Annotated in this window: 65 protein-coding genes (1 of these 65 running past the window's edge); 25 read left to right on the forward strand and 40 right to left on the reverse strand. The window is 33.1% G+C overall.

What is annotated here, in order from left to right:
- The 10 genes from Q5I06_RS07040 to pstS form a co-directional block, all read right to left on the reverse strand.
- The coding region (locus Q5I06_RS07040; RefSeq protein WP_305520929.1) for a restriction endonuclease subunit S at positions 1-494 on the reverse strand (494 nt) is incomplete at its 3' end.
- A gap of 30 nt (positions 495-524) precedes the next feature.
- Positions 525-1,631, reverse strand: a complete 1,107-nt coding sequence (locus tag Q5I06_RS07045) for a potassium channel family protein (RefSeq protein WP_370690948.1) — start codon at positions 1,629-1,631, stop codon at positions 525-527.
- A 61-nt stretch (positions 1,632-1,692) separates the two neighbouring features.
- Positions 1,693-1,881 carry a 50S ribosomal protein L28 gene (gene rpmB, locus Q5I06_RS07050; protein WP_305517441.1) on the reverse strand — a complete coding sequence of 63 codons (189 nt, stop codon included), beginning with the start codon at positions 1,879-1,881 and terminating at the stop codon, positions 1,693-1,695.
- A 57-nt stretch (positions 1,882-1,938) separates the two neighbouring features.
- Positions 1,939-3,156: a glycosyltransferase gene (locus Q5I06_RS07055; RefSeq protein ID WP_305517442.1), complete on the reverse strand. Its 1,218-nt coding sequence runs from the start codon at positions 3,154-3,156 to the stop codon at positions 1,939-1,941.
- Positions 3,153-4,106 carry a glycosyltransferase family 2 protein gene (locus Q5I06_RS07060; protein WP_305517443.1) on the reverse strand — a complete coding sequence of 318 codons (954 nt, stop codon included), beginning with the start codon at positions 4,104-4,106 and terminating at the stop codon, positions 3,153-3,155. The genes Q5I06_RS07055 and Q5I06_RS07060 overlap by 4 nt, the downstream gene beginning before the upstream one ends.
- Entirely contained in the window at positions 4,093-4,533 is a 441-nt protein-coding gene (locus Q5I06_RS07065) for a glycosyltransferase family protein (protein ID WP_305517444.1), read from the reverse strand. The genes Q5I06_RS07060 and Q5I06_RS07065 overlap by 14 nt, the downstream gene beginning before the upstream one ends.
- Positions 4,534-4,576: 43 nt before the next feature.
- Positions 4,577-5,419, reverse strand: coding sequence for a glycosyltransferase family 2 protein (locus tag Q5I06_RS07070; protein ID WP_305517445.1), 843 nt, complete (start codon positions 5,417-5,419; stop codon positions 4,577-4,579).
- Complete coding sequence (locus Q5I06_RS07075; protein ID WP_305517446.1) at positions 5,406-6,320, reverse strand: class I SAM-dependent methyltransferase; 915 nt, start codon at positions 6,318-6,320, stop codon at positions 5,406-5,408. Before Q5I06_RS07075 ends, Q5I06_RS07070 begins: the two co-directional genes overlap by 14 nt.
- A 293-nt stretch (positions 6,321-6,613) precedes the next feature.
- Entirely contained in the window at positions 6,614-7,405 is a 792-nt protein-coding gene (locus Q5I06_RS07080) for a class I SAM-dependent methyltransferase (protein WP_305517447.1), read from the reverse strand.
- A gap of 75 nt (positions 7,406-7,480) precedes the next feature.
- On the reverse strand, positions 7,481-8,470 hold the full coding sequence (pstS, locus tag Q5I06_RS07085) for a phosphate ABC transporter substrate-binding protein PstS (RefSeq protein ID WP_305517448.1): 990 nt from the start codon (positions 8,468-8,470) through the stop codon (positions 7,481-7,483).
- Positions 8,471-8,600: 130 nt separating this feature from the next.
- On the opposite strand from pstS, the gene Q5I06_RS07090 reads away from it, so the two are divergent.
- Together Q5I06_RS07090 and Q5I06_RS07095 are read left to right on the forward strand one after the other, a co-directional pair.
- Positions 8,601-9,275, forward strand: a complete 675-nt coding sequence (locus Q5I06_RS07090; protein WP_305517449.1) for a response regulator transcription factor — start codon at positions 8,601-8,603, stop codon at positions 9,273-9,275.
- Entirely contained in the window at positions 9,268-10,308 is a 1,041-nt protein-coding gene (locus Q5I06_RS07095; protein WP_305517450.1) for a sensor histidine kinase, read from the forward strand. The genes Q5I06_RS07090 and Q5I06_RS07095 overlap by 8 nt, the downstream gene beginning before the upstream one ends.
- Here the strand turns inward: Q5I06_RS07095 and pstB are convergent.
- The 3 genes from pstB to pstC are packed head-to-tail and all read right to left on the reverse strand — an operon-like array spanning position 10,289 to position 12,758.
- Complete coding sequence (gene pstB / locus Q5I06_RS07100; RefSeq protein ID WP_305517451.1) at positions 10,289-11,053, reverse strand: phosphate ABC transporter ATP-binding protein PstB; 765 nt, start codon at positions 11,051-11,053, stop codon at positions 10,289-10,291. The two genes, Q5I06_RS07095 and pstB, sit on opposite strands and share 20 nt — an antisense overlap.
- On the reverse strand, positions 11,050-11,889 hold the full coding sequence (gene pstA, locus Q5I06_RS07105) for a phosphate ABC transporter permease PstA (RefSeq protein WP_305517452.1): 840 nt from the start codon (positions 11,887-11,889) through the stop codon (positions 11,050-11,052). The genes pstB and pstA overlap by 4 nt, the downstream gene beginning before the upstream one ends.
- Positions 11,886-12,758: a phosphate ABC transporter permease subunit PstC gene (gene pstC, locus Q5I06_RS07110; protein ID WP_305517453.1), complete on the reverse strand. Its 873-nt coding sequence runs from the start codon at positions 12,756-12,758 to the stop codon at positions 11,886-11,888. The genes pstA and pstC overlap by 4 nt, the downstream gene beginning before the upstream one ends.
- A gap of 175 nt (positions 12,759-12,933) precedes the next feature.
- Here pstC and Q5I06_RS07115 point away from each other — a divergent pair, with 175 nt between their 5' ends.
- Genes Q5I06_RS07115 through Q5I06_RS07130 form a run of 4 tightly spaced genes read left to right on the forward strand, consistent with a single transcriptional unit; the run spans position 12,934 to position 16,123 of the window.
- Positions 12,934-14,460: a DUF5644 domain-containing protein gene (locus tag Q5I06_RS07115; protein WP_305517454.1), complete on the forward strand. Its 1,527-nt coding sequence runs from the start codon at positions 12,934-12,936 to the stop codon at positions 14,458-14,460.
- A 37-nt stretch (positions 14,461-14,497) separates the two neighbouring features.
- Positions 14,498-14,809 carry a hypothetical protein gene (locus Q5I06_RS07120; protein WP_305517455.1) on the forward strand — a complete coding sequence of 104 codons (312 nt, stop codon included), beginning with the start codon at positions 14,498-14,500 and terminating at the stop codon, positions 14,807-14,809.
- 9 nt (positions 14,810-14,818) lie between these two features.
- Positions 14,819-15,631 carry a TerB family tellurite resistance protein gene (locus Q5I06_RS07125; protein ID WP_305517456.1) on the forward strand — a complete coding sequence of 271 codons (813 nt, stop codon included), beginning with the start codon at positions 14,819-14,821 and terminating at the stop codon, positions 15,629-15,631.
- 45 nt (positions 15,632-15,676) lie between these two features.
- Positions 15,677-16,123 (forward strand): hypothetical protein, encoded by a 447-nt coding sequence (locus tag Q5I06_RS07130; RefSeq protein WP_305517457.1) that lies wholly within the window; start codon positions 15,677-15,679, stop codon positions 16,121-16,123.
- Positions 16,124-16,153: 30 nt separating this feature from the next.
- Here Q5I06_RS07130 and Q5I06_RS07135 read toward each other — a convergent pair whose 3' ends face one another.
- The 4 genes from Q5I06_RS07135 to Q5I06_RS07150 are packed head-to-tail and all read right to left on the reverse strand — an operon-like array spanning position 16,154 to position 20,181.
- Entirely contained in the window at positions 16,154-17,440 is a 1,287-nt protein-coding gene (locus Q5I06_RS07135; RefSeq protein ID WP_305517458.1) for an RNA polymerase factor sigma-54, read from the reverse strand.
- Between the two features lie 2 nt (positions 17,441-17,442).
- Positions 17,443-18,165: an LPS export ABC transporter ATP-binding protein gene (lptB, locus tag Q5I06_RS07140; protein ID WP_305517459.1), complete on the reverse strand. Its 723-nt coding sequence runs from the start codon at positions 18,163-18,165 to the stop codon at positions 17,443-17,445.
- Positions 18,158-18,571, reverse strand: a complete 414-nt coding sequence (gene tsaE / locus Q5I06_RS07145; RefSeq protein WP_305517460.1) for a tRNA (adenosine(37)-N6)-threonylcarbamoyltransferase complex ATPase subunit type 1 TsaE — start codon at positions 18,569-18,571, stop codon at positions 18,158-18,160. The genes lptB and tsaE overlap by 8 nt, the downstream gene beginning before the upstream one ends.
- Positions 18,568-20,181 (reverse strand): DNA polymerase III subunit gamma/tau, encoded by a 1,614-nt coding sequence (locus Q5I06_RS07150; protein ID WP_305517461.1) that lies wholly within the window; start codon positions 20,179-20,181, stop codon positions 18,568-18,570. Before Q5I06_RS07150 ends, tsaE begins: the two co-directional genes overlap by 4 nt.
- A gap of 241 nt (positions 20,182-20,422) precedes the next feature.
- Between Q5I06_RS07150 and ggt the strand changes: the two genes are divergently transcribed.
- On the forward strand, positions 20,423-22,096 hold the full coding sequence (gene ggt, locus Q5I06_RS07155) for a gamma-glutamyltransferase (RefSeq protein WP_305517462.1): 1,674 nt from the start codon (positions 20,423-20,425) through the stop codon (positions 22,094-22,096).
- A gap of 30 nt (positions 22,097-22,126) precedes the next feature.
- Here the strand turns inward: ggt and Q5I06_RS07160 are convergent, their stop codons facing one another.
- The 13 genes from Q5I06_RS07160 to truB form a co-directional block, all read right to left on the reverse strand.
- Positions 22,127-23,017 carry a 1-aminocyclopropane-1-carboxylate deaminase/D-cysteine desulfhydrase gene (locus Q5I06_RS07160; protein WP_305517463.1) on the reverse strand — a complete coding sequence of 297 codons (891 nt, stop codon included), beginning with the start codon at positions 23,015-23,017 and terminating at the stop codon, positions 22,127-22,129.
- The gene (gene mnmE / locus Q5I06_RS07165; RefSeq protein ID WP_305517464.1) at positions 23,014-24,384 is read right to left on the reverse strand and encodes a tRNA uridine-5-carboxymethylaminomethyl(34) synthesis GTPase MnmE; all 1,371 of its coding nucleotides are present in this window, start codon (positions 24,382-24,384) and stop codon (positions 23,014-23,016) included. The genes Q5I06_RS07160 and mnmE overlap by 4 nt, the downstream gene beginning before the upstream one ends.
- On the reverse strand, positions 24,377-25,237 hold the full coding sequence (locus tag Q5I06_RS07170) for a Jag N-terminal domain-containing protein (RefSeq protein ID WP_305517465.1): 861 nt from the start codon (positions 25,235-25,237) through the stop codon (positions 24,377-24,379). The genes mnmE and Q5I06_RS07170 overlap by 8 nt, the downstream gene beginning before the upstream one ends.
- Positions 25,234-26,946: a membrane protein insertase YidC gene (gene yidC / locus Q5I06_RS07175; RefSeq protein WP_305517466.1), complete on the reverse strand. Its 1,713-nt coding sequence runs from the start codon at positions 26,944-26,946 to the stop codon at positions 25,234-25,236. Before yidC ends, Q5I06_RS07170 begins: the two co-directional genes overlap by 4 nt.
- Positions 26,943-27,320, reverse strand: coding sequence for a membrane protein insertion efficiency factor YidD (gene yidD / locus Q5I06_RS07180; protein WP_370690949.1), 378 nt, complete (start codon positions 27,318-27,320; stop codon positions 26,943-26,945). The genes yidC and yidD overlap by 4 nt, the downstream gene beginning before the upstream one ends.
- 17 nt (positions 27,321-27,337) lie before the next feature.
- Entirely contained in the window at positions 27,338-27,718 is a 381-nt protein-coding gene (rnpA, locus tag Q5I06_RS07185) for a ribonuclease P protein component (RefSeq protein WP_305517467.1), read from the reverse strand.
- A 14-nt stretch (positions 27,719-27,732) separates the two neighbouring features.
- Complete coding sequence (gene rpmH, locus Q5I06_RS07190) at positions 27,733-27,867, reverse strand: 50S ribosomal protein L34 (RefSeq protein ID WP_095295864.1); 135 nt, start codon at positions 27,865-27,867, stop codon at positions 27,733-27,735.
- A gap of 81 nt (positions 27,868-27,948) precedes the next feature.
- On the reverse strand, positions 27,949-28,344 hold the full coding sequence (locus tag Q5I06_RS07195; RefSeq protein WP_305517468.1) for an ExbD/TolR family protein: 396 nt from the start codon (positions 28,342-28,344) through the stop codon (positions 27,949-27,951).
- Between the two features lie 10 nt (positions 28,345-28,354).
- Positions 28,355-28,816, reverse strand: a complete 462-nt coding sequence (gene exbB / locus Q5I06_RS07200; RefSeq protein WP_305517469.1) for a TonB-system energizer ExbB — start codon at positions 28,814-28,816, stop codon at positions 28,355-28,357.
- Between the two features lie 2 nt (positions 28,817-28,818).
- On the reverse strand, positions 28,819-29,274 hold the full coding sequence (gene smpB / locus Q5I06_RS07205) for an SsrA-binding protein SmpB (protein WP_305517470.1): 456 nt from the start codon (positions 29,272-29,274) through the stop codon (positions 28,819-28,821).
- Positions 29,271-30,050 (reverse strand): 4-(cytidine 5'-diphospho)-2-C-methyl-D-erythritol kinase, encoded by a 780-nt coding sequence (locus Q5I06_RS07210; RefSeq protein WP_305517471.1) that lies wholly within the window; start codon positions 30,048-30,050, stop codon positions 29,271-29,273. Before Q5I06_RS07210 ends, smpB begins: the two co-directional genes overlap by 4 nt.
- A 9-nt stretch (positions 30,051-30,059) precedes the next feature.
- Entirely contained in the window at positions 30,060-30,290 is a 231-nt protein-coding gene (locus tag Q5I06_RS07215; protein ID WP_305517472.1) for a carbon storage regulator, read from the reverse strand.
- On the reverse strand, positions 30,265-31,113 hold the full coding sequence (gene truB / locus Q5I06_RS07220) for a tRNA pseudouridine(55) synthase TruB (RefSeq protein WP_305517473.1): 849 nt from the start codon (positions 31,111-31,113) through the stop codon (positions 30,265-30,267). The genes Q5I06_RS07215 and truB overlap by 26 nt, the downstream gene beginning before the upstream one ends.
- Before the next feature lie 90 nt (positions 31,114-31,203).
- Here truB and Q5I06_RS07225 point away from each other — a divergent pair, with 90 nt between their 5' ends.
- Positions 31,204-31,704 carry a PAS domain-containing protein gene (locus tag Q5I06_RS07225; RefSeq protein ID WP_305517474.1) on the forward strand — a complete coding sequence of 167 codons (501 nt, stop codon included), beginning with the start codon at positions 31,204-31,206 and terminating at the stop codon, positions 31,702-31,704.
- Positions 31,701-33,098: a methyl-accepting chemotaxis protein gene (locus Q5I06_RS07230; protein WP_305517475.1), complete on the forward strand. Its 1,398-nt coding sequence runs from the start codon at positions 31,701-31,703 to the stop codon at positions 33,096-33,098. The genes Q5I06_RS07225 and Q5I06_RS07230 overlap by 4 nt, the downstream gene beginning before the upstream one ends.
- Here the strand turns inward: Q5I06_RS07230 and rdgB are convergent.
- Positions 33,085-33,729, reverse strand: a complete 645-nt coding sequence (rdgB, locus tag Q5I06_RS07235; RefSeq protein WP_305517476.1) for an RdgB/HAM1 family non-canonical purine NTP pyrophosphatase — start codon at positions 33,727-33,729, stop codon at positions 33,085-33,087. The genes Q5I06_RS07230 and rdgB overlap by 14 nt on opposite strands.
- 102 nt (positions 33,730-33,831) lie before the next feature.
- Between rdgB and Q5I06_RS07240 the strand changes: the two genes are divergently transcribed.
- Positions 33,832-35,175, forward strand: a complete 1,344-nt coding sequence (locus Q5I06_RS07240) for an MFS transporter (RefSeq protein WP_305517477.1) — start codon at positions 33,832-33,834, stop codon at positions 35,173-35,175.
- A gap of 12 nt (positions 35,176-35,187) precedes the next feature.
- Complete coding sequence (locus Q5I06_RS07245) at positions 35,188-35,964, forward strand: tRNA 2-thiocytidine biosynthesis TtcA family protein (protein ID WP_305517478.1); 777 nt, start codon at positions 35,188-35,190, stop codon at positions 35,962-35,964.
- Between the two features lie 59 nt (positions 35,965-36,023).
- Here Q5I06_RS07245 and Q5I06_RS07250 read toward each other — a convergent pair whose 3' ends face one another.
- The gene (locus tag Q5I06_RS07250; RefSeq protein ID WP_305517479.1) at positions 36,024-37,160 is read right to left on the reverse strand and encodes a metallophosphoesterase; all 1,137 of its coding nucleotides are present in this window, start codon (positions 37,158-37,160) and stop codon (positions 36,024-36,026) included.
- A gap of 54 nt (positions 37,161-37,214) precedes the next feature.
- Between Q5I06_RS07250 and Q5I06_RS07255 the strand changes: the two genes are divergently transcribed.
- The 9 genes from Q5I06_RS07255 to Q5I06_RS07295 all read left to right on the forward strand — a co-directional run bounded on the left by Q5I06_RS07255 (position 37,215) and on the right by Q5I06_RS07295 (position 44,404).
- Positions 37,215-37,721 carry a low molecular weight protein-tyrosine-phosphatase gene (locus Q5I06_RS07255; RefSeq protein ID WP_305517480.1) on the forward strand — a complete coding sequence of 169 codons (507 nt, stop codon included), beginning with the start codon at positions 37,215-37,217 and terminating at the stop codon, positions 37,719-37,721.
- An 82-nt stretch (positions 37,722-37,803) separates the two neighbouring features.
- Positions 37,804-38,148: an arsenate reductase family protein gene (locus Q5I06_RS07260; RefSeq protein WP_305517481.1), complete on the forward strand. Its 345-nt coding sequence runs from the start codon at positions 37,804-37,806 to the stop codon at positions 38,146-38,148.
- 10 nt (positions 38,149-38,158) lie between these two features.
- Entirely contained in the window at positions 38,159-39,550 is a 1,392-nt protein-coding gene (locus Q5I06_RS07265; RefSeq protein WP_305517482.1) for an SH3 domain-containing C40 family peptidase, read from the forward strand.
- On the forward strand, positions 39,547-40,401 hold the full coding sequence (locus Q5I06_RS07270; RefSeq protein WP_305517483.1) for a metal ABC transporter solute-binding protein, Zn/Mn family: 855 nt from the start codon (positions 39,547-39,549) through the stop codon (positions 40,399-40,401). The genes Q5I06_RS07265 and Q5I06_RS07270 overlap by 4 nt, the downstream gene beginning before the upstream one ends.
- Positions 40,401-41,120, forward strand: a complete 720-nt coding sequence (locus Q5I06_RS07275) for a metal ABC transporter ATP-binding protein (RefSeq protein ID WP_305517484.1) — start codon at positions 40,401-40,403, stop codon at positions 41,118-41,120. The genes Q5I06_RS07270 and Q5I06_RS07275 overlap by 1 nt, the downstream gene beginning before the upstream one ends.
- 12 nt (positions 41,121-41,132) lie before the next feature.
- Positions 41,133-42,485: an FAD-dependent oxidoreductase gene (locus tag Q5I06_RS07280; protein WP_305517485.1), complete on the forward strand. Its 1,353-nt coding sequence runs from the start codon at positions 41,133-41,135 to the stop codon at positions 42,483-42,485.
- 17 nt (positions 42,486-42,502) lie between these two features.
- The gene (locus Q5I06_RS07285) at positions 42,503-43,318 is read left to right on the forward strand and encodes a metal ABC transporter permease (protein ID WP_305517486.1); all 816 of its coding nucleotides are present in this window, start codon (positions 42,503-42,505) and stop codon (positions 43,316-43,318) included.
- A 10-nt stretch (positions 43,319-43,328) separates the two neighbouring features.
- Positions 43,329-43,550, forward strand: coding sequence for a DUF5408 family protein (locus Q5I06_RS07290; RefSeq protein WP_305517487.1), 222 nt, complete (start codon positions 43,329-43,331; stop codon positions 43,548-43,550).
- A complete protein-coding gene (locus Q5I06_RS07295) occupies positions 43,547-44,404 on the forward strand; it encodes a hypothetical protein (protein ID WP_305517488.1) in 858 nt (285 codons plus the stop codon). Before Q5I06_RS07290 ends, Q5I06_RS07295 begins: the two co-directional genes overlap by 4 nt.
- On the opposite strand, the gene Q5I06_RS07300 is transcribed toward Q5I06_RS07295, so the two are convergent.
- From Q5I06_RS07300 to serS, 8 genes are read right to left on the reverse strand one after another with little or no spacing between them, the layout of a single operon-like run.
- Positions 44,401-45,015: a phosphoribosyltransferase family protein gene (locus tag Q5I06_RS07300; RefSeq protein WP_305520930.1), complete on the reverse strand. Its 615-nt coding sequence runs from the start codon at positions 45,013-45,015 to the stop codon at positions 44,401-44,403. The two genes, Q5I06_RS07295 and Q5I06_RS07300, sit on opposite strands and share 4 nt — an antisense overlap.
- Positions 45,012-45,608, reverse strand: coding sequence for a dTMP kinase (tmk, locus tag Q5I06_RS07305; protein WP_305517490.1), 597 nt, complete (start codon positions 45,606-45,608; stop codon positions 45,012-45,014). The genes Q5I06_RS07300 and tmk overlap by 4 nt, the downstream gene beginning before the upstream one ends.
- Positions 45,609-45,610: 2 nt before the next feature.
- Entirely contained in the window at positions 45,611-46,090 is a 480-nt protein-coding gene (coaD, locus tag Q5I06_RS07310; protein WP_370690947.1) for a pantetheine-phosphate adenylyltransferase, read from the reverse strand.
- On the reverse strand, positions 46,090-46,659 hold the full coding sequence (locus tag Q5I06_RS07315) for a UbiX family flavin prenyltransferase (RefSeq protein WP_305517492.1): 570 nt from the start codon (positions 46,657-46,659) through the stop codon (positions 46,090-46,092). Before Q5I06_RS07315 ends, coaD begins: the two co-directional genes overlap by 1 nt.
- On the reverse strand, positions 46,656-47,327 hold the full coding sequence (gene flgA, locus Q5I06_RS07320; protein WP_305517493.1) for a flagellar basal body P-ring formation chaperone FlgA: 672 nt from the start codon (positions 47,325-47,327) through the stop codon (positions 46,656-46,658). Before flgA ends, Q5I06_RS07315 begins: the two co-directional genes overlap by 4 nt.
- A 2-nt stretch (positions 47,328-47,329) precedes the next feature.
- Positions 47,330-49,381 (reverse strand): ATP-dependent helicase, encoded by a 2,052-nt coding sequence (locus tag Q5I06_RS07325; RefSeq protein WP_305517494.1) that lies wholly within the window; start codon positions 49,379-49,381, stop codon positions 47,330-47,332.
- A complete protein-coding gene (locus Q5I06_RS07330) occupies positions 49,378-51,849 on the reverse strand; it encodes a tetratricopeptide repeat protein (RefSeq protein WP_305517495.1) in 2,472 nt (823 codons plus the stop codon). The genes Q5I06_RS07325 and Q5I06_RS07330 overlap by 4 nt, the downstream gene beginning before the upstream one ends.
- A 13-nt stretch (positions 51,850-51,862) precedes the next feature.
- Positions 51,863-53,152 (reverse strand): serine--tRNA ligase, encoded by a 1,290-nt coding sequence (gene serS / locus Q5I06_RS07335; RefSeq protein ID WP_305517496.1) that lies wholly within the window; start codon positions 53,150-53,152, stop codon positions 51,863-51,865.
- 225 nt (positions 53,153-53,377) lie between these two features.
- Between serS and tatB the strand changes: the two genes are divergently transcribed.
- The 5 genes in view from tatB to Q5I06_RS07360 are tightly spaced (at most 3 nt apart) and all read left to right on the forward strand, a layout consistent with a single transcriptional unit that may run on beyond the window.
- A complete protein-coding gene (gene tatB, locus Q5I06_RS08765; protein WP_305517504.1) occupies positions 53,378-53,965 on the forward strand; it encodes a Sec-independent protein translocase protein TatB in 588 nt (195 codons plus the stop codon).
- 3 nt (positions 53,966-53,968) lie between these two features.
- Positions 53,969-54,721, forward strand: coding sequence for a twin-arginine translocase subunit TatC (gene tatC / locus Q5I06_RS07345; RefSeq protein WP_305517497.1), 753 nt, complete (start codon positions 53,969-53,971; stop codon positions 54,719-54,721).
- Positions 54,722-55,762: a tRNA preQ1(34) S-adenosylmethionine ribosyltransferase-isomerase QueA gene (queA, locus tag Q5I06_RS07350; RefSeq protein WP_305517498.1), complete on the forward strand. Its 1,041-nt coding sequence runs from the start codon at positions 54,722-54,724 to the stop codon at positions 55,760-55,762.
- Entirely contained in the window at positions 55,759-56,331 is a 573-nt protein-coding gene (gene rsmG, locus Q5I06_RS07355) for a 16S rRNA (guanine(527)-N(7))-methyltransferase RsmG (protein WP_305517499.1), read from the forward strand. The genes queA and rsmG overlap by 4 nt, the downstream gene beginning before the upstream one ends.
- Positions 56,331-56,477 carry the 5' portion of a PP0621 family protein gene (locus Q5I06_RS07360; protein WP_305517500.1) on the forward strand. The gene runs 66 nt beyond the window's last position, so only the first 147 of its 213 coding nucleotides appear in the window; its start codon is at positions 56,331-56,333; its stop codon lies beyond the right edge, outside the window. The genes rsmG and Q5I06_RS07360 overlap by 1 nt, the downstream gene beginning before the upstream one ends.

Below are 56,477 nucleotides of genomic sequence, written 5' to 3' on the forward strand. Positions count from 1 at the left end.
AGTTCGCCCTCTAGTTCTGTGAAAGTATCTAGGATTTTCACGATTTCTTCTTGGATGGGTAGAGGCGGGATGGGGATGGGGAGATTTGAATAGTTAGATATCCATTGTCTTGCATGTTCTTTTGGAGAATATTTTATACATTTCATAGCATAATATAAATATCGAAAACTTATTCCTTCTTTTGGTGTTAGCATCTTCATAGCAGAACTTTTAACTTTAAATCTAAAATCTACCCAATGAAAAGAAGTGGTAAAATCATCAAATATGATGACAGGTTTTTCTTTTGTAGCTTCATAAATACCTTCATTTTCGTTTGTGTATCCCAAAATAAAACTATCTCCTGCAGTAAGAACAGGAATTGTATATTCATTGTTATATTCTGTGGATTTCACAATGTATTGTGTAGGTTGTTTATAGTTTATAACTTCATTTAATCTTCTATATTCCACGCCATTAGGACAATGCTGATGAATGAGTTTTTGTATTTCGTTCATTTTTTACTCTGTGGCATTGATTTTATTTGATTATACATAATCTAGTTCTTTAGGTTTTTGTTTTTTGGTGATGAAACGTTTGGTCTCTCTGATTCCATTTGAAGTGCCTATCATCAGTAGTTTTGATTCAGAGGCGATGATGGCTTCTCCATCGGGCATAGAGATATATTTGCCATCTTTTTGCGTGATACCAATAACAGATACTTTTGTGATCTCTCTGAAATGAGCTTCTTTGAGTTTGTGTAATACAAGCCAACTGTATTTAGGAACGATAACTTCTTCAAGATCTAATGGAGTATCTTTTTTATATACAAATCGCTCTAATAGATTTTCCATATCTGGGCGGATCGCCATTGCACTGATTCTTTGTGCCATCAGCTTGGTGGGAGAAACCACGGTGTCTGAACCTAGTTTTTTGAGTTTTTCGACATCTTCTTCGGTGTCTGCGCTTGAGATGATGTAATAGGGTCTGCGATTGAGTTCTTTTTCAAAAAGTCTCACAGAAACTATCAGGGCAATATTATCTGATGGGGTTTTTGAAAAGGTTACGATTCCTTTGGCACTTGAGAGATGCGTTTTTAGCATCGCTATGTTTGTGTGAGGATCTCCTGTGATGTAATAGGGGTATTTGTGTTTGATAGCTTCTTTGTCAAAATCGGGGCGATTATCCACCACGACAAAAGGTATCTGAGCATCTCGAAATTGTTTGCTTAGCTCGATGGTGTATTCATTGTGATAACAAATCACATAGTGGTTGCGTAATCTTGCAATTCTATTGACCATTTTTTTCTCCTTGATGAGCCTTGTTAGAGTTCCGTTGTTGATAATACTGATAATAAAAGCTACACTAAAGCCAGTGATACCCACGCCGCTGATGGTAAGAAATGATGTGAAGAGGATGGATAAAGGGCCAAAGTTTGATTCATTGAGTGCCCCAAAACCTGTATTTGTAAAAGTATAGGAAGCTTGAAAAAAAGCTTGAATGAGAGTGTAATTTTCTAGTCCCAAATACCCTAAAGTACCGATGAGGACAAAAACTTGAATAAGTACTAAAGGGAGCCTGAAGGCCTTAAATTGTTCGTATAATTCAGGTCTTAGATCAATATCGGGTTTGGAGTTACTCCCCCAGTGGAGGATTTTTTTTAATTTTGTAAGCAAGGCATATTACCCTCTAAATGAGTGAGCCTTATTCGCTCACTTAAGATTTTTTCTTCATAGTTCTAAGTGTAGAAGCAGCAACTTTTATTTTTAAAGATGTTCCATCTTCAAGCTTGATTCTAACACTTCTTAGATTAGGAAGAGATCTTTTTTTGTTTTTGTTGTTTGCATGACTTACATTATTGCCTACCATAGGACCTTTTCCTGTAAAAAAACATTTTCTTGCCATGATATTACCTTTTGATTATGATTTGATTGCGTGATTATACAGAAATAAACTACAAATTCACCTTAAGCTTGTGTGCTGTGAGTTTTGTTGTGGAGCATTTGAACAAGAGGGTGTTTTTATGTTTTTTGCCACTTGGACAAACTCACCGACACCTTTGTCCCAAAGCATTCTAGCTATCAGCAAAAAGACGATTTTCTTAGAGCTATCACAGGGTCTAGGAGAAAAATGCTCAGTATTGATTCCTTCGCTTTTGAGTATCGTTGTTTTTTCTGATGTGGTGATATTGTTATTGAGAAATTCTCTTTCATCATCGGAATTTAAAAACCAGATTTCAGATGTTTTTGAGAGGGCGATTTGATACATTTTGCAGACTAGAAATTTTAATATTTTTTTCTTCCATCCTCCTTGTACAAATACATAGCCAAGTCCTGTAATCATCGCTATATTTGGAATTTTTAACATCCTGGCGATGAAAGAACCATAAATCACGGGCTTGATAGTGTAACAAAAGCTCATTTGTGGCTTTAGTTGTTTGAGGATTTTTTTGATTTGAAAAAAGGTTTTGATATCTTTGTAGGGATTGAGGCTTTTGGAATCTATGTCAATACAGTGGTAATGAAAACCTTCTTGGAGAAGTTTCGCACTGCTTTCATCTTGTGGGGCTAGAATATGAATAGCAAACCCTAGATTTTTTAGAGTTTTGAGAACCTCTAATCTAAAGTGATACATTCCAAAAGAAGTGTTAGAAATAAAAACGATTGAGGATTTTGGGCATAAAGATTGGACTTTAGTTTCATAAAACTTAACGATATTTTTGACATCAAAGATTTCTTGAGCGATTTTTCTGCCCTCTATTCCCATTTTTAGCTTAGATTCAGTGGGAAGTTGGAGAAAAAAATTGATAGCATTTTGGAGGGATTGGACATTTTTAGGTAGGCATAAAATTCCATTTTTGCCAATACTCAAGTCTTCTTGAAGGTTTTTTTCAAAGATGGTTTCTTTGCAACCAGGGACATCTGTAGTGATGATAGGCTTTTCCATAGACATCGCTTCTAAAAGTGAAAGCGGGATGCCTTCGCGATAACTACTAGGTAGAATTATACAACTTGCATTTGCTATATGTTCTCTTACATCATCACTTACCCCTAGATAGGTAATCGCTCCCTCACTTTGCCATTTTTTAATCTGACTTAGAGGGATTGATGAAGGGTTGCTATTATCGGCTTTTCCAAGAAGCCAAAATTCAACACTGGTGTTATTTTTTGTTTCTATCATAATTTTATCTTTCCAAAACTAAATATAAAACTTAGAATTCTAATATAAGTTTGCCATTTTTGATGGTATTTAAGGGATCTAATGCACGATTGAAGATAAGCTAATTTTGGAGTATTATCATAGCGATATTCAAGCTCTATGATAGAGTGTAAAATAGCTTGGATTTTATTTTTGGCTTCATAGAAATATGGATTTGAGGTAAGTTCTTTTTTGGTTTCTAGCTCATCAAAGAGTTCTATGATTCTCTTGAGGTTGTTTATTTTTTTATCTCTAGTTTTGCTATCTCTAGTGATGGAAGAGTTGCTTTCGCAATAAATGTAAAACTTTTGACTTATGCCTACAGAGCTTTTTCCTAGAGCTATGAAGACAAAGTTTTGTAATAAATCTTCTGCCATCACAAGGTGTTCATCTATAAAATCTAAAGTTTTGATGGCCTTTAAAACCAAATCTTTTTTGTAAAGTTTCCCACATATTCCCCAAGGGGGGGTAGAAGAGAGTAGAAACACTTCTTTTAAAATCTGTTCATTTTGTAGAGATTTTGTGATAATTTTAAGAGGTGCTTTTTTTAACGTTGGAGGAAAAAACTTGGTTCCAAAAAACACTATATCTACGCAGTGCTGCTCTGCTTTTTCATAGAGAATCCTACAGGTTTCCTCTTCTAGGTAGTCATCACCATCTAAAAAACAGAGATATTCTCCTTTTGCGATTTTTGCCCCTTGTAATCTAGCAAGGAAGGTGCCTAGATTTTTTTGATTATCCAAAATACGGATTCTAAGGTCTTTTTGTGCATATTCATGGGCTATTTGAATAGTTTTATCACTTCCTTTTTCATCTATAATGATAATCTCTATTTCTCTTAAGGTTTGCCTTATGCACGAATGAATTGCTCTAGCTATGGAATCCTCTATATTATATGCAGGGATAATGATAGAGATTTTAGGATTTGTCATAAAGTGAAGCTTTTATTTTTGTAGTAACAGAAGATGGTATGAATGATTTGATGAAAAATTTCAGAGATAAAGAACACAAGCTTGGGATACAAAACAAAAAAGAAAGTTTATTGTATTTTTGTGCAATACGGAGATTTTCAAAGAAAAGCCTGAAGGGTTTATTTGATGAAAGACCTTCAAAATTATAAACCGCTATGATTTCATCTATTTTGTAGAATTTATGACCTTCTTTGGCAATCTTGATAAAAAAATCATTATCCGCACAGATTTTAAAAGATGTATCAAAATGATGTTGCTTTAGAAGTTCTGTTTTGACAAACACGCTTTGATGGCAAAAAGGCATAATGTATGCAGATTTTTTTTTGGCGGGAATTTTGAGGTACTTTCCTTTGTTTATAAAAGTTGTGTCCCCATAAACAACACTCATTTTTACCTCGCTAGATTTTTTTTATGATGTGATTTTATCAGATTTAGAAGGAATTTTTGCTAAAGATGACGCGAAGCTTATTTTTTAGTGATTTTGGTAACATAGAGCGCAAAACAAATCTAGGAAGAATACAAGTGATGTATTTTAAGCTCAAAAATATGGGGTAAAAACGATTGTAGCGATATGTGATCTTAACTTCTTCTTGGAGCATTTGAAAGCTTGGAGCACTTGAAATACCATTTAGATTAAATACAGATACAATTAGATCGATTTTTTTAAAACCATAGCCTTTGTTAAATATTTTAGTGAAAAAATCCGTATCTCCAGCGATTTTGAAATTGGTATCATAGCGGTATTTTTTCATCACTTTTGAATCAATAAAAGCGGATTGATGGATAAAGCGATGATGGTATTTGTGATTTTGTGAGTGTGAATAGATGATTTTGTGATTGAGAGCGTCATAAAAAAGATCACTATTTCCATAGATCACACTTATGCCTCCCCCCCCCCCATCTACTTTTAATGCTTCTTTGTATTTTTCAAAACATTTTGTTATGGTTGAATGTTCATAAAATCTATCCCCACTATTCATAAAATTACACCATTCTCCGGTGGCTAAATCGATTCCTTTGTTCATCGCATCATATATGCCTTTGTCTTTTTCGCTGATAAATTTATCGATGCAATGCTTTAGATGAGGAGGTTTGGCATCTATGTAGTTTTGAATGATTTGTTTTGTCCCATCAGTACTGTTTCCATCAATGATAATGTATTGGATGTTTGGATAATCTTGAGAAAGTACGGATTCTATTGTATCAGCTATGTGAATAGCATCATTATATACGACTGTGATGATAGAGATTTTTGGATAGTTATGATTTTTCATAGATGGCTACAACACTCTGACCTCTAGCATCAGAGGGGATTTGAATGAATTTTTTCCCAATTATTCCAAGTTTATTGATAATTTTACGCGAAACCCCCCTGTCTATAAGGGAAATAGGCAGGAATTTTTTTGCCCATTGAGCGGATTTATACATATCAATATGTTCGGGCTGGATATTTTCATGATAGATAGAGATGAGTTTTAGATTGAATATTTTCGCAATATTTTCTAAGCTTTTGTCTGAAAATCTGCTCAAATGATGAGGTGGCATATTCAAAACCCCGTTTATTATATCTTTCATAAAACTATCCTCGCTTGGCACAGCGATTATCATATGCCCCCCCCCCCTTAGTGCTGCTAGTTTGGATTCTATAAATTCTCTAGGGTTGCTTACATGTTCTAAAACTTGAAAACTACAAACCACATCAAAAGATTGAGGATGAATTTTGGCGTATTCTTGGATAGAAATATTTTGTATATTAATACCGTTTTGTTCGGCTAGTTTTTTAGCTTCTGTGCTGAATTCTAGTCCTGTGTAGTCTGCTTTAGGCAAAAATTTTGCAAAAGCTCCTTTTCCGCAACCAACTTCTAAGACCTTGCTAGAAGGTTTGATATAATCTTTAGTGTAGCGGTACTCTGTTTTTTCTGTCATATAATACCAGGGGAACTGATTGAAAGAATTGTAAAATTCATTATCGCCTGTTGGCATTTTGGAGTCTTTGTCTAGGAAAAATCTCAAATCACAATCATTGCAATGGATGTAATTAAGATCTGAATCAATCAGTCTATCAATGTCTATTTTGAAGTTTTTTTTGTATAAAAAAACTAAATCTTGTTTTTGTATCTTTTCTTCTATACTGCAATGAGATTTTTGACATAATGGGCATTGGATATTATTCATTTATGGTTCTTTTGCGTTATTTTTTATTTGAGCTTATTTTATCACAAAATCATTTGATTGATAGAATGCACTGATTAAGGAAAACAAAAAATTAAAATTGTTTCCTTGATATTTAAAATTAGGCTTTATCTAGCATGTTTATAAATTTTCCAAATAGCAAAAATAAATTTTTAGACTATGGTTTTTCATATACTCTCTTTTTAAACATGCTTAGATGGATATGGGTTTATTGAGAGTTTTTGATTTTTGATTTGATGTATCTTTTGATGGGTCTAAGAATGGGACGCAAAAATTCAAGTGAAGAGATAATGCGAAATATTATTTTGCTTATCCCCCCCCCCCATTGTTTTTATTGTTGGGTTTAGTTTTTGATTTTTGGTTTTTAAAAAAATAGTTGCGTAAGTATTTTTTAAAATACCTAGATTTTTTAATCCCATGAATTTGGCAAAACTATCAAAGCTATAGCGATAATGAAAATTTTGAGGTAAGTGGCATTTGATGCAAGGATAAAAACAATTTCCAATAATCGCCTCCCCATTTATTTTCAAATATCCTAACATCTCCTCAAAGCTCTCAAGAGGATCTTCTAGGTGTTCTAAAACATCTGTAGCAATAATACAATCAAATTCAGATTCCAATTTAGAGATAAAATCAATATTTGGGTAATTAGCTACACATCTTTTGCCATATTCGCTAGGAAATGGTTCATAGATAAATATTTGCTTATCAGGTGATTTTTTGGCGATAGCTTTTGCTAATGTGCCAAATCCTCCGCCATAATCAACGATAGTTTGAAAATCTTTTTTGGCAATATAATCAGCGATATTTTCTCGAACTTGTATGGAAATATCGTGATTTTCTATAAAAAGCCCATTGAGTAGCCAAACAGGATGGCTGTAATATTTCCCTAACTTATCCCAGTCTATATTTTTGTTATCACAACCCATTTCATCCCAAACTTTGTTCATTAAATACCATATTTGTTCCAAGTCGTCGTGTATTTGAGGGTTTTGTGAGTTGAGCAAAAACTCAATAGACTCTCTTTCTTGTGGGGTTAAATCTTTATTTTCAAGCTCTATGGTCATTTGAATTCCTTGTTTGTTGATTGACTTTGGGGTATTTTATCACAACAATCAAGTTTCCCTATAACCAAATCTAGCTCAATAAAGTTTATTTTCTTTCCAATATTCTCTAATGAGTTCTTTTGTTTTTTCAGGCAAGGGGATAAATCCCATTTTTAATGCCTCTTTGTCTCCATTTTTGAACGCATAATCAAAAAATTTGATAGATTCAATCGCGTTTTTTCCATTTTTTGGCAGGAGAATAAAGGTTGCACTAACTAATGGGTAGGTATTTTTTCCTTTTTGATTGAGTAGAGATGTTGAAAAATCCGCTTTTTTATCCCATTTGGCATTTTTACTTGCATTTGAAATACTCTCTTTATTGGCACTAACCCATTCTTTTTGGACATCTTGGATTTGAGCTGCATTTAAATTCATTTGTTCTTTGTAGGATAACTCTACATAACCGATAGAGTTTTTGGTTTGTTTGACCAATGCACTTACTCCTTCATTTCCTTTTGCTCCAGTTCCGATAGGCCAAGATATAGCTTTTCCATAACCGATTTTATCTTTCCAAATTTTTGATATTTCAGATAGATACAAAGTAAAATTATAAGTCGTTCCGCTTCCATCACTTCTGTGAATAAGTTCTATATTTGTTGCTGGTAGATTGAGTGTTGGGTTGTCTTTGAGGATTTTAGCATCATTCCATTTTGTTATATTGCCTAGAAAAATATCACTGATGACTTCATTGCTGAGTTTGAGCTGTCCATCTTTGATTCCATCTAAATGATAAACAATCACAATCGCTCCACTTAAGGTTGGGAATTGTAAAAGGTTGTATTTGGAGAGTTCTTGAGGAGTCAATGGTTCATCACTCCCACCAAAATCTATAGTCCCCATTTTGATTTGTTTGATACCTCCACCTGAACCGATGGATTGGTAGTTGATTTTATTTCCTGTTGCTTTTTCATAGCTTTTAGTCCAGCTCATATAAATATGTGCAGGAAAGGAAGCTCCTGCACCACTTATTACAGAGGAAGCATTGAGCGTGAGTGTTGTTAGTATCAATACAAGTAGTTTTTTCATTTTTGTTCCTTTGTCTTAAAAATCAAGAGAAACTATAAAACGAGGTGATTACAAATTGATAACATTTTTTTGTTTTTTATTTAGGAGTTTTTTTGCTAAAGTTTTAGCAATTTAAATTAAGGATAATGAATTGAAAGATTTGATTCTTGTGATTGATGATGAGGAAGATTTGCTTGAGTTACTTGAATATCGTTTGGAACAAGAAGGATTTGAAGTTATTGGAGCATTAGGGAGCAAGAGTGCAAGAAAAATTCTTGAAGAAGAGAATGTCTCTTTGATGTTGGTGGATAGAAATTTAGGTCTAGAAGAAGGATCAGAGTTTGTCAAAAAGATTCGCAAGGAGGGTTATAATATCCCTGTTATATACCTTTCTGCTAAAGATAGCCAAGAAGATAAGATAACTGGATTTCAAAGGGGAGGAGATGATTATATCACCAAACCTTTTGTTTTTGAGGAGCTTGTGGCTAGGATTTTTGCAGTTTTGAGAAGATACAAAGGTGCAGGAGAGGAAAAAATATGGAAATACAAAAATATTACTCTTTATCCTAGAACCCATCTATTATTTACAGATGATAGTGAAAATAAAATCGAACTTACTCCATTAGAAACAAAAATGCTTTTGGTGTTTTTAAAAAATACAGGCATGGTGTTATCTAGGGATTATCTTCTTGAAGAAATTTGGAATAATCAAGGCGAGAGTAAAAGCGTGAATGTCGCTATCAAGCGTTTGAGAAAAAAGTTAGATTCAAAAGATGAAGAGAGATTTATTAAAGCAATTAGAGGGGAGGGCTATCTTTTTGTTTAGATTATATTATCTGTTTTCTTTGACTTTTGCTTTAGTGATGTTTATTTTGTGGCTATTATTAAGTGTTTTTTTATATGAAGGTAGAGGTTTTTGGTGGTTTTTTGGGGAAATATCAATTTTATTTGTTTTATTTTCTCTTGTTGTGCTTTATTTATCTTTTTTGATGAACAGAAAAATCAAAAAAGAAGTTGATAAAATTATTGAGTTTGTCCAAAAAATAATATATAAAGAATTTATAACCACAGAGAAGGGATCTTTTTATGTGAAGGAGTTTGCACAGATCTCAGATTCTATCACAAGGCTACATAATGTATTACAAAAAGAAGAAAAAAATTCCAAAAAAAATTCCAAAAAACTTCATTTAAAATATCTCCAAAGTTCTTCTATTGTCTCCGCACTTTCTCATGAGTTTAAAAATCCTTTGGCGGTTATTTCTGGGTATTGTAATACTATCATTGAATCAAAAGACAAACTTTCAAAAGAACAAACAGATAGATTTTTAGGAAAAATTTATACTCAATCCCAAAGACTTAACAGTCTATTAGATAGAATAAACCTTGCTGTGAGATTAGAAAATGAACTGATAAAAATTCAATCCATATCTTTTGATTTGAAACCTTTAGTTCAAGAAATTATCAATAATCTTGCCCCTTATTATCAAGACAAGCAGATTTTAAGTGATTTGAAAAGCACATTGATTATAGGTGACAAAATACTTTTAGAAAGGGCTATCAGTAATCTGATTGAGAATGCTTTGAAATATTCAAAAAACACAATTAAAATTGTGCTAAAAAAGAATAAATTCAAAGTTATTGACGATGGCGAAGGTATAGAAGAAAAACAAATTCCCCTTATCACAAAAAAATTTTATCGGGCACAGAAAAAATATCAAGAGAATTCACTCGGAATTGGACTTTTTATTGTCAAATATATTTTAAGGCTTCATCATAGCGAACTTAAAATAAAAAGTGCTAAAAATAAGGGTTCAACCTTTAGTTTTAAGCTAAAACATATCAGCCAAATTTCCCCTTGATATACTCACGTGTAAGCTTTTCTTTTGGATTTTCAAAGATATGTTGAGTTTTGTCTATTTCAATCAGTTTTCCCAGATACATAAAGGCGGTATAATCACTCACTCTTTGGGCTTGTTGCATATTGTGAGTTACAATGATGATACTCATCTTTTTTTTGAGATCTTTTAGTAAATCTTCGATTGCCTCAGTTGATATTGGATCAAGGGCACTTGTGGGTTCATCAAAGAGCAGTATCTCAGGTTCTATGGCAATAGCTCTTGCGATACAGAGTCTTTGTTGCTGACCCCCAGATAGAGAGTCTGCACTGCCATCAAGCCTGTCTTTGACCTCGTTCCAAAGACTTGCATTTTTGAGAGCTTTTTCAACTTTTGGAAATAATTCCATTTTGTTTTTGATTCCCTTAAGCCTAAGACCGTAGGCAACATTTTCAAAAATACTCATAGGGAATGGAGTAGGTTTTTGAAATATCATTCCGATTTGAGTTCTTAAGGCTATGAGATCAGTTTTCTTTTTGAGAATGTTTTTATCTTCAAAAATGATTTCTCCTTTGTAGGTGGAACCATCATAAAGACAATGCATACGATTAAAACATCTAAGCAAGGTGCTTTTGCCACATCCGCTTGGTCCTATGAGTGCAAGGACTTTGTTTTGAGGTATTTTTAAATCAATGTTAGAAATGCTTGGTTTATCTGAATTGGGATAATAAAAGCTTAGATTTTTTGCTTCAATGGCGATTTTATTCATTTCTTTCCTTTATTGAGTATTACTTTGCTGATAATATTGATAGCTAGGATAAATATTGCTAGGATAAATGCCCCTCCAAAAGCTAATTCTTGCCATTGTTTATAAGGTGAAGTGGCGTATTGAAACATCGTAACAGTTAGTGAAGGGAAGGGTGCGTTTAGATCTAGGGTAAAAAATGGACTATTAAGTGAAGTGAAAAGCAAAGGAGCACTTTCGCCAGCAATGCGTGAAAAAGCGAGTAAAAAACCTGTAAAAAGACCCGTTTTTGCTCCTTTATAGACCACATTTATAATAGTTTTATATTTGGGTGCACCTAGTGCGATAGAGGCTTCTCTAAGGGAATTTGGAACTAAAGAAAGCATGTCGTCTGTGGTTTTTAAGATGACAGGAATCATAATCAAGCACAAAGCAATGATGCCTGAATAAGCACTGAAATGCCCCATAGGAATAACAAAAATTGCATATACAAAGGTAGCTATAACAATGGAAGGTACAGATATCATAACATCATTGATAAATCGTATAAATTCTGTTACTTGATGATTTTTGCTATACTCTCTAAGATATGTCCCCCCAAGAACCCCTAATGGAACACCTATAATCATCGCTAAAAAACTCAATATAAGCTGACCAATGATAGCATTTCTAAGACCTCCATTTTCCCAAGGTGAGCTGGTATCTTTGGTAAATATATCTATTCCTATGACATTGAATCCCTTATAAAACAAAACCCCTAAAATCAAAAACAAAATCATCAGTGCAAAGAATGCAAATAGGCTTGAAATCCATAGAATAATTTTGTTGTATTTTATTCGTTTAGAAATATTTTTTTTCATCGGATTTTACCTTTTTTAGTTTTTTTGATGAGGTAAAATTTTGCAGTTGTTATAACAAACAAGCTTAGAGAGAATAAAATTAATGCCAAATAAAATAAGCTTGAATAATATAGATCGCTATCAGCTTCGGCAAATTCATTTGCCAAGGTCGCAGGAATATTTGTAGCAGGTAATAGCAAAGAGGAGGTTATCTTATGGGAGTTTCCAATTACAAAAGTAACCGCCATTGTTTCTCCTAATGCCCTGCCCAATGCAAGTATCATTCCTCCAATCACTCCGACTTTTATATGCGGAAGTATTACATCTTTTATTACCTCTACTTTTGTAGCTCCAAGTGCATAGGCAGATTCTTTGAGAATGTTTGGAGTTGTTTGCATACCTTCTTGAGTGATAGAACTCATAAAGGGTAATATCATAATGCTTAAAATAATCGCAGCACTTAAAATCCCTATGCCCATACCACCAAACACTTTTCCAAGAAATGGAGTGAGATAAAAAAGTCCCCACATTCCATAAACAATCGAAGGAATCGCAGCTAAAAGCTCGATAGCTGAAGATATAAAAGTTTTAAGTTTTTTTGGACAAATTTCGCTCAAAAAAATAGCGATTCCTAGTGATAGGGGAATCGCAAAAATCATTGCCAAAATAGTCCCTATAACGCTCCCATAAATTGCAGCTGCTCCGCCGAAAATTTCCTTATTTGGAGACCAATCAGAGGTGATGAGAAAAGAAAATCCAAAAGTTTTTATTGCTGGAAGTGCTTGGATGAATAATGTGATAAAAATACCCACTAAAATAATCAGCACAAAAAACGCAAAGGTTCTGCTAGTGTGAAAAAATAACCTCTCTTTCATAGCGAAATTTTGCATTGTTAATATCCTTTATACCCTCTTTGGTAGGGCTATTTTTATGGTATTGTAAATAGGCTTGATTACAAAAAGATTACATTTGTGGCATAAAATCATTTAGATAAGTAAAAATAAGCTGAATTTGAACTCTTTGTAGGTAAAATGAAAAAATTAGCTTTAATCAAGGATTTACAAAATGAGCATCTACAAACTTGAATTGAACGTCTTTAGATTTGACGCAAACAAAGACTATAGTGCCACTTATGAAAAATGTACATTGGAGTATCAGAAGCATTTTACATTAAAGAATATTTTAGAATTATTGCCTTTGAGAAATTTTGAATATGATAAAAATATTTCATTAAAAATCAATGGCATCAGTATATTTGAGGATGTTAAAGTAGAGGATTTGGTAGAAAATTTTGGCAAACAATGGAATATAGAGCCTATTTCTACAAGATATGCTTACAAAGATTTGCTGATTGATAAAAATGCAGTGATGGATTTTTATCGAAATTTTTTTACTACAGCAGAGTTTTTGACTCAGAGTGAAAAGGATGAATTTTTTAAGTTTATCAATATCAATTTTATCTCTCCTCAAAAAAATCCCGATTATTTTGGAGATGGATTTTTTCTCTATATTAAATGGTTGCTTACAAGATACCCAAATGAAGCGAAAAGATTTCTAGAAAGTATCGCTGATGTTAAAAATGGAGTGATGAATTTTGTGAGCGTAGCAGATTTTATTTATCCAAAAAATCATCAAATAGATGAGGAGATTTTTGAACTTCAAAAAATGCTTACCCAAACTTCGAGATGCCCTATTAGCGGAAATACATGGGCAAAACTTGGAAAAGAAATTGAAAGCAGATATATTTTTCCTGCTACTAATGTATCTTCAGAGTTCTCTGGAAAATATGTACTCTTTGATGGATATACTAAGGGGGTGAATTTTGAACCCTTGCTTATTGCCTCTAGCACTCTTTTGGAGAAAAATAATAAAAAATCTGCGAGGATGAAATTTTGCTATGATGGAGGGTATTGGGGAAGGTTTTGTGATCTTCAGAGATTTTTGGTTGCTAATGCATATAATATGGCACTTGTTCATAAAAATAATGCAATTTTGCTTTTTTGTGAGCAAGATGCTTATTGTAACGCTATTTATGCTAAAAGCATTCTTGATGGAAGTATTGAACTCACGCATTCTATTAACGAAGAACTCAAAAAATATAATTTAGTTTATGATAGCAGTGTCAAAATAGAATATCTCAATAAAATGATTGCAAAGGAATTTGAAATTCCTATTTCAGATATTTTTTCTGGATTTAGCACAATTCTTTATAAAGGAACTTCTTCTAGTAGTATAAATGAGATTTGTTATGAAGAGTTTTTTGAAAAAATTTCACTAAAGAAAATTGAAACAATCTTTGAAAATGAGTGTTACTACCATCTCTTGGAAATCAATGAAGTTTCTTGTTTGGAGCAATCTGCAATCATTAGATATGAAGGGATTGATCTAGGAACAGATTTCTTATGCACTCTTAGTATGGGGGAATTTGAAATGTTTGATACTTATGCGAAAAAAGCCTCAAAAATATATAAAAGAGACTTTGATGCTACTCCTACTTTATTTTTACCTCAAATCGCACTTCTTGGGATGGGCGAGAAAGATTTAAAAAGAATTGGTTTGCATTTGCATAAAAATAGAGTTAGTTTTATATAATCAAATGTATATAATTTCATAAGATGAGGAATTGCTTGTGAAGATATTTCTCAAAATATTGATCGCTTCATTGATTGCCGGTCTATGGTATCATATGAATGGAGATGAATCTGGGTTTGTAGCGATTGCATTGTTCATCTTTGTGTTGTTTGTGTTGCTCGTAAAACCCATAGAGTTTCAATCCCCTGCTCAAAGGGAGGATTATATACAGCAAATGAAAAAAAAACGTGAGCAAAAACTTGCCATAGAGACTAAACAAAAAGAGGAACAACTTCGTTTGTATAAGGCAAATCAAGAACGCGAAGAGAAAAGAAAAAAAGAATTAGAAATAAAACTAAAAAATCGCTAAAGGATAAATATGGAAATTATTTTGTTAATACTCGCTGGTGCTGTTGTGTATTATCTGTATGTAACGCTTCAAGAATACTTGAAAAATCCTATAGCCCCAATTCCAAAGGATACCAATTCTCAAGCTTCAAAATTTGAAGAATATGATCTTTCAGCAGATCCTTATGTTAATATTGATCCTCTTGTCAAGTTGAGAAAAACAGAGCAGGGTCTGATAGTAGCATTGATAGGGAGTTTTTTAAATTCTTCAAAAAAATTAGAAAATTCAAAACAAGATTTTATTAAAAATACCTTGATAGATGGCTTGATTGAGAATATGAGTGAGAATATGAATGGTTTTGAAGATAGCAAAAATGCCTTGAACAAGATTTTGAAAGCTCCTGATGAAGATTTGCAGAGTCTTTGCAAAATGTTTTTACAAGCTACTTATGGTGAATATAAAAAATCTTTGAAATTTGTAGAATTTTTGTTTATTTTGGCGTATGTTGATGGGGAACTTGATGAAGAAGAAAAAGAAAATATTATCGATATAGCAGCATTTTTGGAGTTAAATAATGATGATTTTAATCAGATTTATGATGATTTTGAAAAAGAAAATCTTGTCGAACTCACCACTACACATTCAGAAGCACTCAAGATTTTGGATATACAAGAGCCAATAGAAGAAGATGTGCTTGAAAAGAAAACACAGATCACTATTAAAAATCAAATCAAATCCCTATTGGATATCAAAAATATTGGCAAGAGTTTTGCAAAGAATTCATTTTTAAAACTTAAAGAGACACAATTTGCTTATAACATACTTTCTTCTAAAGGTAATTAAGGCATAGTTTTTGCTTGATTGATGAAAATCATTCAAGGAAAAACTATGGATATACAAAATAATTTTTCAGGTCTAAGAGATATTTTTCAAGGTCGCTATAGCACTAACATATCTTCTAGTGCTCCTGTTAATGAATCCAAGCATTCCTCCATCGCAGATGAATTACAAAATAGAGATATTAAAGATAGCTTCACTCCATCTTTGGAGTATTCTAAAATATTAGATGCAAAAGATATTGTCAAAGGTGGACTTAAAGATGTTGATTCATTTATTTCAATGACACAAACACTAAAAAAAGAAAATATTTTAAATTCTGATGATATGATTGCAGTGGATTTTTTGGCAAAAGAAAGCCCAAAGTTAGATTTTGATGCATTTAACAAGATCATAAAAAATGATAATTTGAGCATGGAAATGAAAGGGCTTATCACAACGCTTGTACAGAAAATAGAAATGATTGATTATCTATCTGGAGGCGTCATGGCAGCTTGAAGAGGTCAAAATTTGGTTTGAAAAATCAAACTATAAAACACTCATTTCATATATTTTTTTCCGTTCGCTTGAACTTCCTATATTGAGCTGTTTTCGATATTTTGTAATCGTTCTTCTAACCATTTTTAGCTGGAATTTTTCTTCAATCATTTGTAGTATCTTTAGATCGCTAAGAGGTTTTTTGTGATTCTCATTTTTTATGATTTCGCCGATAAAATCTTTTATTGAAGCATTTGACGTATCCCCATCAATAGCTGTAGTAAAAAAGCTTTTGATGGGCAATACACCTCTTGAACATTCTAAATATTTATTTGAAATAGCCCTTGAGATAGTGCTAGGAGAGTGACCAAACTCATCTGCAATATCCTTAAGACGCATGGGCTTCATCTCTCCTCCCATAAAAAAATCATACTGATATTCCACAATCATTAACCCAATTTTCCTGATAGTTTGTTTGCGCATATCTAGGGCATCGATAAGATCTCTAGCTTCTTTGAGTTTGGTTTTGAGATATTGTTGAGCATTGCTAGATTTCATAGCGATCGTATCAATATTCACGCTTGGATAATAATCATCATTGAGCATCACTTGAATTTCTCCATCTATTTGTTGTATCAAAATATCAGGAATAATAAAGGACTCTTGTTGTGCAAATGCCAAAGCAGGAGGATTTTTGAAAGCACGGATGACCTTCATGGCTTCTGGATATTCAATATGAGAGCTATAGTTTTTGTGATTATTTAAATCTGTGATAATTTTTACACACAATTCATATGTAGAATCCTTTATGTCTTTTCTATCTTCAAGTTGAAATAAAAAAGACTCTATTACATTTTTTGATCCCACTCCTTTAGGTTCAAGATATGCAAAACGTTCTCTGACTTTTCTGTACTGCTCAGTGCTCACTCCAAGTTCATTAGCTTGTTCGCTCTCTTCTGCTTCAAAGTAGCCTTCTTCATTGATATTATCAATAATATCTTGAGCGATTTTTACAGAAATTTCTGTAGGAAAAAGAGGGGGAACGATTTGCTCATTTAAAATCTCATAAAGGCTTTGCTCTAAGATAGTCATTGATTCGATTTTGTCACTCATAGAGTTTTTTGCCGGAGTATTTGGATAAGGTGATTTGAGTTTAGAGCTAAAGTCTTCTACAATTCTACTTTTAATGCTGACATAAGGGTTTTCTCTGGCATATTCAGCGATGGTTTCTTCCATTTCTAAAACATTACTTTGAAGAATGGGAAGCCAACTTTTTAATGTTGTAGACAGTTTGCTTTTGACAGCAACATTTTGACGTAATCTAGCCCCTTGTGCCATTGCTATACCTTGAAATTTTCACCCAGATAGTATTTTCTTACCAATGGGTTTTGATATATCTGCTCACTAGTACCACTAGCGAGCAAAGAACCACTTTTGATGACATATGCACGATGACAGACAGAGAGTGTTTCTCTCACATTGTGATCGGTGATAAGTACGCCGATATTTAAAGATACAAGCTGTTCAATAATCTTTTGTATATCAATAACCGCGATAGGATCAACACCTGCAAAAGGCTCATCTAGCAAAATAAATTTCGGATCTTTGATAAGTGCTCTAGCTATTTCAACCCTTCGCCTCTCTCCTCCACTTAGACTCAATCCTTTTCTGTGCCTGATAGGAGAGATGTTAAAAGCTTCGAGCATTTGCTCTATTTTATTTTGAGCTTCTTTTGAACTTTTAAAGGTGGTTTCTGCTGCTAGTGCTAAATTATCTTCTACGCTCAAATCTTTAAAAATGCTTGATTCTTGAGGAAGGTATCCAATCCCCATATTTGATCGCTTATGCAGTGGATAGCCTGAAAGATCAATGTCATTTAAAAAAACCTGTCCCCCGCTAGGTTTTAATAACCCACATATCATATAAAATGTGGTTGTTTTTCCTGCACCATTAGGCCCCAAAAGCCCTACAACTTCGCCACTTTGAACTTCAATAGATACATCGTGTACTATTTTTGTTTTTTTAATTTGTTTGCTTAGGTTTTGAGCTTTGAGTTTATCCATTGTTTATCCTATATGTCCGATTATTGTTTAATTTGCAGATTTCAATCACACAGATATTGTATCCATTGGCTTTCAATATTTTCTCTAAAGATTCATTTCCCCATTCTATAAAATGGATACCATTATTTTCAACCCACTCCAAGAGTCCTAAATTCAAAAGTTTTTCCAAAGAATGGTTATAGAAATCATAATGAAAAATATTTCCATATTGATGCTGTATGCTAAATGTGGGAGATGTTACTTCTTCTTCGGGATAAAAAAATCTCACATATTCTTTTACAAGAGTGGTTTTTCCACTCGCTAGATCGCCTCTTAGTAAAAAAATAATATTTCCATCTTTTGCTATATCTATAAGCTCTTTTATTAGGATATGGATATTTTCAAGATTCAAGGAAAACTCTTTCAATGGTTTTCCTTGTTGTTTTCAATCGCAAATATCTCAGTAGCTCCTAAATGTATTTTTGCACTTTTTATTAATTCTGAATTTTCTTCTATAAATTTTTGATGATCAGATTTTTCAACATCAGGGTATTTGTCTGTAGGTTCTTGTGGTATTTGAGGTTGAGGTATTTGAGTATTCACAGATTGTTGAACTTCTTGGACATTTTCAGTTTGGATTGAATTTATTTTTGTAGAAATTCCAAATATTTCTTGCACAATATTTTTAATATGCACATAGTTTTGCTTAAGTATTTCTTTGTCTTGAGATTGAGCTGATGATTTCCAATTCAAAATACCTTTCTCAAAAGAAATAAATTCCACATTTTTTTCAAAAATCTCTCCAAGTTTTTGACTTCTGTCATAGATTTTTGCAATCAATTTCCTAAAAATAACATTAAAATCATTACTCTCAGAAGGAATGTGATTTGTTTGAGAGGAAGTTGGTATTTGAGTGTTTATAGAATCTTTTGAAGGATTGTTTGAGGTATTGATTTGGATTTTTGCTTTATCTAAAAAAAGGTTTGATTCTAATTCTTTTATCATCGAATCAATATCTCTAAGTTTAGTCGCCTCGCGCATTTTTAAACTCAACAATAATAATACAAAGCTTCCATCTGAATTGATATTAAGCAAATGTTTGCTTTCAGCTAAAATCCGTAAAAATCTATCTACAATTATAATTGGAAAGTCTTTGTTTTTAGAAACTAAGGCCTCTTTTAAAAACATCATCATTTCATCAATAATCATCTCACATTCATATTCTTCTAAAAGCAGAAGAGTGCTTTGAAGTTTTATTTCATCATTATGAAAAATCGCCTCAAAAAATTCCTGAAGACTTTGAGGATCCACTACGCCTAACATTTCAGTAACTTTGGTTGTTGTGATATGTTTATTGCAGAAATTGATAGCCTGATCTGTTATGGTTAGGGTATCACGAAGACTTCCTGAACCACTTCTTGCTATAATTTCTAAAGCTTGAGATTCGTAGGTAACTTCTTCTTTGTCTAATATACTAGCAATGTGTGCAAGGACAGCTTTGTGCGGAATTTTTTTGAATCTAAAGTGCTGGGTTCGGCTTAGAATAGTCGCAGGGAGTTTGAGTGGATCGGTTGTGGCTAAGATAAATTTGACATATTCAGGTGGCTCTTCTAGCGTTTTTAAGAGTGCATTAAAAGCTTCTTTTGTAAGCATATGAACTTCATCTATGATGAAAATTTTATACCTACCATAACTAGGGCGATATTTGGTGTGTTCTATCAAATCCCTAATATCGTCAATTTTTCTACTAGAAGCTGCATCCATTTCGATAATATCAAGATGACGATTTTCAAGTGCTGATTTGCAATTATCGCATTCTCCACAAGGTGAGCTTGTCGGACCTTTTTCACACTGAAGTGCTCGTGAAAATATTCTTGCTGAACTTGTTTTTCCACTTCCTCTAAGTCCGCTAAATAAGTAAGCGTGTGAGATTCTGTTGTGATCTAGCGCAGAAGACAGGGTCTGAGAAACACTTTCTTGTCCAATCAAATCAGAAAAAGAAGTGGGGCGGTATTTTAAAGCTAAAGCAAGAGCCATTATAAACCTTTTGAAAATTTGTTAGAATGGATTTTATACCATTTTAGCTACAAAACAAATCAAAATTTATATTTTTATGTGATTTTTGAGTATGTTAGTTCTAAATCAATTTTTTCGATACGCTAGTGCATTTATTTCAAAATCAATTTTTAAATTTTTTTGGTGTAAAAAACTAAAACTACTCTTGCATAAATTTCAGATTGCTGTTAAAATCTTAAATAACATCAAGTAAAGGATATAAATGAAAATTATAAAGATTATAGTGTTGAGTGCATTGATATGCGTTCTGAATGCGGCAAGCTATCCACCTATCAAGGATAAAACTACTGGACTTGCAATCTCAAGTAATGTTTTGGCCAATAAAGTAGGAAAAGAAGTGTTAGATAATGGAGGAAATGCTATTGATGCAGCTGTGGCTGTAGGCTATGCATTAGCGGTTGTTCATCCTGCAGCAGGAAATATCGGAGGAGGAGGGTTTGCTGTCATCCATTTAGCAAATGGAGAAAATATTACTTTAGATTTTAGAGAAAAAGCTCCTATGAAGGCTAGTAGAAATATGTATTTAGATAAAAAAGGCAATGTGATTCCTCAATCTAGTACTATTGGCTATCTTGCTGCTGGAGTTCCTGGAAGTGTTGCTGGAATGAGTGCAATGCTTGAAAAATATGGCACTAAAAAACTCTCAGAATTAATTGCTCCTGCGATTTCTTTGGCTGAAAAAGGTTTTATTATCACTCAAAGACAAGGCGAAACAATGGCTGAAGCGAAAAAAGATTTTGCCAAATTTGCTTCATCAAGAAAATATTTTCTAAAAAAAGATGGTAGTACTTACAAGGAAGGAGATCTTTTTGTTCAAAAAGATCTAGCAAACACGCTTAAGGCTATCCAAAAAGAAGGTCCAAAGGCTTTTTATCAAGGACAAATCGCTGATCTCATCGTCAAAGATATGGCAAAAAATGGGGGTATTATTACTAAAGAAGATTTGGCAAATTATCAGGTGGTTTGGAGAAAGCCTGTGAGTGGGAATTATCGTGGCTATGAAATAGTGTCTATGGCACCACCTAGCTCAGGCGGAACTCATATTATAGAAATATTAAATGTGATGGAAAATGCAAATATAGAGAAATTAGGTTTTGGTTCTAGTAAAACTATTCATATAATGGCAGAAGCAATGCGTCAAGCATATGCGGATAGATCGGTATTTATGGGTGATCCTGATTTTGTCAAAGTCCCTGTAAAAAAACTTATTGATAAAGCTTATGCTAAAAAAATCTATGCAAATATCTCTGCAGATAAAGCCACTCCAAGTTCAAAGATCAATCCTGGATTAGGGCAGATTCACGAGGGGCATAATACCACTCATTATTCTGTGGCTGATAAATGGGGAAATGCTGTGAGTGTAACCTATACGATCAATGCTTCTTATGGAAGTGCAGCGGCAATAGATGGAGCAGGATTTTTACTCAATAATGAAATGGATGATTTCTCTATCAAGCCAGGAACGCCTAATTTGTATGGACTTGTAGGTGGAGATGCAAATGCGATAGAACCAAATAAAAGACCTCTTAGCTCTATGTCTCCTACTATCGTTTTAAAAGATGGAAAATTATTTATGGTAGTGGGAAGTCCTGGTGGGGCTAGAATTATTACAACTGTACTGCAAGTGATTTCAAATGTAATTGATCATAAAATGGATATTTCTGAAGCTATAGAAGCACCCAGATTTCATATGCAATGGCTTCCTGATGAAATCAGGATTGAGAAGTATGGAATGAGCGAAGATGTGAAAGATAATCTAGTGAAAATGGGTTATAAAATCGTTACAAAGCCTGTTATGGGTGATGTAAATGCAATAATGATAGATTCAAAAACTCATACAATGTATGGATCGGGCGATCCTAGAAAAGAATTTTGAGTTTATTTTCCCATAGGGTATTTTTATCCCCTATGGGATTAATTTTTTATTTTTATAACGTTGTATTTGTGTGATATTTCCACTTAAGCCTCCTGAATGAATAAAAACAATATCTCTGCCGTCGAAATAATTTAGATTTTCTCTAATACTTAGTAATCCTAGACAATCATAAATTAAATCAAACTCAACACCTAATTCTAGCCATTCTTGATAGATTTTTAAAAGCCTAAAGTCGGGTTTTCCAAAAGGAATTTTTGTATTTAGTTCCAAGATGGTAGGTGGTTGAGAAATTTTCATATCTTGAAATAATTTTTGAAGATATTTTCTATCTCCAGCAGCTGCTATAGTGAAGATAGAGGGTAGAAAATTGCAAAGATATCCTACACTTGTCCCGCTTCCTGAAACATAAAAAAAAGCAGGATTTTTTAGGTTTTTTGCATCTTTTGTTAGTTCAAGAGCGAGATCTTTGATACCTATTTTTGATAATTCACACGCTCCTCCTTGTGGGATAAAAAACCCATTATAAGAATTAGAGATTTCTATTGCTCTGTTTCTAAGAACATCAACATCAGATCTTTTATCAGAGGGTTTGTAAAATTCAAATTTTACTCCGTTTGCAAGTGCAAGTGCAAAATTTCCTTGAGGTAATTGTTTTAAGACTTCAGGTAGTGGCGGGGTAACATAAATAAACTCATAATTTTTTAGCCTAGCAATATAAGATAGTGTAAGCATCGCATTAGACTGATTTCCTCCATAACTCACAAGTATCTTTTCTTTAATATCTAGTTCTAATAATCCTTTGAATTTTCTAGCTTTGTTTCCATTAATAAAAGGATGTAGAAGGTCATCGCGTTTGATGTAAAACATTCTATTTTGCCAAATAAAATTTTGAAGCACAGAAGGAGTATTGAAAATGTTCATTTGCCTAAGCAAAATTCTCCAAACATTTTATCAAACATTTCTCCTATTTCGTATGGTTGTGTAATACTGGAAATATGACTAATAGCTTCTGTGATATTGTATGAAAATAATTCAAGCTCAAGTTTTTCAAACACACAAGCAGCATTTTCTAGACTCTCGATAGCTTTTTTTATAGCCTCTAGTTGAAATTCTGAAGTGAGCAGTATTTCATCACCAACTTCATCTTTTTGTAAAACTTTGACAAAAGTTTTTTTGAGTAAAAGTGTGCAATTTTGAAGATCTTTTGTACTAATTTTGATGTTTTCATAAGGGATTTTTATAAGGTTTTGGATATCTGCATGGCTAAATGCAGGGGATAAATCGCTTTTATTGAATGCAATGATACAATGTTTATTTTTTTGGGTATTGAGGAGTTTGATAATTTCTATATCTTCATTATCAATGTTTCTTGATAAGTCAAATACAGCTAGAATAATATCGCTTTCAAACATAGAATCGATACTTTTTTTAATCCCTAAAGATTCTATTTCGTCTTTACTATTGCGAATTCCTGCGGTATCAACAATTCGAATAACATTTCCTTCAATATTAACACTTTCTTCAATAGTGTCTCTTGTTGTTCCTGCGATGGGGCTAGTGATAGCTCTTTCATAGAGCAAAATTGCATTTAATACAGAACTTTTTCCTACATTTGGTTTGCCAATAATGCTCAAACGATGACCATCAATAATGCCTTGACGCATTTTTGAAAACTCATAGACTGATTTTAAAATACCTTGTATTTCTTTTATCTGAAGAGAGATGTTACTGATAATATTTGAGGGGATATCTTCTTCGCTATAATCTATCATTACTTCGCTATGTGCTAAAACACGTAAAAGATTCTGACGTAAATCATCTACAAATCTTCCTAATTCTCCTTTGAGTTGCTTGGCTAAGATCTTTGATGCTCTTTCGCTTTTGGATTGAATGATTTTTGAGAGTGCATTGATTTGAGAAAAATCAATGCGACCATTTAAAAATGCTCTTTTGCTAAATTCTCCAGGAGCTGCGAGAATGGCTCCTCTTTCTAGACAAGTTTGTAAAATTATTTTTGCTGATACAACCCCACCATGGCACTGTATTTCACAAACATCTTCACGAGTGTAACTAGCAGGGGCTTTAAAATAAATCACAATAACTTCATCAAGTATTTCTTCAGAAGAATTATAAACACAACAGAGGGTAGCATATCGTGGGATAAAATTTATTTTTTTGGTTATTTTTTGAGTGATTTCAAGAGCTTTTTGACCGCTTATTCTTACAATAGCAGTTGCTCCAATGCCTATGGGGGTTGAAATTGCTACAATGGTCCTGTTTTCATTCATTTTTAATAAAATCACTCACAATAATATAACGTTCATCTTGAGCATTGATTCGGAAGGAGACATATTTATTTGGAAAAGTATCTCTAAGTTTTTTTAGTGCTATGTAAGCAAGAACTCCATCTAAAGGCTTTGTTTGTGCTTTTCCAGTCTCTGCAATCATTGAAATAATACTTTGTAGATAAATATCTATGGCTTCTTCTTGGTTTTTCAGAAATTGGGCTATTTCTAATCGGATGTTGTATCCATATTTTGGATGTATCCAGTTAAAAAGTAGATAGGACAATGCTTTGTATCTATATCCTTTTTCTCCAATCATTAGTGCAGAGTCATCACCATCTAATGTAACTAGAAGAGTTTGATTGTCATAGATACCAACTTCTATCTTGTCAATTTTGTATGGCATAGAAGCAAATAATTCTTTTAATTCAGATTCAATTTCTTGAGTGATTTGGTGAGGATCTTGTATTTCTTTGAAAAATACTTCATCAATATCACTCTTACCCATCTCAAATTCACCATGATGATTTTCTTGGGTTTGGACTCCTAAGTGATGATCAAAATAAGAGGGGCGAGATTTATTCTCTTCATAATTAATATCCTCATCATTTATTATAGAGGGTTTGTTTTGGTTTTTTTCAGGAGATGGTTGATGTGTTGTTTGATTTTTTGTAACTGGAGGATTTGAGTGTTCTATTATTGTTGCCACAATGATAGCATCTTTTTTCCCAATGCCTAAAAACCCATTAGAAGGGGTTTGTATAATTTCATAATCAAGATCGGTAACTGAACAACCCAACTCTACAGAAGCTTGAGTGATAGCCTCTTGAAGAGTTTTTGCAACAATTTTTTTCATTTTGTTTTCTCTTTTTGGATTTTCCCATCTTCATTGTGAGAATGCTTGTGTTCCGCAATTTCTAAGGCTTTTTTCTTTTCCATCATGCGATTAATAAGAAGTTGTTGAATGATAGAAAAAATATTATTTACAGTCCAATAAAGCACTAATCCCGCAGGGAATGTAATCAGAAATACGGTAAATACTACAGGTAGCAGTTTGAAAATCTTTGCCTGTGTGGGATCTGCAATAGTGTTAGGAGTAAGCACCTGGTGCATATACATTGAGATACCCATTAAAATTGGAAGTACAAAATAAGGATCCATTACCGATAAATCGTGAATCCAAAATATCCATCCGGTGCTTTTAAGCTCAACAGCATTGTAAAGTACCCGGTAAATAGCAAAAAATACGGGGATCTGCAAAATTAGAGGCAAACATCCACCCATTGGATTGGCACCATTTTTCTTATATAGTTGCATCATTTGGGATTGGAGTTTTTGAGGATCGTCTTTGTACTTTGCTTGAAGTTCTTTCATTTTTGGAGCAACTTCTTTGAGTTTTTGCATACTTACCATACCCTTATAGCTCAGTGGAAACAATATGATTCGCACTATCAAAGTAAGCAATATGATCGCCCAACCCCAATTTCCAGTGTAACTATGAAGAAAGTTCAGGAGCAAAAATACAGGTTTTGCAAAAAAGGTAATGATGCCATATTCAACAACATCTGTTAAATTTGGATCAATTTCCTTGAGTTCTTTGTAGTTTTTAGGTCCGATATATCCTTGAAATTCTGCATTTCCATCAAAAGCCACAAAAGGCATAGGATTTTTTGTGCCAATCTCTGAATCAATGATTGCATCAAATCCTTTAGGTGATTTTGTGAAAAACAAAGAAGTGTAGTATCTATCAACACTAGCAATAAATTTTGCTCCTATGTACTGCTCTGACTTTCCATCTGCCTTTTTGTCTTCAACTTTTTCTATTTTATCTTCAGCATCTTTAAGAACAACTCCATGAAATGCGTATCCATCAGCATCAGCAACTGGCCTCATACCGCTAGAGATAACATAAGGAATCAAACGACTTACTTCAATCTTAACATCGTATTGCAAGTTTGGATAGAAAGTGATGATTTTCTTAATAGTTAGATTATTTAGATTTTGCGTTAAAACCAAAGTTTCAGGGGTATTTTTAAGCTCAATAGAATCTAGTGAAGCCTTGTAGGGTATTTCGAAAGCTTGGTTATTAGTAGCAATATCTGAAAATCTCATTTCCAAAGGCTTGGGAAGGTCATTACCTAAGAGTGGCAATTTTGTGATAACCTCTTGAGGTTTTTTTGCAAAGCCAAAAAGCCTTTTTATATGGTCAATAAGCCCTTCTTGTTTTGGAGCGGTGAATTTTTTATCTTTGAGGTAAAATTGTGAAATACGTCCAAGCGAGTCGATATTGATTTCAATTTCTTTGGATTTGATGGTGGCGATTATTTTGTTCGGATCAAAGGTTGACGTATTTAATGCTTGAGTATTATTAGCTACATCGGGAGTTTTGTTTTTTGCTTGAAGGCTAGAAGGAGCTGGATTTGTGGTAAGTGGAGTTGCTATTTCCTGAGTTGTTTTTTCTGGGACTTGAGCTGGTTTTTGAAAATAACTATAAACTACGATAAATAAAAACGAAATAGCCACTACTAAAATAATTCTCAAATTCGAATTGTTGTTTTGTTTCACCTTTGCACCTCTATAAATGACTTAATAATATAAAATTTGATTTTTTTATTATATTTTTCTTGAGTGTAGGGCTCAAGAGGAACAAGCCAAAAATCAAATTTTTGTGGAGATGTAAAATCTCCTTTTAAAAACCAATTCCCGATAGGATAATCAATCCCACCCAAAAACAGCTGATTGCATCTAAGTATCCTTAGAAAAACTTTAAAAAATGCAAAAAGAGGATGGTTAAACCTCACACTCCAAAGAGCGTATTCTGAACAAGTCGGATAATACCGACAGCTTTTTGGTAAAAGTGGAGAAATGTATTTTTGATAAAAAAAAATAAATTTTTCAGAAAAATAAAATCCAAAAGATCGGAAAGTCTTTTTTGTCACCGTATTTTGATTTTTTTTCAATTTTTACTCCTGTAAGTAGAAGGAGATGAAGAAAACAATCCCTTCAAACAGGTCAAAAAATCCTGTTCCAAAACTTTATAAGAAATTTCAATGATACCATTTTTTGCCACAAAAACCATCGCATAATTTGTCAATATCTGTAGATGACTCCTGCACAAAGACCTAACTCTACGTTTGATAAGATTTCTTTTGGTTGCTTTGCCGACTTTTTTAGAAACACTAAGACCAAGTAAAAAATCATCTTTATCCTCTCTATTTTGAAGAATGAGTGATTTGCAGTCAAGTTCCATAAAATAAAGAGTAAAGTATTTAGAGTACCTTCTGGTGCCTTTTTTATACACTAGATCAAATTGTCTTTTGTTTTTTAGAGAATTCACGCACTTTAACCAAACTAGATAGCAAGTCTTTTGCGTCCTTTTGCTCTTCTAGCACTGATAACCTTTCTGCCATTTTTGGTTTTCATTCTAACCCTAAAGCCATGCGTTCTTTTTCTTGGGGTGTTGTGCGGTTGATATGTTCGTTTCATTTGATATGTCCCTTGAAATAAAATAAAGCTCGTATTATATAGTTTTTTACTTAAACAAACTTTGGAAAATCTTGAAGCACTTTAATGATTGTTTTTATCTTCAACTAGGATATAAAGCTCCTTGAGGTTATTAATTTGCAAAAGATCAAGTATTTTTACAAAGCTATCAAGATTGCTATTTTTATCTCCCTGTAAAACAATCGGAGTATCTTTGGGGTATGAACCGATGGAGGCTTTAAGATCGTCAAAACTAACTTGTTTGTCATTTATATAATATTTTCCATCATTACTAATAGTGATATTGACTTGTTTTTTTTTCATATCTTCTTGTGTTCTGGAGGAATTTTCATCGACCTTTGGGATATTGATGGGAAGTTTTGAAGTGGTTACAAAAGAAGCGGTTGTCAAAACAATCACCAAAAGCACGAGCATGATATCTATAAAAGGAACCAAATTCATAGAGTCCATTTTTTTCATTTTTGTTTCCTTATGAATTTGTATCCAAACGTTTGGGCGAATTTTTTGTCTGTTTGGGTGGATTGTGATAAATATCCCATTTTGTAATAATAATTTCGCTTTTTCGCACCAACATATTATAGATTACAATTGAAGGAATTGCTACAATAAGACCCATCCCAGTTGCCTTTAGTGCTAGAGCAAGTCCTACCATAATGCCCTTTGTATCTACAAATGAATTTGAGCCTATGTCTATAAAGGTAATCATAATCCCTGCTACCGTTCCCAAAAGACCTACGTATGGAGCATTTGACCCGATAGTTGCAATGAGAGTTAATCTTCTGTGCAAATCAAGCTCGAGCTCTCTTTTATCTAAATAATCATCCACTCTTACAGTAGCGTAAAACCAAACCCTCTCAATCCCTATTGCAATTACAATGATGGATAAAAATCCCAAAAAAATCAATACTCCATAATCAAGCCACTCTTTCATTGCTAACCTTTGTAATAATTTTTGAAACTTGCTAATGCTTCTTTATCAAGTATTTTTTTCTTGATACTCTCGCGTTTATCATGAAGGTTTTTACCTTTGACAAGAGCGATTTCAACTTTTGCTTTGTTCTTATGGTTAAAGTAAATCTTCAAAGGCACGATGCTAAGACCTTGCAAACTCACTTGACCAAAAAGCTTGTCAATTTGTTTTTTGTGCAAGAGGAGCTTTCTGTCGCGTTTTTCATTGGGCTTGTAGTACGGATTTGTTGTATCTAAGTATGAAATATGCATCCCAAATAAAAATGCTTCAGCCTTGATGATTTTAACAAAACTATCCTTCAAATTAACTCTAGCTTTACGCAGGGCTTTTACCTCTGAACCAAACAAAGAAATACCTGCTTCTAATTGCTCTAAAATCTCATAATCAAAAAAAGCTTTTTTATTTCTTGCCACTATCACTTTTTATCCTTCAATCTAAAAAAACTACTTCCGCTACCACTGAAATGCCATTGTTTGCCTAAATCTTTTTGTATTTCATCAAGTTCTGGATATGTATTTATAGCAGGTATGAGCAAATCATTGAGCTCTTTGCGTTCATATAAAGATAAGATTTTTTCAGTGCAGTTGTGCTGGAGGGTTTTTAACAAATCGGGTTTTTGATTTTGAATATTTTTATCATACTCTAAATATACCTTTTTGGTATCACAAAAAATATCAGGAGTAAAGATTTCAAATGTATGCTCATCTTCCCTAAATTCCTCAATAATCTCGCCAATTCCCGAAACATTTGCACTTTTATATTTGCTAGTAAAAAAACTTACATCAGAGCCTATCTTTGATCCTATATATTGCAATTCTTTTTGGGTGAGACCAAAATCAAACAATTCATTGATCTTGATTAGACATATTCCTGCATCGGCACTTCCACCACCTAATCCTGCCCCTTTTGGAATTTTTTTTTCTACCTCAATATGCAAACATTCAAGTGCAGAGGATTTGATGTTTTTAAACTCAAGATAGTTTTTGAGTTCAATGATACTACGATAAATCAGATTCTCTTCCATTTTGCATCCAAAATCACCTTTAAGGGAAAAGTTTTTTGATGATTTGATTTCGATGATGTCTTTTAAATTTCCAATAGCCAATACAAAACGCGATGAAATTGTATGATATGCACCTTGAAAACCTATGATTTTTAAAAAAATATTTATTTTTGGAAATACATCAAAAATCAATTTTTCTTCTCAATGTTTGATGTGTTTGCCGATGTTGTTGAGGGCTTCATCAGTAATATCGACAGAGGCTTTTTTGTTTTCTGAAGCAACTGCTTCTTTTAATTCTGATCGAAGAATGAGGGTATTTGGCGGAGCTTCAAATCCCAATTTTACACTTCCTCGATCAATGGATATGATCTTGATGGCAATATTATCGCCAATCACAATACTTTCATCAGGCTTTCTTGATAAAATCAACATTTTTATTCATCCTATTTAATAGATAACGAATGTTTCCATCTTCTTTTATTTCAATTATAGAGAAAAAATCCTCAAAATTGGCTATATATATCCCATTTTTTTGACTTTCTAAAGAAAACTTCCTTCCTAGCCATAAATTTTCTCTTACCTGTGCATCAAAATTCGAGATAATAGGATATTTTAAGACTTTTAAGGGATTGACAAAATATGTTTCTCCAACCCTTGCTCTCATATTTCCTTCACTAATGCGTTCTAACGATGAAAGAGTCCCATCTACTTCTAATTTTTTTGCTATTATTTCGCCAATACTCCGAACATATGTTCCTTCAGAAACACTAACACGAAAACTCACATATGGATGATTGTAGCACAAAAATTCTATTTCAAAAATCTCCATGACACTAGCAGTAGGTTTTACAACGATTCCTGCACGGGCAAGTTCATAAGATCTTCTGCCATTGATTTTTTTGGCACTATATTGAGGAGGAATATAGGAAATCTTTCCTTTTAGAGAAAGTAAGATATCTTTGATTTTTTCTTCTTCAAAACTTTTGACCTCTGAGATATTAATGATATTTTCCATATCCAAACTCAAGCTTTTTGCCCCTAGCCACAAAGTTGCTTCATACACTTTTGGGTTTTTTTCAATGAAGGGAAAAAGTTTTGTATAACTTCCAAACCCAACTATTAAACAACCTCTAGCAAATGGATCAAGAGTTCCAGAATACCCAGCTTTTTTCATATTGTATTTTTTTTTGAGTCTGTTCAGAAAAAAATTACTTGAGATTTGTGAGGGTTTGTAACTAACTATCAGGGCATCCAAAGTATTGTCCTTTTTTGAATTTTTGTATTTAATAATATTTTTATATTAATAATGAAATAATCAGAGCAAAGTAATCATTAGGAGGTTATTTTGGAAAAAGAACTTATTTTAACTCCTGGAACTCTCATCACTTCAAAAACAGATTTGAAGGGGAAAATTACCTATTGCAATAAAGATTTTTTACGATATGCTCTTTATGAAGAAGAAGAACTTTTAAATAAACCTCATAATATCATCAGGCATCCTGATATGCCAAAGGCAGTTTTTAAACTTTTGTGGGATTATATCCAAAATGGAAAAGAGATTTTTGCTTTTGTAAAAAATAGAAATAAATACGGAGATTTCTATTGGGTGTTTGCTAATATTACTCCTAGCTACAATGCAAGTGATGAAATCATTGGTTATTACTCTGTGCGTAGAAAACCAAATCCAAAGGCTATTGAACAGATTTCTGATATTTATGCACAAATGATTCAAATTGAAAAAACAGATGGAATAAGTGGAGGGGTGAGTATGGTTGAGGAACTTTGTAAAAATCTAGGTAAAAGCTATAATCAGATTGTTTTTGAAATGCAGAAGGATTTAAAATGAACTCAAAGCTTTTTATTGTGAGTATATTTGTTTCTGTGATTGGTTTATTTTTGAATATTATTTTCAACCCTTTTTCGGTTTTTGGTGTTGCTTTGAGTATAATTTTTATAATCCTCATAGCTATTGGGATATTTTCCTTGTATGTAAAAAATACAACTCAAAATATCATCAATAAAATCTTAAAAATGTCTCAATCTCTAAAAGAAGGAGATTTTGAAGCTCGTATTATTTTGCCCAAAGGACATAGAGAACTTGTAGAGATTTCTAATAATATCAATGATCTTACCGATCATCTTGAGGCGTTCTTACGTGAAATAAAAACCTCTATAAAAACATCTTCGCAAAATGAATTTTATCGAAAAGGAATTTCAGAAGGTCTAAAAGGAACATTGAGTTCGAACATAGAGAGCATGAATGAAGTTCTTAAAAATATAGAAAAAAATTCCAAAGAGAATATAAAAAATGCTCTTTCAAAGTCTTTGATGGGCTTAAATTTGGGATCTCAAAACAAAAATTTGACACAGATTTCAGATGAACTTGGAAACGATATAAATTTGATGCAAGATGTCCATAAACGGATTGAAAGCATTAAAACTCTTTCTTCAGCGAGTAAAAATGATGTTGAAGCAATCACTGATTCTATAAATAATCTGATGGCTTTGATGGATAGAAGTAACTCTGCTATCTCTGGTTTTGCACAAAAATCGCAAGATATTGGCAATGTTATTGAGTTGATTGTAGATATTGCAACCCAAACCAATCTTTTAGCTTTGAACGCAAATATAGAAGCTGCTAGGGCAGGGGAAAATGGAAAGGGATTTGCAGTGGTTGCTGATGAAGTTAGAAAATTAGCAGAAAAAACACAAAAAGCAACCAATGAAATTTCCATTGCTATTCAGACGATGCAACAAGAAGTTGATAGCATTCAAACAAGTGCCGAAGAAGTTCATCAAATAGCAAGTAGCTCCCAAGAAAAAATTACAGATTTCAATGTTGTTTTTGATAATATGGAGCAAAGTAGTAATGAACTTGCTAATGTGTTTGTTGATCTTTCAAAATACCTTTTCTTAAGCATTGCCAAATTAGATCATATTCTATATAAATCTCATATTTATTTAAGTTTGAACCATCAATCCCAAACTCAAAATTTTGACATCAATCCTATTTCTCCACTTCTTGATAAAACAGATACAAAAGAATTACTAAATGATTTTGCATCTCCTGAAGAACTTGAGGAAATCAAGGCTGAATTAACCAAACATTCAAAAAATGCCATCTCAGCTATTGATAAGGAAATCACCTCTTTGGTATCTGAACATATTCTTTCAGATGTTCAGATATTAGAGGAAGAAAGTAAGATATTGTTTGAAAAACTTAAAGTTAGAAATTCTTAAGATCTTGATTTGAAAGAAAGTCATTTATTTTTTCCAAAGCTTTTTTTCTGTGAGAGATTTTATTTTTTTCTTTGGCTTGTAATTCTCCTAAAGTTTGTGAATATCCTTGTGGAATAAATATTGGATCATAGCCAAATCCATTTTTTCCTCTAGGAGAATTGATTACATCTCCTTGCAATTCGCCTCTTGTAACAAACTCGAGATTATTTCCATTGATTCTTCCAACAATAGCCACAGATGCTATAAATTTAGCTTTTGAGCTTTGCAGGGATTTTTCTTTCATTTGTTTGATAATACAGGCTATATTCGCATCATCAGAAGAATTTTTCATTATCCCCAATTTTATATTTGCATATCTTGCACTATAGATTCCTGGTTCTCCATTAAGATCATCTATACACAAACCACTATCATCTGCCATCGTTAGGAAGTTTTGCATATAAGGTAGAGTTTCAAATAAAGCCTTTGCTTTAATCAGTGCATTTCCCTCGAAACTATCCGCGTTTTCCTGCACTTCCAAATGCTCAAATTTTAATCTATCAGTGATGATTTCGTAATCCTTGAAGATTTCTTGAATTTCTCTAATTTTACCTTGATTTGAACTTGCTATAAAAATTTTTGTTTTTTGCATTTATCACTCTTTTATAATTTTCTTTTAAAACCCTCAAAATATTCATAAACTTTTTTGGGCTATAATCATATCAAAATAAACCCCATCTTCAAGGTCCGTATTATGATAAAAGCCACTCTTCCCCTAACAGGTATTGCTATACTTAGATTTTTGGGACTTTTTATAGTTTTGCCTGTGATTTCGTTGTATGCAAGTAGTTTTCCGAATGCAACCCCTCTTATGTTGGGACTTGCTGTAGGAGGTGCTTACCTTACTCAAGTAATATTCCAAACTCCTATTGGAATAGCTAGTGATCGTTACGATAGAAAAAAAGTTGTGATGATAGGACTTTTTGTTTTTATGGTAGGTTCGATTATATGTGCGCTAGCCCATAATATTGAACTTCTTATTATTGGTAGATTGATTCAGGGTGCAGGAGCTGTCGGGGGTGTTGTGAGTGCTCAAGTGAGTGATCTAGTTAGAGAGGAGAGCAGGACAAAAGCGATGGCTATTATGGGCGGGGGCATTTTTGCTAGTTTTACGATTGCAATGATTGTAGGACCTATCATAGGAGCACAATTTGGTGTGGACTATTTATTTGCAATCACCGCTTTTTTGACTCTATGTTCGATGATATTGCTTTATACAAAAGTCCCAGACACGCCAAAAATAACCTATTCTTTTGAAGGTATTCCAAAATGGAAAGATAGTTTAGTAGATAGGAATTTGTGGATTATCAATTTGAGTTCATTTTTGGAAAAAACCTTTATGACTTTGATATTTGTCATTATTCCATTAGTACTAGTGAAAGAGTTTGGGTTTGCTGAAGAAAATTTATGGAAGATTTACGCACCTGGTGCTATTCTTGGAGTTTTGGCAATGGGTCCTGCTAGTATTATTGCAGAAAAATATGGCAAAGCTAAAGTGGTGATGCTCTATGGTGTATTGTTATTTTTGGTCGCGTACGCTTGCATCGCTATTTCTGACTCTAACACTTCCTCTCCTAAAATTGCATTGTTTATCACTGGAATTATGGTATTTTTTATAGGTTTTGCTAGTTTGGAACCAATCATGCAATCTTTGGCAAGTAAATATGCTAAAGCACATCAAAGAGGAGCGGCACTTGGTATGTTTACGACCTATGGCTATATAGGTTCTTGCATAGGGGGAATGGCTGGAGGAGTACTTTATCATTATGCTGGGATTGCAAAAATAGGGATAATTATTACTTGCGTGTGTGTGGTTTGGATAGTGATGATTATATTTTTAAAAAATCCTGCCAAACAAAAAAATGTCTATCTTCCCTTAGAAGATTATGAAAAAGCTAAATTCAAAGATTTAGATGGAGTTCAAGGTATTATTGAATGGTATGTGAATGAGAGTGAAAAAATAATTATTGTAAAATACGATGTCAGCTTTATGAGTGAGGCAGAAATAATGCAGTCAGTTCAGAAGTTTAAAAAATAAAAGAGGATAAAAATGGACGATAAGTCAAATAAATATGAAATCAGTAAAAAAATTCTAAATATTGTAGGTAAAACAAACGCAGAGTATAATTTAATAAAAGAAGGAGATAGGGTTTTATTGGGTCTTAGTGGAGGGAAAGATTCGATTTTATTAGCTTGTATTTTAGAGAGAATGCAACGACATGCTCCCTTTAAGTTTGATTTTAAAGCTATTACTATTCATTATGGAATGGGAGAAAAATTTGAGTGGCTTACAGAGCTTTGTGAGAGACAAGGAATCCCTCATGAGATATATCATACAAGCATCGCTGATACCATCAAAGAAAAACGTCGAGAAGGAAGTTCGTATTGCAGTTTTTGTTCTCGAATGCGAAGAGGAGCTTTATATAGTAAGGCTATTGAAGGCGGGTACAATAAAGTTGCTATCGCACATCATTTAGATGATGCTGCAGAAAGTTTTTTTATGAATCTCACTTACAATGGATCGTTACGAAGTATGCCACCTATCTATAGGGCAGAGAATGGCTTAGAGGTGATTCGCCCAATTATACATGTTCGTGAGCGACAGACGATTGATTTTGTCACTTCTCAAAATATTCCCACTGCTCCAGATTGTAATTGCCCAGCAAAGCAGCCCGATTCAGATAAACCTCCTGTAGCTAGACTTGCTACAAAGAATTTTTTATTAGGTTTAGAAAAGGATAATCCAGAATTTTTCAAATCTCTTAAAAATGCGTTTTCTAATCTCCATGCAGATACTTTTAGTGATAAAAATTATTTAGATGCCTGATTTATCGATAAAATGCCACTCACTTTAGATTTGAGTGGCTTGAAGACTGAAATTTGGCTTTATTTTTTTGGAATCAAATTGATGATAGTGATTTCATAATGGGTTCCAATTCTCATAGGGGGTCCCCAAAGATTGGTTCCTTGATTGATATAGAGGGTTTGATTTTTAGTTATGTGGTGAAGTCCTTTTATAAACGGCTGATCAAGCAAAACTGCTAGAGAAAATGGAAATATTTGTCCCCCGTGAGTGTGGCCTGATAGGATTAAATCGATAGGTTTATCTTGAGTTTGCGAAATGATTTTTGGTTGATGGGATAATAGTAAAGTGGGGATATTTGTATTGATGCCTTGCAGAGTTTTATCTATGTTTGGCTTGAGAAATCCTACTTTATCACCCATTAGATCAGCTATTCCAGCTATATTCAAAATAGGTTTTTTATCTACTTGAACTAGAATATTTTGATTGATAAGTACATTTAGTCCAATATCTTTGAGTTTTTTGATAATATTATTTATGTCGTGATAGTATTCATGATTTCCCAAAACATAATATACCCCATAAGTTGCTTTGAGGTTTTTGAGTTCTTCTATTGCTAGTTCTGCAAATCTGCTTTGAGTATCTATAATATCTCCAGTAAGAACAATAATATCTGGATTTTGAGCATTCACTTTATCAACAATTTTTTTCACTTTTTCCCTAGTCATCAATGTGCTGATATGCACATCGCTTAGTTGAACTACCTTCAAAGGAGTGGAGAGATTTTTTAGTGAGATGCTAACAGAGTCCATTATAGGCGATGTTTGTCCAATATAAATACCATAAGATGTGTATAGAACACAGGCTATAACCATGATATTTTGGATTTTTTTTCGCAGTTTTTTGAGTGAAAAAAACCGAAGAGGTAAAATAATAAGTTGATAAAGCAGGGTAAAAACAAGAAAGATAAATCCTATTCCAATTGATAATGATAACAATGTATATAACCATATAGGCAATGGATATTCTTGAAAATATATGTAGCACACAACTGCTATAGCATTTAGGAAAATAAGAAATTTAAGAATATTTTGAGGTATTTTGGATTTGTTAAGTTTGTAAAATAATCCCCAATAAATTATCAAATGAGAAATCAAAGATACTCCTAAGCTAATTAAACCAAAATACAGATGTATATGCGAAACAGAGGTATTTTCCATCGATTACCTTTATTGTAAAATTTATATAAAATCTTGTATTATATCGAAAATTAAATGACTGACTTGTTTGATAAAAAGGTCATAACTAGAGGCTGTATGGATATTTTATTTGTATGTTTAGGTAATATTTGCAGATCACCTTTAGCTGAGGGGATAGCAAGGCATTATGCTGATAAACTAGGGCTTAATACCAAAGTCGATTCTGCTGGAACTTCAGGGTGGCACAATGGAGAAAGTCCGTGTGAGGGATCTATAAAAGTAGCTAGGGTTCATAATATTGATATTTCACATTTGAAAAGTCGAAAAGTTAGCATTTATGCAGACATTGGTTTTGATCTTTTGGTTGGGATGGATAGGGCAAATATAGCAGACTTGTTAGATCTTGGCTTTGAAAAACATAAGGTGCGAAAATTAGGTGAATTTGGACTAAAAAATGCAGATGTTCCAGATCCTTACCATTACAGAAATAGCGATGGTTTTCAAAGTGTTTATAAAATGCTAGATACGGGAATTAGAAATTTATTTCAGGAGTATTTTGAAATCAAAATCAATTATGATTAATTCATCTTTTGGATACAATAGATATTTAAAGACCACGAAAAACTAACAATCGATCAAATATTAAAATTTTTAAGGAAAAAATATGAGATTATTTGGGATAAAAAATTGCGGTAGCGTAAAAAAAGCTAGAGATTTTCTGGATTCTAGGAACATTGACTATGAGTTCATTGATCTCAAAATACAAAAACCACAGATTTCTGATATAAAAAAATGGATAGATAAAAAAGGAATTGATGTTGTGTTAAATTCCAAAGGCAGCACCTATAAAAAACTAGGACTAAAAAATCTAAATTTGGATTTATCTGCTAAAATAGGGTATTGCCATGATAATCCTCTGTTGTTGAAGCGTCCCATTATTGATGATTTTGGAAATGATAATGTTGTTGTAGGGTTTGATGAGGCGAAGTACAAAGAAATTTTTAATTGATAGGTTGAATATGAAAACTTTTTTTTCATTAGTGTTATTGATATTTTTTATAGTTGGGTGTGCAAGTAAGAATGCTCCATTAGCTGATCTTTCATTGCCTCAAGATGCAAATTTTTATATCGAACAAAATAAGGATATGGAGCTTTCTCCTGAAGCTCTTAAGGAGCTTAAAGAAAACTATCTTAAGACTTGGTTTTCTCCTTGGACGACTATGGAAGTGAATAAAAATACAGATGAGGTTTTTTGGGTTGCACCATCTTTGTTAAAAAGTCCAGGTTATGGTGAAAATCTGAAAAAGAATACTCTTGAGTATACAAGCAAAATATATGAAGATATGGACATTCCAAATTATCCAAGTGTATCTCAAAAGGCCATTATAACAACAGACACGAGTGTTCGTGCGGTTCCTACTGAAAAGCCTAGATATAGCACTCCAAAAGGGTATCCTTTTGATAGATGGCAGAATTCTTTGATTTTTCAAGGAACACCTGTGCTTATCACTCATTATGATCTTTCTAAGCAGTGGGCACATATTCAGAGTAGTTTTGTGTATGGTTGGGTGAAGGTAACTGATATTGCAAAAATCCATCAAAAAGACATTGATTATCTTCTCTCTATCAAAAATTATGTTGTCCCTGACAAAGATAAAATTCCACTTTATGATTCAAAGGGTAATTTTCTTACCAATGCCCGTGTGGGAGAAATATTTGCACTCAAGCCCTCTGAAAAAGCTCCCTCAAAAAATTCTATAGCTTCTAAAGCCAAAAAAAATATTTCCGAAAAAATGACCAAAGAAGTATATACCTACAAAAAAAATATAGATGGTTATGTTGTTTTGATTCCAGTGAGTATTGAGGGTCTTTCTTTTAGTCCATTTCCAAAAAAAATGGATATGAGCGCAATGGCCTCTATTATCAACTCGATGATAGGGGAGAGATATGGATGGGGGGGTTCGCTAGAAAATAGAGATTGTTCGGCATTTACAAGAGATAGTTTTGCTAACTTTGGGATTTTGCTTCCTAGAAACTCCGCTGCACAGGTAAAATATGCAGGCAATATGATAGATTTGAGTAAAATGGACGCAAAACAAAAAGAACAATATATCATTGATCATGCTACCCCTTTTGCTACGATTTTGTGGCTAAAAGGGCATATTATGCTCTATATAGGTACTTATAAGGGTAGGGCTATGGCAGCTCATAATGCATGGAGTATTACCACTTCTACCTTATTTTCAAAACAAGAAAACATACTAGGTGGAGTGGTTATCACAACTCTTTGGGTAGGAAAAGAAAAAAATGGCTCTTTGTTTAAATCAAAAATGCTTATAGACAGAATACTTGGCATGTCTGATTTGTATGATTTTGCTTCAAAAGAACAAGAGAGTGAGAGTGTAAAATGAAAATTGTTTTTGGAATTTTTCTATTCTTAGGAATGCTTGTAGCTGGAGAAAAAATCAATGTGGTCGTAAGCGTGATACCTCAAATTTATTTTGTGAAAAAGATAGGTGGGGATTATGTGAATGTAAATGCGATGGTTCCTGATGGGAGGAGTCCTGAAACATATGAACCTTTACCTTCTGAAATGAAAATCATTAAAAAAGCTCAGATTTATTTGGGTGTAGGGATGGAGTTTGAAAAAATATGGAGCGAACGTTTTAAGGGAGCCAATCCTAATTTGACAATTATTGATCTCTCAAAAGGATTGAATTTGAGAGAATTTACTCATAGTCATGATGACTCTTCGCATCATCATGGCAAGTATGATCCCCACATTTGGTTATCTGTGGCTTTGGCAAAAGATGAAGCAAAAAAAATTTGTGAAGCACTCTCAAAACTAGATCCCTTAAATGCTTCTACTTATAATGCAAATCTTCAAAATTTTCTCAAAGAAATTAATCATATTGATGAATCTATCAAAGCAATATTTGCTGCTCCTGATGCACAAAAAGCATTTTTGGTTTATCATCCTGCATTTGGTTATTTAGCTAGTGAGTATGGCTTAGATGAAATTGCACTTGAAGCAGATGGAAAATCTCCAAAAATGAAGAAAATGATGGCTTTGGCACAGATTGTAAAACAAAAAAATATTCAAGTTGTTTATATTCAGCCACAATTTGCAAAAAAACGTGTTTTGGCTTTGGCAAATGATCTCAAACTTAGAGTTTTGGAGTTAAATCCCTTAGCAGAAGATTGGGAAAAAAATATCTTATATATTGCTAAAACTATCGCAACACAAGGCAGAGAAAAATAATGGAACTTTTGCAGTGTGAAGGATTATTTTATCGCTATGGTAGCGATTATGTTTTGGAAAATGTTAATTTTTCGGTACTGCAGAATGATTTTCTAGCAGTCATTGGTCCAAATGGCGGGGGTAAAACAACTCTTATTAAGATTTTGCTCGGACTTTTTTCGCCCAATAAGGGCAAAATATTTTATCCTAATAGTTCTGTTTTCAATCCTAATAGTCTTATTGGATATGTACCCCAAGACACAACCATTAATAGCGATTTTCCTATACAAGCTATTGATGTAGTGAGGATGGGTTTTTTAAAAAAAACAATCTTAGGTTGCAAAGTGAGTAAAAATGAAACATTACTCGCTCTTGAAATGTTAGATAAATTAGGCGTGAAACATCTAGCATATAAAAGAATTTCTGAACTTTCAGGAGGACAAAGACAAAGGGTTTTGATAGCTAGGGCACTTTGTGGTAATCCTAAATTAATTATTCTGGATGAACCAACTTCTAGCATTGATACTAAGACACAAGGTGAAATTTATAAAATATTAAAGTCTTTTAATGCCTTTCATACTATAATTGTGATTAGCCATGATATATCTGTACTTTTGGGATATGCTTCAAGAGTGCTTTATGTGAATAAAGAAGTTGTTGTGCATAAGATACCAAATCTAAATTTAGATACAAATGGTCATATATGCGAAGTCGATCTACTTGATAGATTTGTAATTTGAGGAGTAATAAAAATGGAAAATCAGTTTGATGTTGTAATTATTGGTGGAGGGGTTTCTGGATGTGCGGCCTTTTATACATTGAGCGAATATAGTGATATTAAGAAAATTGCTATCGTTGAAAAATGCGATCGATTAGCAAAAGTCAGTTCAAGTGCAAAGGCAAATTCTCAGACTATTCACGATGGTTCTATTGAAACAAATTATACGGTGCAAAAAGCAAAAAAAGTTAAGTTGTCAGCTTATAAAGTTAGACACTATGCCCTAAATAAGAATCTTCAAAATAAGATTATTTTTGAAAATCAAAAAATGGCTATTGGCGTGGGTGATGATGAGTGTGATTTTATGAAAAAACGTCACGAAGATTTCAAAGAGGTATTCCCAGATTTGGAATTTTTTGATAAAAACACTATCAAACAAATTGAGCCAAAAGTTATTTTAAAAGCCAATGGAGAAGATAGACCTGAAAATGTTGTGGGATCAGGATTTAAAAAAGATTGGTGTGCGATGAATTTTGCACTTTTATCTGAGAATTTTGTTCAAGAAGCCAAAAAAGTAAAGCCTGATAATGAAGTTTTTTTGAACTATCGCGTGAAAAAGATTGAACCTCGATCAGATGGATATGCCATTATTTCAGATGATTCAAGAGAGATTTATGCCAAGTTTGTGTTGGTTGATGCAGGATCTTATGCACTCCCATTGGCACAATCAATGGGCTATGGGCTAGATTTAGGATGTTTGCCCGTGGCAGGTAGTTTTTATTTTGTGCCTGATTTGCTTAGAGGCAAGGTTTATACTGTTCAAAATCCAAAATTACCATTTGCGGCAGTTCACGGAGATCCTGATGTGGCTATCAAGGGGAAAAGCAGACTTGGACCTACTGCTCTTGCGATGCCAAAATTAGAGAGAAACAAACATTTATTTGGTGGTCTTAGTTGGGATTTATTGAAAATGGATTTCAATAAAGAGGTTTTTAAAATCAGCTGGGATTTGCTTTCTGATAAAGAAATTCGCGATTATGTTTTTAAGAATATGGTTTTTGAACTTCCTTATTTTGGCAAAAGAAAATTTCTCAAAGATGCTAGAAAGATCATTCCTTCTTTGAAGCTTGAAGATTTAACTTATGCAGATGGTTTTGGTGAGGTGCGTCCTCAAGTTCTTGATAGGACAAATAAAAAACTCGAATTAGGGGAGAAAAAAATCTCTACCAACAAAGGAATCACCTTTAATATGACTCCATCACCAGGTGCTACTAGTTGTTTGCAAAATGCTCTAGTGGATGCTAGAGAGATTGCTGATTATTTAGGAGCTAAATTTGATTTAGAGAGATTTTATCAAGATCTTTCTCCTGAAGAGCTGGGACAATAGGTTATTAAAGATTATAGATGGGTGAATTCTTTTCTTATTCTTTTGTTCAAAATGCACTCATTGCTTCTTTTTTTATTAGTATTTGTGCGGGAATTATAGGTTCTATCGTTGTATCAAATAAGACAGTCTTTCTTACAGGTGGGGTTGCTCATAGTGCCTTTGGTGGTGTGGGCGTTGCATTATATTTTGGATTTAATGCAACTTTAGGTGCTTCGTTTGCAGGAGTTTTGATGGGTTTATTAATGGTATATGCTACCAACAAATATAAAAATCGAATTGATACATTTATTGCTGCAAGTTGGGCATTGGGTATGGCAATCGGGATTATTCTCATTGATTTGACACCTGGGTATGGGAGCGATATCACGAGTTACTTATTTGGTTCAATTATTGCTGTAGCACCTAACGATATTGTGAGTATTGCGATTTTTGATCTTGTTTTGGTGGTTTTTGTGGTTGTGTATTATCGTGAGCTTTTGAGTATTTTCTATGATAGTGAATTTTGCAGACTTAAAAAAATTAATGTTCAAGTTTTTAATATTATTATTTTTATACTTGTTTCATTAGGAGTAGTGATGAGTATGGGGGTAGCCGGACTTATTTTAGTGCTTTCGATTTTATCTATCCCTGCTTATATTGCTACTATGTTTGCATCTTCGTTGAAGGCTCAAATGTTTTTATCATGGGGACTTTCATTGTTGTTTATGTGGATAGGGTTTTTTGTTTCTTATGTATATGATTTAAGTATTGGAGCTTGCATCGTTATAGCCTCAGTTATAGGAATGGGCATCGCTATTTTATTTAAAAAAATATCATACAATCTAAAATTATAAAGGAAAAAATATGTCTGATAATAAAGAATATGATTTTTGCTTGAAGATGTCTCGTAGATCTGTGAAGATTGTTGTTATTGTGGGTATGTTTTCGGTGCTTTTGACATTAATATCCTTGTCGGTTTTGGTTACAGAAGCCAGTGCGATGGCAGGTATGAGCAAACAAATCAAGACTCTTGAGCACAAACTAAAGGATTTGGAAGAAAATCAGAGAGTTGCAAATAAAAAATGAAAACTTATCTAAAAACATTGTTTTTTTGTTTTTTTCCTTTTGGTGTTTATGCACTCGAAACATATCCCGCTACTCCAAATTTAGCCTTTGGATTTCATCCTTATGGAAGTGCAAAATTTGGTATGCAGTATTATGAATATACTGAACCAAAATTGATGTCCATCTCTGGACCTATGTATAATATCAGTGGATTGTTTGGTGTAAAATTAAATCCTTTATTGAAGATGGATGTTCAGATTTATTATTCTCAGGATATTGGTCAAAATATTTATAATGGAAGCACCCAAGATTTTAGCACAAAGGAAGTTGTCCCCTTAAGCTTGAAATCGGCTGATTATTATTTGGGTGGTGTTGGGAAAGTAGCTTTTATTCTTGGAGATGGAATAGAGGAAGAGTGGGTCAGTTTTTATACAGGATTGGGGTATCGGTATTTAAATAATAATATTCAAAATCCTCCTAATCAGATTGTAACTTATAGACGAGAGCAGACTTATTGGTATATGCCATTTGGGGTAGATGCTAGTATGTGGCTAAATAAAAATATCAAAATCAAAATAAATGCTGAACTTCGAGCACTCCTTGTGGGTAAAAATATCACACATTTTACGGATTTAGGTTGGGATAATGATGCACATTTTACTCAAAAAAATGGTAGTGGTTCAAGACTTTCGTTAGGAGCGGAATTTTTTATTACAAAAAAACAAGCTATTACTCTGGAGGCTTTTTTTGATTACTGGGGTATAAAAAAATCAAATATCAAAAACATAACAAATCAGGGTAAATCTGTAGGTTCTTTTATTGAGCCTGAAAATAATACGAAGGTATTCGGAGTGCAGATAGGTTATTTTTTCTAGCTTTTAGCATCACACAAGACAATAGCAAATAACACATTTGAACCATTTTTTTCTACGGTTTTTTTTGCTTCCTTGATAGTTGTTCCTGTGGTGATAATATCATCGACTATGAATACATTATCGAATTTTTTTGTATAGATAAAATTTCGTGGATTGCTTTGTCTGTATAGCAGAGATTTTCCTGCATAATGTACCATGTTTTTAGCTTTCAATGCTCCATATGAAGGTCTAAAGCTGTGTTTGCAAAATTCTCTTAAAATTACAGCTGTATGCGAATAATGACTTCTCACACAATCATCGATAGCTATTCCATAGATTTTTGCTTGTTCCCATAATGAAATATTATGAGAATTAAAAAAATATTCACTTGCTTTTTTTGATAGTATTTTTAACACTCTGCTACCAAAAATGCTATATTTGCTTCCTATTAGCATGGAAATATCTTCATAGCGATAGAAACTATATATGCTAATGCCATCAATCACACGCACTCTTGGTGTAATTTTTATGTTTCTAAAACATTTTTGACACACTGGCTCAAAGAAAAGGAGAGGTTTTTTTAGATTTTCTAAGTCTATAAATTTAAAACGACTGCAGAGGATACACTTCATATTTTTTGCATAATAAGCTCTTTGATTTGATCTTCAATAGTTTCTTTAGGTTTTGAAGCATCAATAACTTCTACTTTACATTTGAAATCTTTTTGCAATCTCTCTGCGATCGATTTTATATTTTTTTGGATATCTAATAGGTATTGGATACCTCTTTGCTCAATAGCATCGTTTGATTTTTTTCCCAATCTATCTTGAAGTGTTTTTTTATCAAGTTCTAAAATAATAACCAAATCAGGAATAATATTATCTGTAGCAAACAAGTTAAGTTCTTTTGCTCCTTGAATATTTCTAGCATAGGCAATTCCAGAGATAAGACTTCTATCTGATATGATCAGTTTATCTTGATTGGGCTTGATGATTTTTGCGATATGTTCAGCTCTATCAGCTAAAAAAAGAAGAAACTCTGTCTTAGCATCTATTTGATAGTTATTGTTTGTGTTGTGTTCTTTTAAAATCATTTCTCGAATTTCTATGCCTAGCATACTTCCACCAGGTTCTTTTGTAAAGATAGCGTGTGGAAAGTCCTTTTTTAAAGATTCTATTTGCGTAGATTTACCAGAGGTATCAATGCCTTCTAGAGCAACATACATAATTATCCTTTTATCTTCTGTATATATTCATATACAACTTCGGGTATAAGATGAGAGACCTTTCCATTGTGTTGTAAAATGCTTCGAATAATAGAAGAACTAATAAAAGCATTTTTGAGTGTGGGCATAAAGTAAATCGTATCTAACTCATCATTCAAAGAAGCATTTGCATATCCCATCTGCAACTCGTATTCAAAATCACTCACTACTCTAAGACCCCTAATAATGAGTTTAGCTTTATTTTCTTTTGCAAAATCAGCTAGGAGAGTATCAAAACATACACATTCTACTTTAGGAATATTGATTGTGGCTAACTCCATCATTTTTTTACGATCTTTTAGTTCAAACATAGGGGTTTTTGAGCTTGATTTTGCAATTGCGATGATGACTTTATCAAAGAGTTCAACGCTTCGCTTGATAATATCTAAATGTCCATTGGTGACTGGATCAAATGTACCTGGATAAATAGCTACTTTGTTCATTAGCTCCCCCATCTACTATAGAGATTGTTGGGAATTTTTAGGCTATCTAACCATCTGCCTATTATAAAATTTTCCATAGAATTTAGATCAGATATTTTTGCGTAATATGCCATTACAGGAGGTGCGATAATCACACCTAATTTTGAAAGTTTGAGCATATTTTCTAAGGGAATTGCTGAAAATGGGAGTTCTCGTGGAGTGAGCAAAAGTTTTTTACCTTCTTTTATCATTACACTTGCAGTCCTTGAAATAAGTTCATCTGCGATGCCAGATGAGATTTTTGCTAACATATCCATACTCGTTGGCACAACGGCCATCATATCGACATCAAAGCTTCCTGATGCTATATTTGCAGAGATTTCATTAGCATTAAAAATAGTTATTTTTCTGCCATTTTCTATGAGTTTGTCAAGTTTGGATTCTATTTTTTCCCCTGTCTCTTCTTTTGCAACGATCTTGCTACTTGCAGAAATAATTATAAAAAGTTCAATTTCTCTAGGAATTGCTGCAATAAATTTCATCGCAAGAGCAGTGCCACTAGCTCCACTGATGCCTACGATCATTTTCATAATATTTCTCCTTTATCGGTGTCTATAACTTTGACTTTTATGATTTTTTTGGTTTCAGGATTGATGGCATTGATAATATCCCCAAGCGATCCATTTTCTTTGGCTATAAGAGTTGTTTGCAGAGTAATTTGTTTATCTTTTATAAATCCTACAAAACTATCATTTTTTCTTATAAGGATTTTGGATTGTATCTTATCAAATGTAATGATAGAATTCGCATTGATGTATGATTTTGCACTTGTATGGTTGATTTGAGATGAGTCAATAGGCATTTGCAATATCCTATCAAGTCCTATAATGTCTTTTTTCACATTTTTATCAGTAATATTTTCTGAAGTTTTGATAGCATCTATAGCACGATAAACATTGATAGTTGCTTGTAATTGATATTGCAATGGAATCTTCAATAAAGAATTATTCAAATTTGCATCTAGCAATATGATACCTTCTTTTTTATTCAGATTTTTAGAATCTAAACTCATAGATTGGATTTTGTAGTTTTGTATAAGCATATTCGAAGGAATAGATATAGAAATACTGGAAATGTGTATTCCGTAAGTTTGATATTTTTTTTCATAGGTTTTTTGAATGTAGTTTTTGATTTGAGCAAGATTATCAACTGCCCAAAGATGAATTGCTAAAATAAATAAAAGAAAAATACTTTTCATTATTATCCTTTCTGGACAAAAGAAGATAGAATATCACGCTCTAGTCCCCCAAAGCTGATTCTTAGTTTGGTATCAGAACCTATTTTTTGAACATCGATGATTCGTCCAGAGCCAAATATCTTATGGAATATTATGTCGCCTTTTTTAAAATCCTCTTCTTTCTTGGAATGTGTATTTTGTTCTTCAAGTAGTCCTGCTTCTTTTAAAAATCTTGATTTTTCAAGCAAACTACGTTCTCCACGATAAAATCTTGAATCGACATAAGAAATATAAAGTTCATCTTTTGCTCTAGTGAAGGCTACATACCCCAATCTACGTTCTTCTTCTATATCGCTTTCATCGCGAACTAATGGAAAAAATCCCTCTTCAAATCCTGTTATAAAAACATATTCAAACTCCAGCCCCTTAGCAGAATGAACACTCATGCAAGAAATATAGCTTCCATCATCAGATGTATTATCACTTGATAAAGAAAGATCGTTAAGAAAATCTTCTAGCGAATTTTCAGGAGATTGGATGATATAATCTTTGAACATCCCGTAAAACTCTTCAATATTATAGAGTCTATCAATTGAGTCGTTAGAATTTTCTGATTCATCTATAAGGTTGATACTAGAGGTAAATTCATCGATAAATCTCATAGGCGAAATACTCAAAAAATGCACAAAGTCATCAATCATAGAAAAGAATTCCTCTAAAGTTTTGTGATTTTTTGCTGAGATGATTGATTTCAATCTGCCTTCTTTGAGTGCTTGATAAACAGATATTTTATCATTTTGAATGGTTTGAAAGATTTTATCTTGAGTGGTTTTTCCTATACCTCTTTTGGGTTTATTGATGATTCTAGAGAGCGAAAAATCATCATTTGGATTGATAATCAATCGTAGATAACTTAGAATATCCTTTATTTCAGATCGTTCATAAAAACGTATTGCTCCGATGATTTTGTAAGGAATTTCAGCTCTATTAAACCCTGCTTCAATACTCCTAGATAGGGCATTAACTCTGAACAAAACTGCAATTTTGCTAGGGTTGATACCTTCTTTGAGAAGTTGTTTGATTTTTGTAGAGATCAAGGTCGCCTCTTGTGTTTCGTTTTCAGAATGTAGAATCTGTATTGCTTTGCCATTTCCCTTAATGCTTTGGAGTTCTTTGCCCAAACGATTTTTATTATAGTTGATGAGCGAATTTGCACCCTTCAATATCTGGGTAGTGGATCGATAGTTTTCTTGAAGTTTGATAATTTTGACATTTTCAAAGTTGTCCTTAAAATTCAAAATATTTGTAATATCTGCTCCGCGCCACCCATAAATACTCTGATCATCATCCCCAACAACGCAAAGATTTTGATGAGTGGAGCATAATTTCATTAGTAGTTTGTATTGCAAACGATTGGTATCTTGATATTCATCAACCATAATATATTGGTATTGATTGCTTGTATTTTTGGCTAGTTCTGGGTTAGCATCTAGGATTTTATAGGTTAAGACCAATAAATCATCAAAATCTACCATATTTTTTTCATTCAAAAAATCTTCATAAAGCTTATAAAGTTTCGCAACCTCTTTTTGGTAGTCATTCTGTGCTGAACTTAATGCTTCAACAGGAGAGATTAGAAAATTTTTCAAATTAGAAATATTAGATTCTATATAACCAATGGGCAAGTTAGGTTTGAAACCCTTAAGTATCTTTTTTTTGTCATCTCCATCAATAAGCACAAAATTACTTTTTCGGTTTAATAGGTGGATGTTGAATTTCAAAAATAAAAGTCCAAATTTATGAAATGTGCACAAAAGTGGAGGAGATTGATTGGAGATATTTTCAATCAAATTAAGAGCCCTTGTACGCATTTCTATAGCAGCTTTGTTTGTAAAGGTCAGAGTGAGTGTTGAGGTAGCTGGAATTCCCACTTCATCTATGAGATAAGCTAGGCGAGTGGTGAGTGTTTTTGTCTTTCCACTTCCTGCACCTGCTAATATAAGCATAGGCCCATCAATATGCTTAATAGCCTCTAATTGTGATGAGTTGAGATTTTTTAGAGTATCAGGAGTCATTTTTGATGACTTTTTATTTTATTGGTATCAATAGTAAAATCAAAGAATTCTGATTTGAAATTTGCAACAGAAATGTAGTTAAAATAACTAGAAGCCGCTTTGAAATTCCCTGTTTCTTGATATAGAAGTGCTAGTGCATAGCGAGTTTCAAAATCGGTTGGAGCATCCATTTTTGATAATTGCAAAAGCAGTACTGCATTTTCTGGATGGTTTGCTCCGATGGCTGCAACAGCTCCAAGAAATTTTGTTTTAGCATCATCTTCTTTAAAATCTTCGATGAGTGCATTATAGAGTGCGTAAGCTTTTTCGAATTTGTGTTGGTAGATATTAATAAGTGCCATTGTTTGCATGATGCCATTAGGAGTGTCTGTTTGCGAAATCAGTTTTTGTTCTAATATTCTTTCTTGCTTTTCTAGCGATCCTGTGATAAAGCCTATATACACATAGAGTTCTCTTGTAAAGGCTGGACCATAATACACGCTACTTAAATCAAGATTTTCAGACAAAAACAAATTATGTAATCTAAGTGCAACTTGCTTGAGATTGGTATCATAATTATGTGCAAGTTCATATAAAATATTTGAAACAATATCTTTAGGATATATTTTTTTGAGATTTGAAAAGGCCGATATAATGGTATTTTTATCTTTGTTTCGAATACCGTAAGCTGCTTCTAGTGCATAATAAATTGGAAGTTTTTCTTTAGCTTGTTTTATCCATCCCATCCCATCGTTGATATTTTTTGTAAAATAACCAATAAATGAGGTTAGAAACTCTTTTTCTTCTTTGGAGCTAAAGGGAACATTTTCAAAATCTTGGGCTATCTGATGAGATATTCTGCTAGTGTCTTGGTAGATAAATGTTCCTGCCATTATGGCAAATAAACCAGAGGTAATATCATAACTATTGAGATGATAAGCTCTCAAAAAATGAATATAGGCTTTTTGAAAATCTCCCATTTGTGCGTATATAAGCCCTATATCATAGTGCAACACAGCGTGGTTAGGATTAGATTTTGCTGAAATTTGCAAATATTTTAAAGCGTCTCGAATGTTATTTTTATTCAGTTCTATTAGAGCTTTAGTAATATTTTTATTAATATTAGAGATCGTATCACCTTTTATGAGAGTATTTTTTGCTTCTTGGATGCTTTTTGTATCAGAAAATACCCCTCCTTCGCGTATCATTTTGATCGCTTCTTCTAAATTAAAAACCCGAAAAGGAGCATAATAAAAAAGAATTTTATAAGGTATTTTTTCTTCAATTTCAAAGCTTCTATTCCAAAATTCCTCTTGAGCCAACCCTACATCAAAAAGCGATCGATTTAAGATAACCTTAATAGGATAAGTATCCATTGCCTTTTTAATGAGATCTTGATCTTTTATAGAGTCTAGTGCAGAAGCAGCAAGTGAAAAATTTCCAATTTTCAAATCAATCATTTCTAATGCCAAAATCGAACCAATATCTTTTGGGTTTGCATTCAGGTATCTATATAAATAATTTTTTGCTTTTGCGTATTCTCCGATACGTGCATATAAAAGCCCTAAGCTTTTATAATCCTTTGGTTTTGCAACCTCTTTTAAATGAATAACCGCATTATAATCATCATTAAACAGCAAAAATATTTTTGCCAACAAGCGATTGTTCTGATCATTGTAATTTTCTGAATTTGGATTTAAAAGCGGAGATAAGCTCTCAAAATAGTATCCATTATAATAGTCCATAAGGGCATATAGATAAGAATAAAATGGCTTGTGCGAAGAATCACCTAGATGAGAACTTGCCAACTTCATATAATGAGCATACAAATCAGGACGTTTTAGATAGTATGATCCAACCATAGCATCTAATGCACTGATACTGACATTTTCTCCACTAGCAATTGCATTATCAAAGGAGTTGATAGCACCAGGGTAGTCTTTTTCTCTGAGTTTGATAACGCCTAGATTATGTGAAGCAATAGCTTGTGAAAAGTTTGCGACATTATTGAAAATATTCAATGCTTCAATTTTGTCCCCACCATTATAAAGCATATTAGCTTTTTTGATAAGGTTATCTAGGCTTTTGTTATTTATTTCAGATATTTTAGAATCTAGCTTGGGGATAGGAGGCAGAGTAATCTCCACAGGTTTTGGAGGGGGTGTTTGTATAGGGGTTTCTTCTGTTTGATTTTCATCAGAGTTTTTGCTCAAAAGAATTACAGATATAACAACAATCAAAAATAAAACTCCAATCGTGGCAATGAGAGAAAAAAATATTTTTTTGTTGCGTTTAATTTCTTTGTATTTTTTTACCAATACCTGTATTAGACTCTTGCCATCAAAGCCTTTGATTTTGAAGACTTTTGAAAGTTTTGAAAAATTTGCTCGTAAGATATTTCTTTTTATTTCTTTTGGCTTAGCATTTGAAGCATCATCGCCTATTGAATTTACTTGAGTAGCAATATCGGGATTTTTTTCTTTTGCCATAGGGTTTTAGCTCTTAGAGATATTTTTTCAATACTTGTGGAATTTCTATATCTCCATCTTTGGTTTGATAATTTTCCATTATAGCCACTAGAGTTCTACCCACTGCCAAAGAAGAACCATTTAGAGTATGGACTAAAGAGTTCTTACTTTCGTCTTTGAAGCGAATTTTTGCCCTTCGAGCTTGGAAATCTTGAGTATTAGAAACAGAGCTTATTTCTCGATAACAGTTTTGACCTGGAAGCCAAACTTCTATATCGATGGTGTTTCCTGCACTAAAACCCAAATCCCCACTACAAAGTTGCATATAACGATGAGGCAATTCAAGCTCACACAACAAATCACTGGCTGTTTTTAGCATCTTGAGTTGCATGTCTTGGCTATCTTTAGGGTGGGTTATAGCGACTAATTCGACTTTATCAAACTGATGTTGACGTATTATTCCTCGTGTGTCTCTTCCTGCACTCCCTGCTTCTTTTCGAAAACAAGGCGTCTGTGCTGTCATCATAATAGGTAAATCTTCAGCAGGAATAATAGTATCATTATACAGATTGGTTAGAGTGATTTCTGATGTAGAGATAAGATACAGATCATGTCCTTTTGGTTTTTCACCTAATGGGGTGTTGATTTCTTCTAAATCTCCGCTGACCTTAAACATATCATCTTCAAATTTAGGTAATTGCCCTGTCCCAAAAAGCATATTTTTATTTACAATCACTGGCGTAACAACCATCTCAAACCCTGCTTTTTGATTGTGATCGAGCATAAAATTTATCAAAGCTCTATTTAGTCTAGCTCCCATACCTCTAAGCACTGAAAATCTACTTTTTGCCAATTTTACCCCTGCTTCAAAGTCAATCCAATGATTTTTTTGTGCAAGTTCCCAATGTTCTTTTGGAGTAAAGTCAAAAGTTTTTGGAGAAAGGATTCTTTTGATTTCTATATTGTCAGCTTCATCTTTTCCAATAGGTGTTTTTTCATCAGGCAGATTAGGAATACCAAAGAGAATATTCTGAAGATTTTTTTCTAGGGTTGTAACTTCATCATTTAAGAGATTTATTTTTTGCTTGTTTAGCTCAAGTTCATTTTTGAGTTCGCTAATATCTTTGCCTTCTTTTTTATATTCTCCAAAAAGCTTAGAAGTCTTGTTTTGATGAGATTGTAAGGTTTCAAGTTCTTGTTTATTCTTTTTGTAAGTATGGGCAGTATCTTTTAGGTTTTGGAGTGTTTGGACATCTACTTTTTTTGTTTCTAATTTTTTGCTTACTGATTCAAAATCATTTAGTAGAAGTTTTATATCTATCATTAATTTGCCCTTATTTTTTCAGAACTGACGATAGGATTTTATCGAAAATTCAGAAGTATTTACAAGTATTTGATTTTAAACATATATAAGCATTTTTTATTCCTATATGTGTTTTATTCTCTAACTAGAGCCAACTTGAGCTATTTGAAGTGAAGCTTTAGATTTTTTGTTGTACAATAGGAGAAATTGACTTACAAAAAAACAGGGTATTGGAAGGCTCTAAATATGTTTGGTATGGGTATTTTTGAAATTTTAGTGATTTTGATTGTGGCAGTTATTTTTTTAGGACCCGAGAAACTCCCTCAAGCAATGGTAGATGTTGTGAAATTTTTCAAAGCTGTGAAAAAAACACTCAATGATGCCAAGGATACTTTTGATAAAGAACTCCATATGAGTGAAATAAAAAAAGAAGCACTTGAGTATAGAAATACCTTTGAAAGCAGTGTTGATAATATCACTAAGGATATTCAGCTCAAAGAAATTGATGATATGTTTGGTAAATATAAAGAAGAAAATCAGACCACCAAACCCAAAAGGACAAAAAAAACACCAAAGATACCTGCTCCAGATGCTGCATTATCTTATGAGGATACTCTACCTAAAAAACGCGGCAGGAAGCCCAAAACGGAAAATCAAAAACAAAATATTACAGATAAACCCATAGCCACTCAGACAAAAAAATCACCAATTAAGCCATCTGTTCCAAAACCTATCTCCCAAGATTCTGAGCGATCAAAAAGGAGAGTTGTAACTCCAAAGGCGACAAAGAGCGTTGGATTCAAGAAATCTACCAAAACATCAAAGGAGGGCTGATAGATGTTTGAAGATTTAAAACCTCATATTCAAGATCTCCGCAAAAGATTAATGATTTCTGTTGCCACGCTTTTGGTAGCTTTTTTGGTTTGTTTTAGTTTTTGGACACATATTTTTGAATGGATAAAAGCACCCTTACAAGCTGCTTTTACCTCTAAACAAGTAAGCGGAATGCTCATTCAAATATCACCCGCAGAAGGGGTTTTTGCAGCTATGAAAGTCAGCTTTTTTGCCGCTCTTTTGGTTTCTATGCCGATTATTTTTTGGCAATTATGGCTTTTTATTGCACCTGGTTTGTATAAAAACGAAAAAAAAGTGGTTCTCCCTTTTGTATTTTTTGGAACATTGATGTTTTTATGTGGAGCTGCATTTGCGTATTTTGTCGTTTTTCCCTTCACTATAAAATATATTTTGATGTTTGGAAATGAAGAATTCCAAGCAAACATCTCTGTCTCAAGCTATATTACATTTTTTACTCGGGTTGTTATTGGCTTTGGGGTTGCATTTGAATTACCTGTTTTGGCGTATTTTTTAGCAAAAATTGGACTCATTACAGATGCCACATTGAAGGGTTATTTTAAGTATGCTATTGTGATTATATTTATTTTGGCAGCCATCCTTACTCCTCCAGATGTCGTTTCTCAAGTTTTTATGGCACTTCCTTTGATTTGTCTTTATCTACTTTCAATCCTGATAGCAAAAATAGTCAATCCTGCCCCGAAAAAAGAAGATGAAGAAGAGCAAAAAGATCAGTGAATGCAAGAGGATTTTTTATTAGAAAGTTATGATTATTTTCTTCCAAAAGAGCTCATAGCCAATTATCCAGCTACTCCTAGAGAAAGTGCGAAATTAATGGTTTATGATAGAAAAAAAGATGAAATTTTTCATACTGATTTTTATCATATTTTTGACTTTATCCCTCAAAAGGCTTTGGTTGTTCTAAATGATACCAAAGTTATAAAAGCTAGAATTTATGGGCATAAACCAAGTGGCGGAAGTCTTGAGTTTTTATATCACCGAGAAATAGGACAAGATAGCTATTTGGTTCAAATAAAAGGCAGGGTAAAAGAAAATCTTCGCGTTGTTTTTGCAGATGGATATGAAAGCATCATAAAAGAACTTAGAGAAGATGGCTATAGGGTTGTTAGCTTTTTTCATAAAGATGTCCTGCTTGATTTAAAAGGTGTTTTAGATATGTTGGAAAAAATTGGGCATACACCCTTGCCACCTTATATTAAACGTGTTGATGAAAAGTTGGATTTATCTGAGTATCAGAGTGTGTTTGCAAAAAATCTAGGAGCAGTAGCTGCCCCCACAGCCTCTTTACATTTTTCAGATGTTGCTTTAGAACGTTTAAAAACCGAATTTTCTCATTGTTTTCTCACTCTTCATATCGGGGCAGGGACATTCAATGCAGTAGAAGCAAAAGATATAAGACACCATCATATTCACACAGAAAGACTTACTATACCTCTTGAAAGTATGGAAAAAATAGACAATGCAAAATCTATTTTGTGCATAGGCACTACAGCACTTAGAAGCGTGGAGTATTATGCCAGATTGAAGAACATAAACAAAAAAGAGGATTTGTATGCCCAATGTGATATATTTTTACATCCGGGAAATTCCGTATCAAGAGTGAATCATTTATTGACGAATTTCCATCTGCCTAAATCAAGCTTGATAATGCTTGTTAGCTCGATGGTGGGAGTAAAAAAATGTAGAGAACTTTACGAAATAGCGATTGCAAATCAATATAGATTTTATTCTTATGGTGATGGGATGTTGATTTTATGAGGTTAGATATAATACAGAGAGATTTTTCTTTGGATGATGGAACTGTAGAGTGTTTTGAAAAATATGCCAAAACCTTGTTGCATTGGAATAATATACACAATCTTAGTGGAATACACACTCTTGAAGAAGTGTATGAAAATATTTTCGATTCCATATATCCGTTAAAATTTATTCAAGATTTTGAGTGTTGCATTGATATTGGGAGTGGGTCAGGATTTCCTGCGATTCCTCTTGCGATATGCAAACCTCAGTGCGAGTTTGTTTTGATCGAACCAAGATTTAAACGAGTGAGTTTTTTGAAAAATCTTATCATTGAGTTAGGTTTGAAGTATGTAAAAGTTGAAAAGTGTTTGATAGAAGATCTGCAATTTGCAAAACAAGCAGATTTGATTACTTCAAGAGGAGTGATGCAGAGCGAAGATTTGATAAAAAATGCTAAGAGATTTTTAAAAAAACAAGGTCATTATTTATTTTACAAAGGAGAGCGTTTGGGGCTAGAGATAAATTTTTTAGATAGCGAATGTTTTTGTAGAGAAAAAAGAGTTTATTTTTATAGAAAGGAAAATTGATGCGACTTGTTATTATATTAGTTATTATCGCTTTGATTGTGTGGTTTTTTTTCTACAGAAAGCCTTCTGTGCAAAAAAAACAGACAAAAAAACCAGCAGAAGAGATTATGCTAGAGTGTTGTAAATGTGGGACATATATTTCTTCA

It is taken from the genome of Helicobacter cappadocius, assembly GCF_030688855.1.
Classification (GTDB): domain Bacteria; phylum Campylobacterota; class Campylobacteria; order Campylobacterales; family Helicobacteraceae; genus Helicobacter_J; species Helicobacter_J cappadocius.

Coding starts and splice junctions, on each gene's coding strand:
- Q5I06_RS07060 (WP_305517443.1), bottom strand. CDS start 4,106: ATGACAAATCCTAAAATCTCTATCATTATCCCTGCATATAATATAGAG.
- Q5I06_RS07065 (WP_305517444.1), bottom strand. CDS start 4,533: ATGAGTGTTGTTTATGGGGACACAACTTTTATAAACAAAGGAAAGTAC.
- Q5I06_RS07245 (WP_305517478.1), top strand. CDS start 35,188: ATGGACGATAAGTCAAATAAATATGAAATCAGTAAAAAAATTCTAAAT.
- rdgB (WP_305517476.1), bottom strand. CDS start 33,729: ATGCAAAAAACAAAAATTTTTATAGCAAGTTCAAATCAAGGTAAAATT.
- Q5I06_RS07295 (WP_305517488.1), top strand. CDS start 43,547: ATGAAAACTTATCTAAAAACATTGTTTTTTTGTTTTTTTCCTTTTGGT.
- Q5I06_RS07290 (WP_305517487.1), top strand. CDS start 43,329: ATGTCTGATAATAAAGAATATGATTTTTGCTTGAAGATGTCTCGTAGA.
- Q5I06_RS07135 (WP_305517458.1), bottom strand. CDS start 17,440: ATGGCACAAGGGGCTAGATTACGTCAAAATGTTGCTGTCAAAAGCAAA.
- Q5I06_RS07230 (WP_305517475.1), top strand. CDS start 31,701: ATGAACTCAAAGCTTTTTATTGTGAGTATATTTGTTTCTGTGATTGGT.
- Q5I06_RS07150 (WP_305517461.1), bottom strand. CDS start 20,181: ATGGCTCTTGCTTTAGCTTTAAAATACCGCCCCACTTCTTTTTCTGAT.
- coaD (WP_370690947.1), bottom strand. CDS start 46,090: ATGAACAAAGTAGCTATTTATCCAGGTACATTTGATCCAGTCACCAAT.
- Q5I06_RS07055 (WP_305517442.1), bottom strand. CDS start 3,156: ATGATAGAAACAAAAAATAACACCAGTGTTGAATTTTGGCTTCTTGGA.
- Q5I06_RS07075 (WP_305517446.1), bottom strand. CDS start 6,320: ATGAATAATATCCAATGCCCATTATGTCAAAAATCTCATTGCAGTATA.
- rpmB (WP_305517441.1), bottom strand. CDS start 1,881: ATGGCAAGAAAATGTTTTTTTACAGGAAAAGGTCCTATGGTAGGCAAT.
- Q5I06_RS07215 (WP_305517472.1), bottom strand. CDS start 30,290: ATGTTGATTTTATCAAGAAAGCCTGATGAAAGTATTGTGATTGGCGAT.
- exbB (WP_305517469.1), bottom strand. CDS start 28,816: ATGAAAGAGTGGCTTGATTATGGAGTATTGATTTTTTTGGGATTTTTA.
- Q5I06_RS07330 (WP_305517495.1), bottom strand. CDS start 51,849: ATGGCAAAAGAAAAAAATCCCGATATTGCTACTCAAGTAAATTCAATA.
- Q5I06_RS07250 (WP_305517479.1), bottom strand. CDS start 37,160: ATGGAAAATACCTCTGTTTCGCATATACATCTGTATTTTGGTTTAATT.
- Q5I06_RS07260 (WP_305517481.1), top strand. CDS start 37,804: ATGAGATTATTTGGGATAAAAAATTGCGGTAGCGTAAAAAAAGCTAGA.
- Q5I06_RS07195 (WP_305517468.1), bottom strand. CDS start 28,344: ATGAAAAAAATGGACTCTATGAATTTGGTTCCTTTTATAGATATCATG.
- Q5I06_RS07325 (WP_305517494.1), bottom strand. CDS start 49,381: ATGACTCCTGATACTCTAAAAAATCTCAACTCATCACAATTAGAGGCT.
- queA (WP_305517498.1), top strand. CDS start 54,722: ATGCAAGAGGATTTTTTATTAGAAAGTTATGATTATTTTCTTCCAAAA.
- pstC (WP_305517453.1), bottom strand. CDS start 12,758: ATGCAAAATTTCGCTATGAAAGAGAGGTTATTTTTTCACACTAGCAGA.
- rpmH (WP_095295864.1), bottom strand. CDS start 27,867: ATGAAACGAACATATCAACCGCACAACACCCCAAGAAAAAGAACGCAT.
- tatC (WP_305517497.1), top strand. CDS start 53,969: ATGTTTGAAGATTTAAAACCTCATATTCAAGATCTCCGCAAAAGATTA.
- mnmE (WP_305517464.1), bottom strand. CDS start 24,384: ATGAATGAAAACAGGACCATTGTAGCAATTTCAACCCCCATAGGCATT.
- rsmG (WP_305517499.1), top strand. CDS start 55,759: ATGAGGTTAGATATAATACAGAGAGATTTTTCTTTGGATGATGGAACT.
- Q5I06_RS07255 (WP_305517480.1), top strand. CDS start 37,215: ATGACTGACTTGTTTGATAAAAAGGTCATAACTAGAGGCTGTATGGAT.
- Q5I06_RS07070 (WP_305517445.1), bottom strand. CDS start 5,419: ATGAAAAATCATAACTATCCAAAAATCTCTATCATCACAGTCGTATAT.
- tmk (WP_305517490.1), bottom strand. CDS start 45,608: ATGTATGTTGCTCTAGAAGGCATTGATACCTCTGGTAAATCTACGCAA.
- flgA (WP_305517493.1), bottom strand. CDS start 47,327: ATGAAAAGTATTTTTCTTTTATTTATTTTAGCAATTCATCTTTGGGCA.
- Q5I06_RS07275 (WP_305517484.1), top strand. CDS start 40,401: ATGGAACTTTTGCAGTGTGAAGGATTATTTTATCGCTATGGTAGCGAT.
- Q5I06_RS07265 (WP_305517482.1), top strand. CDS start 38,159: ATGAAAACTTTTTTTTCATTAGTGTTATTGATATTTTTTATAGTTGGG.
- Q5I06_RS07125 (WP_305517456.1), top strand. CDS start 14,819: ATGGAAATTATTTTGTTAATACTCGCTGGTGCTGTTGTGTATTATCTG.
- pstA (WP_305517452.1), bottom strand. CDS start 11,889: ATGAAAAAAAATATTTCTAAACGAATAAAATACAACAAAATTATTCTA.
- Q5I06_RS07130 (WP_305517457.1), top strand. CDS start 15,677: ATGGATATACAAAATAATTTTTCAGGTCTAAGAGATATTTTTCAAGGT.
- pstS (WP_305517448.1), bottom strand. CDS start 8,470: ATGAAAAAACTACTTGTATTGATACTAACAACACTCACGCTCAATGCT.
- Q5I06_RS07280 (WP_305517485.1), top strand. CDS start 41,133: ATGGAAAATCAGTTTGATGTTGTAATTATTGGTGGAGGGGTTTCTGGA.
- Q5I06_RS07285 (WP_305517486.1), top strand. CDS start 42,503: ATGGGTGAATTCTTTTCTTATTCTTTTGTTCAAAATGCACTCATTGCT.
- Q5I06_RS07115 (WP_305517454.1), top strand. CDS start 12,934: ATGAGCATCTACAAACTTGAATTGAACGTCTTTAGATTTGACGCAAAC.
- ggt (WP_305517462.1), top strand. CDS start 20,423: ATGAAAATTATAAAGATTATAGTGTTGAGTGCATTGATATGCGTTCTG.
- Q5I06_RS07160 (WP_305517463.1), bottom strand. CDS start 23,017: ATGAACATTTTCAATACTCCTTCTGTGCTTCAAAATTTTATTTGGCAA.
- serS (WP_305517496.1), bottom strand. CDS start 53,152: ATGATAGATATAAAACTTCTACTAAATGATTTTGAATCAGTAAGCAAA.
- lptB (WP_305517459.1), bottom strand. CDS start 18,165: ATGGATAAACTCAAAGCTCAAAACCTAAGCAAACAAATTAAAAAAACA.
- Q5I06_RS07315 (WP_305517492.1), bottom strand. CDS start 46,659: ATGAAAATGATCGTAGGCATCAGTGGAGCTAGTGGCACTGCTCTTGCG.
- pstB (WP_305517451.1), bottom strand. CDS start 11,053: ATGAATAAAATCGCCATTGAAGCAAAAAATCTAAGCTTTTATTATCCC.
- Q5I06_RS07240 (WP_305517477.1), top strand. CDS start 33,832: ATGATAAAAGCCACTCTTCCCCTAACAGGTATTGCTATACTTAGATTT.
- tatB (WP_305517504.1), top strand. CDS start 53,378: ATGTTTGGTATGGGTATTTTTGAAATTTTAGTGATTTTGATTGTGGCA.
- Q5I06_RS07170 (WP_305517465.1), bottom strand. CDS start 25,237: ATGAAAAAAATTGTTGCAAAAACTCTTCAAGAGGCTATCACTCAAGCT.
- Q5I06_RS07300 (WP_305520930.1), bottom strand. CDS start 45,015: ATGAAGTGTATCCTCTGCAGTCGTTTTAAATTTATAGACTTAGAAAAT.
- Q5I06_RS07270 (WP_305517483.1), top strand. CDS start 39,547: ATGAAAATTGTTTTTGGAATTTTTCTATTCTTAGGAATGCTTGTAGCT.
- Q5I06_RS07080 (WP_305517447.1), bottom strand. CDS start 7,405: ATGACCATAGAGCTTGAAAATAAAGATTTAACCCCACAAGAAAGAGAG.